Below are 57,671 nucleotides of genomic sequence, written 5' to 3'. Positions count from 1 at the left end.
TTTAAATAATAAGTAGTAGATTAATATTTGACTATGAAAATATTATATGTAATTATCATGATGTTGTTTCTTGGAATGATGTCATGTTCGGAAGATAACCTGAAAGGGTATTCCAGTAGTAACTATATACAATTTGATAAGTTGTCAAAAGATAGTACCGTTTTCTCGTTTGCTTATGATGAGACGCTGGAATCGGGAACGGTGGCTTTGAAATTAGTGATGATTTCGCCTCTGGTAGATCGAGACCGGAAGTATAACGTGAAGTTTTTACAGGATGAAAGTTCTGCCCAAGCCGGGGTGGATTTTGAGATGCCGGCGGAAGAACAGGTGATTGCGGCGAATGATTCGGTTGCTTATCTAAATGTTACTGTAACGAGAAACGAGGCTCTTAAAGGGAGTGTGCTAGCGGTTTTCGAGGTGCAGGGGTCAGATGATTTTATGCCGGGAATCGAGGCGAATCGGAAAGGGCGGATTTTTATTACGAATCAATTAACTCGTCCGGGGTGGTGGAATGATTGGCACGAGGCGAACGGGCTGGGTACTTATTCGGACTTGAAATATCAAACTTTTATCCGGGAAATCGGGGTGACGGATATGACGTTAGAGGCCGACGGGGGAGAGATGAATTACTCGACGATGCGGGCTTACGTGCTGCAATTCAAATATTGGTTGCAAGAACATCCAACTGAAGATGAGGATGGTAGTTTGATGAAAGTGGCAATGAGAGGTTAATATTTAAAGATGAAGTTATGAAGAGGTTATTTATATATATCATCACGGTAATGGCGTTGTTTGCTGCCGGATGTTATGAAGATAAAGGGAATTATGACTATGAGACCGTGCCGCAGGTTTCCGTGAGCGGTATAGAGAAAAGTTATGATTTTTACGTGGGGTCACAGGAAACGATTACCCCGACGGTGACCTGGACAAATGGTAAACCGGATAAGGTTTCTTATGCTTGGAGAATAAACAATAAGGTAGTTTGCGAGGAAGAAAGTCTGAATTTTGTTGTGGGAGACCTTCCCGTGAAAGCCGGATTATATGCCGAGTTTACGATTACGAATGAGGATTTAGGGGTAGAGTATATCAACCGTTTTAACGTGTCGGTTTATTCCACGTATTATTCCGGATGGATGCTCTTGGCAGATAAAGGTGATGTTTCCGAGTTGTCCTATGTCCGGGATGATGGGGGACTTTATACGGATATTTATAAAAGCGTGAACGGGACGGATTTGGCCGGGGGTGCTTGTGCTTTGATGGAACATTGGTTGCCTACATCAGAAGAGATCGGACAGATTTTCGTGGCTTGTCAGGACGGACCGGAATATTCCGTGGAATTGGATGGAAACACGTTTAGTAAAATGGTAGCCACGAAGGATGAGTTCGTGGGGGATGCACCCAAGGATTTCAAACCGATGAGAATGAATTGCGTGACGAATTATGATTATCTTATCAGTAATGGTAAATTGTATGTGCGTAATATTCAAGCATCATATGATGCTCTTTATCAAGATGGTCTGTTTCCCAATTTTCCTTATCCGGGCGATTATGAATTAACGAATCTGGGTATCCGGGGAAACCTACTTTTTAGTAATGATATTATCTGTTTTGATAAGAAAACTTCAAGCTATATGCTGGTGCGAACTGGAGAAATGAAAAGATTTGATTACACGAATGATTCGGAAAAGGCATTTATCCCTTACGATATGGGGAAAACGGTGCTGGATGGAGGACCGATCTCGACAGAAAACCCGACGGATGAGTTCCTGACCGTTCTGAAATCGAATTCGGAAAACAAGGCATATGTGCAGAAGTTCAGGTTCTCCGGATGGAATGCGAAGACGTATCGGTCGATTTCGGAGGTGGAATTTCCTGATCCTTCAATCATCAATGAGAATACGAAATTCGCTGTTTGCCAGAATCGTCCTTACGTGTATATCGCATCAGGTAATGTGCTGTATGTTTATAATCACAAGGATAATACGGTAAAGCCATTACGTTCTGATTTTGGACGGACGATTCGGGATATTGCTGTTTGTCCCACGAATTATGAACGTTTGGGTATTGCTTTGGAGAATGCGGATGACACATCGAAGAGTGACTTTATGGTACTGGATGTTTCGGTCGTTGGGGATGGAAAAACTCTGGAAGGAATGGAATTTATCGGAAAGTTCGGTCGTGTGGTGGATTTAATTTATAAGATAGGTAATCAGTGGGATACTTATTAATAAATCAGTATTCTCCCGCTTAGCGGGAGAATACTTTAATGTATAGGTGATGAAAGTATGTAAAAATGTATGGCTATGGGTTAGCCTGCTATGCCTGTTTTGTGCATGTAAAGAACGGGAGCATGATCGTTTCACGATTTCCGGGGAGATGAAGGGATTACCTAAAGGTGTCGTGAAGTTGTACACGAATCCGCCGGGAAATGTTTTATTGGATAGTTGCGAGGTTAAGGATGGAAAGTACTTTTTGGAAGGGAAGATCATGGAGCCTCAGGCCGGTCTATTGTTTTTTGACATGGAACCGCAATACCAGCGATTGGGGGCCTCGATGGTGGCTATATTTATAGAGCCGGAGGATATGAAGGTGTACAGCGAATTGGATGAGGTGAAGAAAACATTGAAGATTACTTCAGCCCCGATTAATGAAGATATTCACAGGTATAATGTTTATTTGAAGTCTTTACCGGAGAAACAATTGGTTGCAGAGTTTAATGGCAAAATCCAGATGGCTTTTGCCGAGGCTAGGATGGAAGAAGTACGGGAGATGAGTCGAAAGCGAGATTCGTTGCAAATGGTGATTATTGACCGGTTGTTTGCTTTTGAGCCGGGAGTTTCTAAAAGTCCGGCAGCAGCTTATTTGGTGGCTCAATTGTCCGCATCTCTGGATGTTGTGCAAAGAGAGAAGATCGTGGAAAAGTTTGACCCGAGTTTAACTGATTCTTATTATCTGAACGGAATGCGGGAAAGCGTGGAGCGGGAAACGGCTTTACAGCCGGGAAAAGCCTTTCCAGATTTTCAAGTGTTTGATAAAGATGGTAGGAAGTACACCTTGACTGATTTCCGGGGAAAATATTTATTTGTTGAATTTAGTGCATCCTGGTGTGGCTGGTGTAAAAAAGAGATTCCTTTTATTCGTAAAGCATATCACGCTTTAAAAGATAAAAATGTTGCTTTTGTAACGATGATGATGGATGATCGGAAAGAGGCTTGGTTACATGAGATCAAAGAGTATAATATCGAGTGGTATTGTTTGTCTGATCTGAAAGGGATGAAAAATAGTCCTTTGGCTAAGGCTTATAATTTGGGAGGAATTCCAGATTCTTTCGTGGTAGATCCGGAAGGGCGGATTGTGTGTCGGGACTTGAGGGGGGATGAGGTATTGGAGACATTATCTACATTGTGTAATTAATGGAATAAATCATGTATAAGATATTAATCGGTTTGTTTTTATCTGTATTGTGCTTGCAGGCAAAATGTCAGATACAGTTTGATGAGGGAAGTTTCACGGAGGTTCTGGTAAAAGCAAAACAGGAAAAAAGGATGGTGTTTATGGATTGCTACACGAGTTGGTGTGGTCCTTGTAAAATGATGGTGCAGAATGTTTTTAGCCGTGAAGACGTGGGACAATTTATGAATACACGTTTTGTGAATGTTAAATTGGATATGGAAAAAGGAGAGGGGCGGGAATTGGCTAAGAAGTATCAAGTGAAGGTTTACCCGACTTTTTTGATCTTGAATGAAGATGGAGAGGTGATTCATAAAATGGTGGGAGGAATGAAAGCAGAGGAATTTTTACAGCATGTGCAAAATGGTATTGGAGAACATTCTTTGTATTCTTATGAGAAGAGATATGCCGAAGGGGAGCGTGATCCGCAATTCGTGTATAGTTATATAGAGACTTTGGCTAGGGCTTTTATGAAGGAACGGATGGAAGAGGTGTTACACGAATATTGGGGAACATTGACGGATCAAGAGAAAAGTGGTAAAGAAAATTGGATGCTTGTGAAACGATTCGTGAAGAATCCGTTGTTACCAGAATACAAGTATCTTCTGGAGCATAAAAAGGATTTTGATGCAGCGGTTAGTAAAGATAGCGTGGATCGTAAAATATACGACGATTTGTTTCCGTTGATTGTGAATGATTGTAACGAAATTATTTTTCATGATAAAGTGAATGCACTTCAACTTTTAGATACATATAAAACGAGTGTTACTCAATCGGGAATTGCCGGACAGGATTATCTGTTGGATATTGTGAAGTTTACCAGAGCCTTTTTGTCCGGTGATTTGAAGAAAGCATTAAAAATGTATGATAGGAAGTTTTCCCGTTTGGATCATGATGCTCGTTTTGATGTAACCTTACAGTTGAATGGAATGTTGATTCGTAAGGGGGATGCAAAAATGTGTGAGCGAGGATTGAAATTGATTGAGAGAACAATGAAAGATTGCGGGTGGTCGGAGGATAATCCTTTGTTTGCAGCCGTGGTTTCCGGATTGAAAGATAAATTTAAAGATAATAAAGATGAATAGATTATTGATTTTGTTGACAGGATGTTTGTTCTGTTTTTCGTGCGCATCCAAAACGGATGGTTTTAAGGTAAAAATGCATTTGGAAAATGCTCCGGAGTGTGAGATTTTCGTGAGTGAAAGGATTCCGAATCCTACCCAGTGGTATATAGATACTTTGGAGTTGAAAAATGGCCAAGTGGTTTACACGGGTAAGGTGGATTATCCTCGTTTGGTTTCTTTCGTTGTTAAGAAGGGAGAAGATGATTTTGTGGGTTCTTTTAGTATATTTTTGGATAATAGTGAGGTTGAAGTTCAAGGGGATTTTAATAATTTGAAGAGTTTAACAATTACTGGGAGTAAAACACATGATGAATTTGTTGCCATAGAAAAGAACGGGCAAGAGTTTATGAAAGAGTATGGCAGAATCGGTTACGACCGGAGCAAGGCGTTTAAAGATAACCGGGTTTTATATGATTCTTTAGCAGAACCTTACAGGCAGGCTTATGATAAGGTGGTGGATTACATTCTGAATCTTCCGGGGTATGCTCATAGTGAGGTGGCTCCTTATTTTGTTTCGGAATATATTAGTGCTGATAATCTTCTCTTGATGGAAAAAGCGTTGAATGCTTTCGATGTTTCTCTAGTCGAGAACGCATATATCGCTAATTGCCGGGTAAAATTAGAAAAGGAAAAACGGGTACAACCGGGAGTGATGGCGTATGATTTCACGTTAAAGGATTTGGAGGGTAATACTTACAAATTGTCAGATTATAGGGGAAAATATGTATTGCTGGAGTTTAGTGCATCTTGGTGCGGATGGTGTAAATTGGAGATACCTTTCCTTGAAACAGTTTATAAGAATACGCAAGGTAAGAATTTTGTCATGTTTACGATTAATCTGGATGACGAGCGAGGGAAATGGGAGGAAGATGTAAAACATTATAATTTACCGTGGAAGGTTATTTCAGATTTGAAAGCATTTGAAAGTCCCGTGGCGAAGAGTTATAATGTGAGTGGTATTCCGATGATTTATCTGATCGATCCGGAGGGAAAAATAAAGGAGAAAGGATTACGTCGGGAAGAGATGATCGAATATATAAATGCTTTGTTTGAGTAATTTAATAACAGGGGGAAACGAGATTTGAAAGTTTTCCCCTATGTTATTTTAAGGGTGAAAGAGATGATATGGTTGTTTACATGATGATGTCGGATTTTGCAATGATTCAATTATCGTGTATTTGAAAATTTCGGAGAAATAGTTACTTTTGTAGCACTATGAGTGCTATTATTCAGACCAATAAAGACTTTGAAGTATTCTTTCGGGAGAATTTTCCATCCGTGTACGCTTTCATGAAACGCTACACGGGAGATGATGAATTAGCGGCAGATTTAGCACAAGAGACTTTTATCCGGGTTTATGAACGGCGGGATGAGATTGTTTCTGTTGATTACGGGAAAGCTTTTTTATACACGGTTGCACGTCATTTGTACTGGAATCATTGTAAGCATCAACGGGCGAAGGAAAATTATTTTGCGCAATTGGATGAGAGTAACGTGGACGATTACGATTTCTTGCAGGAGGTTACCCGGCAGGAGACCATGCGAATGTTATATGTTGCTATTGACCAGTTGCCACCACAGACTCGTAACGTGATCCTTTTGAATTTGGAAGGGAAAACGAACCCTGAGGTTGCGGAAGAATTAGGTATTTCCGTGAACACGGTGAAGTGTTTGAAAAAGTCGGCTTACGAGACATTAAGAGGGACCCTATCCAAAAATTACTTTGTGATTTTGATGTTCCTGTTAGGGGAGTAAATGTTAAATCTTTTCTTTTTTGAATTTTTTTCTAGTTTGACCTACCCACTTTTCATTTGAAGTAATCTCTATGATAAAATTACAAATGTAAAAGTATGGATTTACTAAAAAAACGTTTGGATATTGCCCGGCTTATTGCCGAAGAGTTGACCGGAACGATTGATGAAAAGGATCGGGTCGTGTTGGCCCGTTGGTTGGATGAGGACGAACGACACCGGGAGGAATATGCGGATATTTTAGAATCATTAAAGACTGGGAACGAGGCTTGGAAGGATCAGGAGCAGGGGAGGCAGTTAATGGAATCCCGATGGGGAGCGGTGAAATCTCACACGGTTCAGAAGACTGGCCGGTGGATTACGTGGAGTAAGTATGCGGCGGTTATCGTGTTATTCGTGAGCATTGGAATTTTTTGGCTTGTAAATGAAGAAAAGCAGGAGGTGGAGAATGGTACTGTTGCCCAAATTGAACATGGTAGCATGAAAGCGCAGCTTGTACTTGCTAATGGGAAAAAAGTGGATTTGAGGCCAGAAACAAGTTTGCAACTAGAAGAGGTGGGAGGTACTCGAATTTTGACATCGGATGATAGGGTAAAGTATTCGGGGAAAGATTCTTTAGCCGGACAATTGGCAGAAGTAAAATATAATACGTTGATCGTGCCGCGAGGAGGTGAATTTTCGTTGGAATTGGCAGATGGAACTCGGGTGTGGTTGAACGCGGAATCGAGGTTGCGTTATCCGGTAGCTTTCACGGGTAAGGAGAGAAAAGTTGAAATGGAGGGAGAGGTTTATTTTGAGGTGGCAAAGAATAAGGAAAAACCTTTTATTGTAACCGTGAATGGGGTTGATATTCGGGTCTTGGGAACAAGTTTTAATGTTTCGGCTTATCAAGAAGATGTGGTGACCACGTTGGTAGAAGGAAAGGTGCAGTTGAAAAAAGGTAATGAACAGGTTATTTTATCGCCTAACCAGCAGGCGATATGGTCTGATGACGAGTTTAGGGTGAAACAGGTAGATGCCCGTAATTATGTGTTATGGAAAGAGGGGATTTTTTATTTTGAAGATGTTGATTTGGAGACAATTCTGGATGATATGGCCCGTTGGTATAACGTGAATGTTTTTTATATGAACCCGGCGTTGAAAGAGATGAAATTCTCTGTCGAGATTAGACGTTATGGGGATATAAACGAGATTTTGAGACGAATAGGGCAAACTAAACGTGTAAAATTTGAAATAAAAGATAGAACTATAAACGTGTATGAATAAAAAAAAGACAGACAGCACCCCCATGCTATCTGTCTGAATACAACATTCAATATTTAATTCAATGTAAAACTCAAGAACAAAGTTATGAAAAAAAAATGTAACTCTGGTGGTCTTATGAAAATAAGGCTGCGAAAAACATTGTTGGTTATGAAATTTTTGTGCTTTTTTTTCTTGTTGTCTGTTTCGGTATCAGCAGCAAGTTATTCGCAGAATGCAAGATTTTCTCTGACGTTGGAAAATGTCGCATTAACAGATGTTTTTTCAACCATTCGGAAAAGTAGTGAATTCACGTTTATCTACAATATGGATGACGTGAGAAATATTCGGGTGAAGTCAATAAACGTGCATGAGGCTACAATAGAGGAAATTCTAAATGAAGTTCTTCGAAATACGGGGTTCGTGTATAAAATCGAGGATCATGTTGTTGTGATTCAACCTCAGGATACGAGAGAAGAAAAGAAGTCGGTTAGAATTAAGGGGTGGGTGCACGATAAGAGTAAGCAACCGCTTCCGGGAGTAACCGTGAGAATGGTCGGAATCAGTTTAGGAACGGCCACTAATACGCAAGGGTGGTTTGCAATCGATTTACCCGTGACGAAGGGGGAATTGGAGTTTTCTTTCGTGGGATATAAAAAACAAAAAATTGCTTTTACAGAAAAAACAGATACGTTGCGGATCGTGATGGAAGAGGATTTCCAACAGGTGGAAGAGGTGGTTGTGACAGGTATTTTCAACAAACCGAAAGAGAGTTTTACGGGGGCTGTCGTGGCGGTAACCAAAGATGATATTAAGGCAAATTATTCTCGTAATATTCTTCAGACATTAGCTAATATTGATCCAAGTTTGCGAATTGTACAGAATAATGCAATGGGATCGGACCCGAATACATTACCGGAGATTCGTTTGCGCGGTGTTTCTACGATGTTAACTGCCGAAGAGTTGAAGTCGCAAGAAAGTGGACGTCCGGATTATAATCGTCCTTTATTTATCATGGATGGTTTTGAAGTTGATTTGGAACGTGTCATGGATATGAATGAGAATGAAATTGAAAATATCACGATTTTAAAAGATGCTAGTGCAACTTCGATGTATGGATCTAGAGGAGCGAATGGAGTGATCGTGATTACAACGAATCGTTATACGGCTGGAAATTTGAGGATTATGTACCAGGGACGTTTAAATATTCAAATTCCATCTCTTGGTACTTATGATAATTTGATGTCAGCCTCTGAGAAATTTGAATTAGAGAAAGAGTATGGTCTTTGGGAGAGCGATCTATATAAAGAATTGTATGATGAAATAGAATCGAATATCGCTAATGGGGTGAATTATAATTGGCTAAAGGTTCCAACTCGTACAGGGATTGGTCAAAATCATATATTACAAATTAGTGGAGGACAGGAATCATGGAGTTATTCTTTGGATTTGAATTATCAATCGACTCGTGGAGCCATGAAAGATTCTGAGCGTAATAATTTCAATGGTACAATGAGTTTGGGATACCGTAAGGATAAATGGAATATTTGGCAATCCTTGTCGATAGGGGTGAATAGTAATCAAGATTCTCCTTATGGACAATTTTCGAATTACGTGAATATGAACCGTTACTGGAAACCATATGATGAAGATGGGAAACCTGTTGAATATTATTATCATCCTAATGGAGGATTTAATAATCCTGTTGATAATCCGTTATATGATAAGAGTGTTGGCGTTTGGGCAAAAACAAAATATTATAGCACTCGTAGTAATACTCGAGTAAAGTATAATTTTACAGAGAGATTTTACACGGAGGTATCTTTTGGTATCTCTCGGAAAGAAACGAAAGGAGATTCCTATTATCCGCCAAGTCACAAGAATTTTAATACCGAGACAGAATTAGAGCAAAAGGGTTCTTTTACGAGAGGAGAACGTGAAAATATCGAGTGGCAAGTTCGTGGTACATTGTATTATACAAACACGTTTAAAGATAAGCATATGTTCTCGACGGGATTGAGTACGGAATTATCGGAATCAACAGAAGATTCTGCTAATTGGACGGCCCGTGGTTTTATGGCAGATAATATTGATCATCCGGGAATGTCTTTGGCCTACCCCGAAAACGGTCATGTTTTTGGTGATAAGAGTGTGACTCGTCGTGCGAGTTTTTCCTATATCGCGAACTACTATTATGATCAACGTTATTTCGTGGATGGATCTATTACTTATAATGGGGCATCTTCTTTTGGTAAAAATAGTCGATTTTCTCCTTATTACTCTGTTGGTGGCGGTTGGTTGATGAATAATGAATCTTTCATTCAGAACAATCTTCCATTTATCAATGAATTGCGTTTACGTTATTCCTTAGGTGTCGTGGGAAATTCATCTTTAGCTCCTCAAGATTATATGGAGGTTTTTAATCGTAACTCGCAAGATCTTTATTTGGGAGGAATTTGTTGGACATTGAATGGTTTTGCTAATCCGAATCTAAAGCAACAAAACACAATACAGCATAATGTTGGCGTTGATTTAGGTTTATTTAATGATCGGATATCTATTCAATTTAACTACTATAATTTTTTGACAAATAACACATTAACGGATATGAATTTACCCATATCTCACGGGTTTAATGCCGTGCGGGGTAATATCGGGAAAATTCGGAATGAAGGATTTGAATGGTACTTAAATTTCGTTTTGTTGAATAATGAGGCACGAGGGATTAGATGGAATTTGAATGCTAACATTACTCGTCATAGAAATACAATCGTGAAACTTTCCGAGGGATTTAAAGAAGCAATAAAATATCAATTCAGGGCGATAGGCACGGCTATGGATGCGATTAAATATCAGGAAGGTAAATCTATGGATGCTCTTTATGGATTGCGTTCAGTAGGTATTGACCCGACTTCCGGACAACGTGTTTTTCTGAAGGCAGATGGAGTGACAACAACATTGGAACAAAATGCTGATGATTTGGTTTATTTGGGTGATAGCCAGCCGAAAGTGAATAGCACGTTTAATACTTCTTTTACATGGAAGGGGTTGAGTGTAATTGTCGGGTTTGGCGTGAAATGGGGAGGAAAGCAAATAAATTATACCGAATTGAATAAGGGTGAAAATGTTAATTTGTCTTTTAATCTTGATCGCCGGCTTTTGAAATACGGTTGGAGGCATATCGGGGATCAGGCTCGTTACAAAAATCAATGGGAAACGACTTCCCGTGATAAGGCGACAACGGTTTGTAGTGATTTTGTTCATAAGGATAATGTATTTAGTTGTAATAACGTGAATATTCATTACTCGTTCCCGAAGGAGTGGTTGAAGAAAGTAATTGGGTTGGAAAGTTTAGCCATTTCGGCTGATTTGTCAGATATTTTCTATTTTTCAACCATTGAAAGAGAAAGAGGAACATCTTATCCTTTTTCGATAAATCCTAATTTTTCCATTTCTTGTACATTCTAAGTTTTCATGTTATGAAGAAAAAAATATATGTATTAGGTTTAAGTGTGCTACTGGCATGTAGTGCTTGTGAAGATTGGCTGACGATTCAACCCGAGACGACGCTTGCGGCAGAAACATTGTTTAAAACAGACGTGGGGATAACACAAGGTTTAAATGGAGCTTATTATAAGGCAATGTCAATCTATGCCCCTTCCAGTTATTTAGGCGGAGCTTCGTTTGTTGAGTATATGGCAAATACTTATTATTGTGATCCGCTAATGAAAGGTGATGATTACTATTTTTCAATTCATACTTATGAACAATCGGATAGTCAAAATAATGTGAATGAATGGTGTTTTACCGGACTCTACAACGTAATCGCCAATTTGAATTCAATGCTTGGCGAGATGGCTAAAAATGTAGAGAAGTTGACTCCGAATACATACAAGATTTGTCGAGGGGAGGCATACGCTTTGCGAGCATGTTGTCATTTGGATGTATTACGGCTTTACGGGCCGGTTCCTTCTGCGGCAGAAGCATCAAAAACATACGTACCTTACGTGCGGGTGAATGATGTAGAGGACTACACGTACCATACGTTCGCTCAATTTATGGATTATGTTCAAGCGGATTTAGACAGTGCGGAGATGTTTTTGCGGACGGTTGAGCCCGTGTTGACGCAGACATTTGAAGCCACAAATTCGACATCGAATACGTGGCCCTATAGAAAAAGTCGTTGTAATTACTATGCCGTGTTGGCATTACAAGCCCGGGCAGCCTTGTGGAGAGGGGATAAAGAGAAAGCTTTGCGTTATGCGAAATTAGTGAAAGAAGCCAAAAATGAAGATGGAACCCCCAAAGTTCGTTTGACTACTCCCGATGATGATGTGAGTGATTATACGGTGACGGATAAAACGCATTATTCCGAACATCTTTTTGGCATAAAAAATGAGTCTTATAATATAAATTCAACTGGAAATTCTTTCTCTAATAAAGTATGTTATAATAAAGAGGATTTTATAATAAATTTATACGGTGAAGACTATAAAAACGATTTGCGGTATAAGAACTGGTGGAATATTGGTGGAAGGTGGGAATGGATTGGAGATGATCCTGTTTGGGTTACAGATGGGAAGTATTATATAACTAAATACAATGACTTTAAACCCAGTAATACATCTGCGCCGCATAATTTCCCGATTATTCGTTTGCCGGAAATGTATTTCATTATAATGGAATGTGGAACATTAACAGAGGCTAATGTCGCTTATGAAGAATATTGTAATGCCCGGGGGATTACTTATAAGCCATTAACTGAAAATGATCGTCAAGAACGAGTGATATTAGAAAGCATTCGGGAATATGTTGCCGAAGGACAAAATTTTTTCACGTACAAACGTAATAATGTGAAAAATATGTATGGGGCTATCACTACTAGCTCTGAGGATCAATATATCATGCCGTTGCCTGAGGCTGAATATACAGATGTTAAATAATAAAGTGTAAGAGTATGAAAAGAGTATTGTTAATTATATTATGTACTGTGGGATTATGGTGTGCTTGTACTGAAGAAAAGCCTGGTTTTTACAGGGGGGGAGGCGGTTTGTGTTTCTATCCATCAAGGACAAACGATTCTTATCCATATTTTGGAGATGGGATAGATGGTCGGGATTCAATGACAATCGTGTCTTCCACGAAGTTGAGAGATACACTTTATTTCAGGTTAATGGTTTATGGACAAAAAAGTACGAAGGATCGTTATTTTTCTTTGAAACAAAGTGTTCTTTCACATTTGGATAGCGTGAGTTACGTTAATGATTCCACGGCTGTTGCCGTGGAAGGTGTTAATTTTGTTTCTTTTGATGACCCTGAAATGCAAAAATATTATGTCATTCATCCGGATTCTTCCAACGTGTATGTACCGATTATAATGACGTATGATCCGAATACTGCGGGAGAAAGGCAAAATTTTTGCTTGTATTTTGAGATTGTTCCGAATGATGAAATTTCAGTTTTTGATCCTCGTTTTTATCGTGCAGAGTTAAGAATGAGACAGACGGAGAATTAAGGAGATATTATATAAACAGGGGGTGAATTATAATCCTCCCCCCTGTTTATATGATTTTTTTTAATTTCAATGATAATCATTTTTTATGAGATATAGGGGTATAATATCTTGTAATAAAATTGTTATAATATATTATTAATCTTTTGTACATGAAAAAAATACTATTGTTTGTTTTAAGTGTTTTGTTAATGACCTCTTTGTCTGCCCAAACAAAGTTTCTAGAACTGGCTTTTACGAAAGCCTTGGAACAGGCGAAGGGAGAAAATAAGATGGTATTTGTTGACTGTTATACTTCTTGGTGTGGACCATGTAAAATGATGTCAGAGAAGATATTGCCTTTGAAGGAAGTGGGTGATTATATGAATGAAAAATTTGTGAGTGTGAAGTATGACATGGAGGTTGGAGAGGGAAAAAATCTTGCAATGAAGTACCATGTAACTTCTTATCCGACATTTTTAGTGTTAGATGGAGATGGGAGATTATTACATCGGGTGATAGGCGGTACGGCAACAGGAGAAGAATTTATACAGAAATTAAAGAGTGGATTGGATGAAAATTCGATTACGAATTTGGAGGTTCGTTATCGGAATGGAGAACGAGGGGTTGAGTTTATGGTGAAATATGTACAGGCATTGAAAAGTTCTGGTAATTTGGAACAAGCGAAAGCGATGATGTTTGATTTGCTGACCTCTGTTGGGGATCGGGAACGATGTTCAGTTGAATGTTGGCCTATTTATGATGATCCTGAATTGTCTCCAGCCGGATCGGGGAATATGATGTATTTTTTACGATTTGCCAATTTATTTCGTCAGAAGGTGGGGCGTGAAATGGTGGATGCAAAAATAGCTTCTGTGTTTGAAAGTCAATTGGAAGATATTTTACGAAGACGAAATAAAAATGTGACATTAGCTGACGTGGAAGGGACAGAACAAATGTTAAAAGCATATGATTTACAAGGGCAAGATTACTTGTTTGATTATGTGGATTTGATTAAAGCTATGTTGACAGGGAATACGGAGTTAGCTTTGCCACTATGTAAGAAAATATTTTCTTCTATGAGTGATGAGAAATTGAGTTTCTTGTATTTCCAACCAATACTTGCATTACAGGGAAAATGGAATAAACAACAGAAAAAAGAGTTGACTGTTTTGACTAAAGAATTGGCAAGCAAAGCTAAAAGCGAGGTGTTAAGAAGTAGTTTGGAAAATTTTGAAAGTTCGATGATTCCGAAGTTATAATTGTATTTATAAAATAGATGATAGTGTATAATATGTAAATGAAGAAGAGATATGAAAAAGTTTGTATTGTTGTATGTTTGTATGTTTTTAATGATACCTGTATTTGCCCAAACGAATTTTCAAGATCTGAGTTTGGTAAAAGCCTTGGAGTTGGCAAAGAGTGAGAAAAAGCTAGTGTTTATTGATTGTTATACTTCATGGTGTGGTCCATGTAAGATTATGGCAAAAGAGGTTTTACCCCAAAAAGAAGTGGGTGATTTTTTGAACGAACGTTTCGTGTGTGTGAAATATGATATGGAAGAGGGGGAAGGACCGGAGATTGCGAAAAGGTATAAGGTGGATGCTTATCCCACTTTCTTGTTGTTGAACGCGGACGGGGATTTAATTAATCCGATCGTGGGAATGACTCCGGCGGGAGGAGAGTTTATTTATAAAGTGAAATTAGCTTTGGGAGAGATCTCCACGGTGAAAATGGATTCCTTGTATGCGGCCGGGAATCGAATGACTCGTTTTGTACTTTCTTATTTGAAGGCGTTGGAGGCGACGAAACAGTATGATAAGGCAAAAGTGGTTACAGCTAATTTGGTGAAAGAGTTGGGTGCTAGTCAGACAGCTTACGTAACATATTGGTTCCTTTACGAGAATCCGGAAATTTCCCCCGTGGGGTCCGAAAATATCAACTACCTGTTGAGTCATGTGGATGATTTCCGTAAAGGTGTGGGTGTGGAGCCCGTGAATGCAAAATTGGCTTCGATGTTTGAGACTCAATTGGAGGATATGATTCGAGGAAAGAATAAAACAACGGATATAGCGGACGTGGTGGTTGTCGAGAAGCATTTAAAAGCTTGCAATTTACCGGGTAAGGATTATCTGTATGATTACGTTGCCTTGTTGAAAGGAATGTTTTCGTATGATGCTGATGTAGCATTTGCCGCTTTTATGAAGATTTACCCCACGATGAAAGAGAAGAAATTGAATTATTTATATTTCCGTCCAATCACTTTCCTGAAAGGGAAATGGAATGACCAACAGAAAAAGGAGTTGATTGATTTATCCTTGAAGTTGTCTCCCAAAATGGAAAATATCGTGTTACAGAATGGACTGAAGTATTTTGCAGACGAGATTAAAAAGTTCTGATTTATTCATGTAGCTTGTGATGTTTATGAACTTGACAACAGGTTTATAAACATCACGGGTTCGTAAAATTGAAATCAATTATGAATAAGTTGTTCATTATATTTTTATTATGCTTGCCTTTATTTGGTTGGGCCGGGAAAGATGGGGATATAAAGGTCTTGAAAAAGGGAGACGCTTGCCCGAAATTTATCTTCAAGGATATGGACGGGAAAGAGGTGTCGTTGGAACAGTTCAAGGGAAAGTACGTGGTGATTGACGTGTGGGCTTCATGGTGTCAGCCGTGTAAACAAGAGTTCCCGAATTTGAAAAAGTTGGAAGAAAAATACAAGGATAAAAATGTTGTTTTCGTGAGCATTTCCAGTGATGCGCAGGAGAGACGTTGGCGTTTTGAACTTGGTTTTTTACATGAGAGGTTGGAATTACAATGGTGGATAGCGGGTGACAAGAATTTCATGCGTGCTTTTGAAGTTGCAGTTCTCCCGCGAATGATATTACTGGATAAGGAGGGACGAATTGCAGAATTAAAATTACCGAAACCTTCAGACCCGAAGTTTGAAAAGATCTTGAAAAAATTGAAATTATAGTAAGAGTTCACGAAATCTAATATTGAGAAAATATAAGTATGATTTTTAACTATATAAAATTAGTGACAATCGTTTGCTTGGTGGCGTGGGGATGTAAAACTGAACGGGAAGGGGAGGAGTTTACATTGACCGTGACAACGGAGACGAGACCACAAAATAAATTATTTGTTTTTTACAGAGGTGCGAATGATTCTATTCGGGTTGATTCAGTCGCTTATGAAAGAGGGCATTTCGTGTTGAAAGGGAATGTTCCTTATGCCCAACGAGCTTTGCTGGTACTAACAGCCGGAAACAGTGGTATCCCGCAGATGCACGGGGAAGGTGGAACTCCTGTGTTTTTAGAAAAAGGAAATATATCCCTGTCGGCCGAGAAGGATTTACATGGAACAAAAGTGGCAGGAACCCCGTCGAATAATGATTTACAGGAGCTTAATGATAGCGTTAAGTTTTTTGATGACTGGTTGGTGGGATACCGGGAGAGATTTACAAAAATTTATAGTAGCCGGGATAAGGAAGCCTTGAATGCGTTATTTAATGAATATCGCAAATGGGAGGCCAAGCGCTTGGAGGCGGAAAAGAGATATGTTGAGAATCATCCGGGATCGTTAGTTTCATTGGACTGGTTGATGAGACATTACAATGTGGTCCGGGAGAAAACGAAAATCCTTCCGATGTTTGACAAGTTGAGCGCAAAGGTGAAAACTTCCGTTCTGGGACAGAAGTACAAAAAATTATTGGATGAAACGGTAGCTGTGGAAATGGGAAAGTTAGCACCGGATTTTACGGCTAAAAATATAAACGGGAAAGAGGTTTCCTTGAGTTCTTTCCGGGGACAGTACGTGTTACTGGATTTTTGGGCATCGTGGTGCGCTCCTTGTCGTCAGGAGAACGTGAACGTGTTGAAAGTATATAACCGTTTTAAGGATAATGGGTTCACGGTTGTGGGGTATTCTTTGGATAGTTCCGAGAAAGCGTGGCTAAGAGCTGTGGAAAAGGATGGGATGCCTTGGGAGCAGTTGTCCGGACTGAACGGGGTGAAAGTAGATGCTTCGAAACTATATGGAGTAACAGCGATTCCGAGTAATTTTTTGCTTGATCCGGAGGGAAAAATTGTGGGAATGGATTTGAGAGGAGAAGAATTGGAGAAGGTATTAGAGCAGATATTCGGGAAATGAAAGTGAGATCAATAAGTTGTATAGAAATATGAAGATTATGAAGTATTGGTGTAAGTTCTTGTGCATTGGTTTATATTTGGTGGTATTCGCTTCCGTGATATGTCAGGCTCAGCGAAAGGAGAAAGAAGTCGTGTATCGGGATTATACACACATGGAGGCGGATTTGCTGGATTCATTAAAACAGGATGACGTGAAAATGTTGTTCAAGGGAGTGCAAGCGTTGCGGCAGCAGGCTCAGCAAGTGAAAGAGAATTCACCCGTCTGCTTGGAACCTCGCCCGGCAGAGAAGAAAAAACTGAGATCACAAGATATGATCGAGAAGAGGAGAGGAAGCGTGTTGACGGTCAATAAATATCATCGTGCGATGAGGCATCCGGAAGGGGTGAAGGGCTGGGCAACTGCCGTCGTGTTGTCGGAGGATGGGATTTGTGTCTCGAATTACCACGTGTTTTGGGAATTTTTGGACCCGACGGCCAAGTTAAATCCACAAGATAGTATCATGTTTGTTGCCACGGAAGAGGGACGGGTATACCCGATCACCGAGATATTGAGTTTTAACAAGTCGGCAGACATGAGTTTTTTCAAGATCGATACCCGGGGAGACGTGCTTACCCCGATGCCGTTGGGAAATGATCTTCCGGCGGGGACAAGTGTACATTTGTTAAGTCACCCAGAAGGTTACCCGTATGCCTACACGAACGGGGTGGTTATGCGGACAATTACTTCTGATGCCAAAGATCCTTTTGCCCGTCGGATGGAACTCACGGTTGATTACGCCAAGGGGTCAAGTGGCGGTCCGATTATGGATGATTGTGGAAACATGGTATCCATGGTTTCCAGTATTTGTACGATATTTTATTCCAATCAGCCGCCTTATAACCAGCAAATGAATGTAAAACTGACGATTCCCGTGAGTTCATTTCGTAGACTGATTCAGAATAAAGACAAGTAATGTTTGGAGAGATAGCATTAACATATTGCTTATGAAAAAAATAGTTTTACTTTTCGTAATTATTGCCGGGTTATACGCTTTTCAGAAAGATTCGGAACCAGAGAAAAAGATCGTGCGGAACTTTATGACCTTGGTTCGTGATCTCCCGCATGAAAAGATATATTTACACACGGACAAAAGTGCTTATACCGTGGGAGAAAATATCTGGTTCCGGGCATACGGGGTACATGCTTTGTTGAATGTACCCGGAATCCCGAGTAAGTTCATATACGTGGATCTGGTGGATAAACGAGATTCGTTGGTGAATAGAGTAAAACTAGTTATTCGTGATTCCTGTTTTTACGGGCAATTACCGTTATCGAAAAGCCTGCAACAAGGAGAATATTGTTTGCGGGCTTACACGTATAATATGCAAAATCAGGATAAAGATTGGGTATTTAGGAAAAAAATACGGGTGATTAACCCGATGGATTCGAGGGTTTGGACGGAGGTGTCCTATAAGAAAGAAAAAGGAAATTACTATGCTGTAGTCCGGTTCTTGGATGGAAATAAAAAACCTTTTGCACAGATGCCGGTTACTTATGTTTTGAATCCGAAAGGGTATAGATTTACCGAGACAAGAATCGGTACGGATCGTAACGGGGAAGTGAGGATTAAGGTGGACACGTCGGATCGGATACTACGTTTGGGATTCTATGAAGGGAAACCGTTTTCTTTTGAACGTTATATCCGGATACCGGATTTGCGAGAAGGATTTGACGTGCAATTTTTCCCGGAAGGAGGTTCCTTGCTGGTCGGTAACCGACAACAAGTAGCCTTCAAGGCAATTGGTACTGATGGCTACCCTGTGGATGTAGAGGGTGAGATATTTCAAGATTCAATACCCTTGTTTTCGATAAAATCGGAACATGACGGGATGGGGAGTTTTTGGTTACCGGTGAACAGGGGGGTGAAATTCCAAGCACGGGTAACGACTGCAGATGGTCGGGAAAAATGGTTCGACCTGCCGGAAAGTCGTGTTGACGGTTGGGGGATAGCCGTAAGCCAGCAAGGGGAGAACATAGAATATCTAGTAATGAAGGGGGAAGGAGCGGAAATAAAAAATGATCTGTATGTGCTGGTACATAGTTGTGGGATGGTTTTCGATTTCCGGCAAGTGACGGGGTCGGTAAAGGGGAAAGTGGATCAAAATCTGTTACCGGAGGGAATATCGCAGGTCGTGTTAATGGATAAGGAGGGGAATGTGTATAGTCAGCGTCAATTTTTTAAGAAAAAGAGGCGTTCAGGATTGATGATTTCATCGAACAAAAAACGTTACCGGGCCCGAGAGTTGGTTGAGTTGGAACTTGAGTTTGACAAGACTTTTGAGGGAGTTCCGGAGGGCAGTTTTTCTTTAACTGTGACTGATGATCAAAAAGTGAAACAAGATTCGTTAGAAGATAATATTTTATCTAATTTGCTTTTAACGTCTTATTTGAAAGGGTATATAAAAGATCCGGCTTATTATTTCAATGACACGGCGGCAATACTCGAACATCATTTAGATTTGGTTATGCAGACCCATGGTTGGACCCGTTTTGATCCGGGGAAAATAGCCCGAGGAGAGTTCCCGAAAGAAAAGTACGAGATCGAGGTCGGACAGGTCATCTCTGGGACAGTGAAGAATTTTTGGGGAAAGGATTCCAAGGGAGCGGGGATTACCTTGTTGTCAAATTATGGTGATTCTCGGTTGACAGAAACAGATGAACGGGGAAGATTTGTAATCGATGACCTCTTGTTTAAAGATAGCACGTTGTTTTTCGTGCAGGCTTTGAATGTTAAGGGACGACGGGGCGTGGAAGTCATGGTGGATCCGGAACGATTTCTAACATCGGAATATTTTTTGCCTAATGTTTTGAATGTAAAAGAAGAAGATGATAAATTCCTAGAGAAATTTTCACAGAATTACTATTACGAGAATGGTCAGAAGATATACGTGCTGGATGAGGTTAACGTGACTCGTCAAAAGGCCAATAAAAATAGTTCGTTTTATGATCATGTTGCCCGTTATCAAGTAGATTCTGCTCAATTGGCAGAATTGCCGGATGTGGACATTTTTCAGCTTGTTCAGTTACAATTTCCGGGTGTTACGATCGGTGCGGATTCATTAGGGAATCCTTGCCCTTTTTACAGGGGAAAGCAGATGTATATTCTAGTGAATGATTTCGAGGAGGATATTAATATTGTTCGCATGTTTCCTAAGCGAGAGTTACTGGGAATGGCTTTGCTGGAACCCATACACGGGAAAATGTTTTTTGGTGACAGGGGAAGAGATGGGGTATTGTTGATTACCCGAAATCCGAATTATATTCCTAAAAAGGAACAACGAGTTAATATTTTGCCGTTTAGGCTATTAGGTTATCAGATTCCGGAAGAGTTTTACGTGCCTCGCTATGATGTGGATTCGGTGCGTCGGGATAATCGTTATGATGAACGAACGACCATTTACTGGAATCCGGTAGTGAAATTGACAGGGAATAAAAAAGCGAAAATTTCTTTTTACACGGCAGATCTTTACGGGACTTATTCCGTGATACTGGAGGGGATTACCCGGGAAGGAATCGTGTGTCGGCAACGGGAAAAGCTGAAATTAGAGTAACTTTAACTTAAGAGGATGAATTTCCCCCGGATTCGAGAGGGGATAATGAAGGGTGATTAGGGGCCAGTCGTGTAAATTTTGTACTTTACCGGAGCAGGAATAGTTCCCATAATGGGAGGATAGGAGGGGTATTGGATTTGTATTGGGGATGTTGCCCGTCTTCTTCTCTTTTTATGCTTTCTTGTTGTTTTCTTCGATGTATTTTTCCAATATTATCGGGAAATTTTTATTCTATGTGGGAAAAACGAATAGATGTACAAAAAAAAATATATATTTGTCACGTATTATTGTAGGTATATCGAATGAAAGCTTTTGTGAAATATTGCGTGTTGCTTTTGGTGGCAGTAATCTATCTTGGACAAGGGATAGATTCTACTCGTTATTTAGCAAAGGCAACGGAGCAAGAGCGACTTATTTCACATGAGAAGGATGATTTTGAACGGTTAGCCATGCTGACCGCAATGAACGGAAATGCATTACCGGTCAACACGGTTCAGGATGTAACAAATGTGCAACCGACTTTTCGTTATTTGCAAAAAAATAATATTTCTGTTTATTTAGAAGAATATAAAAGGGTTTTTACTCCTTATTTTAGGTATATTGAAAACGATTATCTCGACTCTTTCGCGTTAAAGCAGGACGTTGGATACTATGTCTTTGCGTTGTGCGAAATCATTGTATGATTTTTGGTTTATTTGTAAAAACACTACTCGTTAATTATTAGCGGGTAGAGTTGTGTCTTGACTGAATTATATTCGGGAACAAGAACATACACATGAATATGTGGGAAAAATAAACTATTTAATTATACAAAAATTATAAAGTCATGAGTGATAGTAAATTTGAATATATCGATGACGTTCTCTTGAATGTAGATAAAGATAAAATAGAAAAAAAGAAAAAATCTCCCATAAAGCCTTTGGCATTGTTGATCTTGGGGGCAGCAATCCTTTGGTATGGTGCGAATTATATTAACACGGCTCAGAGTGATACGCTTTCTTCTGTTGTTATTATGATCGGTTTAGGTGTTGCAGCATGGGGAATCGTGGCATTTTTGGTAAAGAAAGAGCGTTACGTTTACAAACCAACGGGAAAGGTGTTGAAGAAACATAAAGTGTATGTGGCTGCAAATCAGTCCTCACGATTGTATGATATTTTGGAGCAAAATAGGTATGATGATTTACAATCATTGACCCGTTCCGGACAATCTAATTTAAGTTTGGAGGCTTATTGTAGTGAAGATGAACAATATGCTTTGTTACAAGTCATGGAATTCATTCCTTACAATGACGTGCCGATGACTCCTGTCAAAGTATGTGAGGGGACTCAGGCAAAACAAGTAGCTTATTTCTTAAAATAATACTCTGTACTATTAAGTATTCCAGAGTTTCCACGAATAATCGGCTTGCAGATGGAGCATCTGTAAGCCGTTTTTTATTCGTGCCCCTTGTTGTTCTCCACGGTGCATGAATTCGGTTATTTCCGGATTATAAATGAGGTCAAAAAGATAATGATTTGAGGAGAGAAGGTGATAAGGAATGTCCGGACAATCGGTTGCATGAGGCCACATCCCCACGGGAGTGGCGTTAATAATTAAAGGTGTGTTGGGTAGGTAACGGGCAACTTGGTCGTAGGAAATTTCAGAGGAAGAATGGGGGGTACGGCTAACCGTGAATACTTCTATTCCCAAAGAGACAAGTGCATTCCGGACGGCTTTGGACGCTCCGCCAGTGCCTAAAAGTAAAGCTTGTGTAGGTGGTGTCTGGATAAATTCTAATAAAGATTCTCTGAAACCTAAGATGTCAGTGTTGTATCCGGTTAGGATAGTACCGGAAATAGTGTGTTCTACTTTCACGGAATTAACGGCTCCGATTTTTCTAGCATCCTCGCTGATATAGTTTAAATAAGGAATGATCTTCTCCTTGTACGGAATCGTGACGGCAAATCCTTTTAGCGAGGGGGTTGTTTTAATGACTTGTAGTGTCTGTTCAATATTATCAGATTCGAAGTTCACAAATTCTGCGTCTATTTTTTCTGCCTTGAACTTCTCTGTAAAGTAAGTCTTTGAAAATGAATGTCCCAAAGGGAAACCGAGTAATCCGAAAAGTTGCATGGGAGTTTATACGTTTTATATGATTTAAAAAGTTCGAGAGGATACATAATTCCCTATGGAGTATTTCATCTACAGCTGTTTTTACGACAGATAAAGACACGGTCACTTTATGAACCTGACGAACTTTATAAACCTTATGAACTATTTTTTTAGTACTACGGCTAGTTTTTCAATGCTCCAGATGAGTAGAATACCAATGATACACATGAGGATCGCCTGCCATATTAAAGGATCGCTTCCGTTAACCTGCTCGAAGGTGTTAGGGAGAACGTTTTTCTCGACGTCAAAAGCAACTCCATTAACCAATTCAGTATCTATAATTTTCCATGGCCAGATTTTGTTGAGTGATCCGACCATGAATCCTGTTAATAGAGCTACTGTCATTCCATGATAGTTTTTCAATAACCAGGATAACAAGTGAGAGAAAGCGACTATACCAGCCACAGCTCCTACTAAAAAGGTAAGTAGAACGGGAATATTAAATTCGCTGACGGCGGTAATAATGTATTCGTATTTCCCTAAAAGTAACAGGATGAAGGCACCGGATATTCCCGGTAAGATCATGGCACAAATGGCGATAGCCCCGGAAAGGAGAATAAACCACCAGTCATCCGGAGTGCTGGTTGGGGAGAGAACCGTGATCGTGTATGCGATAATGGCACCAACGATTAACGAGGTGATGGTTAGTATATCCCATTTTTTTATTTCTCTTGACACCATGAGGGCAGAAATAATGATGAGACCAAAGAAAAAGGACCAAATGTATAACGGGTGGGTTTCTAGCAAGTATTTCATCAATTTTGCCAGTGAAAATATGGATATGGCAATACCTGCAACGACAGAAATTAAAAAGTTTCCGTTAATGTGTTTCCAAAACTCTTTTAACTGGAAGGTTCCCAGCAAACGTAATGCTTTCAGGTTTATAGACCGGATCGACTCGATCAACTCTTCATAGATACCCGTGATAAATGCGATAGTACCTCCTGAAACACCCGGAATCACGTCGGCGGCTCCCATGGCACATCCCCTAAGTACTAATAGTAAGTAGTTCTTTTTCTTCTCCATGAACAACGAATTAATTTTAGATTTTAAATTTTAAATTGGGGTATAATTCAACTAATTGATTTACGATTTATGAATCATCTGAAATCATAAATCGTAAATCTAAATTCATTTATTCTACTTTAAACACGTTACGGTGTTCAAAACGCAGCAAGTCAAAGACAGTTTTTACCGGGGTGAAGGTGGATAGCGGAACTTCCACGAATATCGTGTTCCAGTTGGCCATGGCACCGTTCCACAATCCGGGTAGTTCTTGAACTTTAATATCTTTCCCGGCTAGTGATTTGCTGGTGATGAATCCCTGTGTGTTATCGATGTATTTGGTTAAGTCATATTTCTTACCTTTATAGTTATAGGTACTACATACGATGTCCACGGGATTAAAGTGGGTTGATTGGGTGAATATTTTTTTCTGATTTCGATCTTTCAGGTTGACTTGAGCGCTCTCCACGATCATTAAACGTGTTGCATGTTCGTGGTCTTCAACCCAGAACGGTCCTCCACCCGGCTCTCCTTCATTTTTCACCATTCCGCATACACGCAATGGCCGATCGAGTAATTGTTTTAAATAAGCGACTCTTTCCTTACGGTCAGCATGAACTAATCCTTCTTTGGGTTTATAACCGAGGTGGTTGTAGATATATTGCTCGATTTCATTCAAATTTTCGTCTGTAATACTGTTCTTCTTGCTTAAGATTTTCATGTAATTGAAAATTTGGTTCTGTGTTTTTAACAAAACTCCGGCAAGGATTTTCTTGTATTTTACGGTGTCTGCCTTGCTACGATCGGGTGCCACGTTGTCAATGTTTTTGATGAAGATCAGGTCTTCTTTCAGGTCATTGAGGTTGTGAATCAATGCACCATGACCACCGGGGCGGAACACGATGTTTCCCTCGTTGTCTCTCACGAGATTACCTTCTGTGTCAAGACTCACAGTATCTGTTGCAGGCGATTGGACAGAATACGTGATGTCGTATTTCAAGTTGAATTCTTTCTGGTAATTTTTAAGAACAGATTTCAAGAGGGCCTTGAATTTGCCTATATGTTCTTCTGATACCGTGAAATGAATATGAGCTTCCTTACCGTCGTTGGCGTAGAGAGCCGCTTCAACCAAGTGTTCTTCAACAGCAGTGCGAATATGGTCCCTGTAAATATGGAAATCAATTAATCCCTTGGGTGTGGCATTGTAATTAAGCCCCTTGGGGGTAAGGATGTATTCTAGAATTTCAATGAGTTGATTCTTCCAGAGTAATTTGTCTAAATCAAGGCGATCTTTGTAAAGAGCCTCTTTTAGGTGTGGGTAGAATGGAAATTCTTTCAATTTCTCGAAGAACGAGAATATACTTCCGGGTTCCTTGTCCTGTCGGAATTTCAAATAGTCTTCATCGCTCCCCGTGTACGTGTTGAAAAACGTATTTAGCGTTTTGAACATGCGTGATGCGGAACCGGAGGCTGGAACCATTTTCACGATTTTCAACGAATTCATTCTTTCCTCAAAGATGCGGATGAATTCATCGGCTTGTTCGTCATTCAAACCGTAGATTCCGTTGTTTATTGTTGCCGCATCCTGAATCTGTACAAAATCAAACCCCTGCTTGAAATTTTCAAGCTGGTTTTCAATTTGCTCGGGTTTTATTCCCCTGCGTTTAAATTGTTTGAGATCACTTTTCGTGTACATAATTTCAGGTTTGTAAGTACGTAAATAGTTTTGCAAGTTACGAATTATTGTGCAGAAAGCAAAATTTGTCTTTTACATTGCAGGCTGCCGGGTGAGTCTCTGACTCTGAAGGTTATGGGTGTTTATCGTGAACTTGTAATTTGTTAGCTTGTTATTTATACGAGAAAGAAGACAATTAATTGTCTTCTTCTTCGTCATATAATTCTTCTTGATTCTCTAATTCGGTTTCGAAAAATTCTTCCGCTTCTTCCATGAGAGATTCAATATCGTCTGTGCAGAGAGGCTCTTCGTCAATCCAGTAAATTTTCTGGTTGCTGTAAAAGCCATCCATGTCACATTGAATAATACATTGAGGCTTTTCCGTGTGCACAACATATACTAGATCTGGTGCTTCCTGGGAATTGTCTGCAATAAGAAATTTTGGTAACATGATGTTCACTGTTTTTAAATTTACGTGGCAAATATAGAAATAATTGAAAACGGTGATATTGAAAATTGAAAATTATTTTAGGGGTGGAATTTACTGGGGAAAATAATGTATCTTTAGGGCGAGAAATGAAATAGATATGATCGCATCAAGTTTACTATCGAATGTTGTACCAGTATTGAAGAAAGATGATACTTGTGCCCAGGCATTGGGGTGGATGGACTTGTTTCGGGTGTCTCATTTGCCTGTCCTAGATGGGGAAACGTACGTGGGGTTGTTGTCTGATGAAATCATGTATGCCTACGGGAATATCCATGATTCGATCGGTAAGCTGGATATACCCCGGGAGATGACTTTTGTTTACGAGGATGTACATATGTATGATGTTATCGGGGTTGCTTCTTCTCGGCTTTTGTCGGTGGTACCGGTTTTGAACCGAAAAGAGGTATATCAGGGAGCTATTTTGTTAACAGATATCTTGCATAATATTGATAAACTTTTGTGTATAGACGATCCTGGCGGGATTATCGTGTTGGAGGTGAATAAAATTGATTATTCATTGGCCGAGGTTGCCCAGATCGTGGAATATAACGAGGCAAAGGTGTTGAGCTGCTATGTTACATGTATGCCGGATTCTAATAAAGTGGAGATTACTCTTAAAGTGAATGCGGTCCGGATAGAACCGATTCTGGATACTTTTATTCGTTATCGTTATGTGATCAAAAATACTTTTGTTTCCGGTGAAGAGATGAATGAAGAGATGAGAGATCGTTACGGGCAGTTATTGAAGTTTATGGAAATGTAGGGAGTTTTAAATTAATTGAATCTAAAATAAATAGATGTGTTCAAAAATAAGTAAAGTTGCGATTTACGGACGGGTGATTCATGAAGAGTTTTATCCTTATTTCAAACAAATGTTGCGTGATCTGAATGAGCGAGGGGTTTGTTTGACTTGTTATAGACCTTTTTATGATTTTTTGAAGGAAAAATGTGGCATTTCTAATGTTTTTCAAGCGTTTTATGAGGAGGATGTTGATCAGGATACGGATGTTTTGTTCAGTGTGGGTGGAGACGGGACATTTCTTGATTCCGCGATGCGAGTGAAAAATCATGGTGTTCCCGTGTTGGGCATTAATAGCGGGCGCTTGGGTTTTTTGGCTAATATAGCTCAAGAGGAGATTTCACAGGCTATTTATTGGTTGTGTGCCGGAAAGTTTGACGTGGAACAGCGTGCGTTGGTGAAATTCGAGATGAAAGATAATCCCTTTGCTGAATTTAATTATGCATTGAATGAGATAAGTGTATTGAAGACAGAACGTTCCTCTTTGTTGAAGGTTCATGCTTATATCGGGGAAGAATATCTCACCACATACTGGGCTGATGGTCTGATCGTGGCCACGCCTACCGGGTCTACTGCCTATTCGTTAAGTTGCGGGGGACCGATCGTGGCTTCTGGTTGCGATAACTTGATCATAACTCCGGTAAGCCCGCATAATTTGAATATGCGTCCCTTGATTTTGCCCGGTAATGTGCAAATCCGTTTAAAAGTGGAGAGTCGTTCAGGAGACTTCATGTTGAGTGCTGATTCTCGTATGCAAAGAATGTCGGATAATCATGAATTATTTATATCTTCGGGCGATTTTAAAATGAATGTTGTGAAAATGCCTGATCATAGTTATTACGATACGTTACGGAATAAATTGAATTGGGGCGAGGACAAGAGAAACAAGAAAGATAAAAGTTGAAACGATTTTAAATAATAGGGTTAATTTTATTGGAGAGTGAAAAGTAATTTTCAATTTTCAATTTTCAATTTTCAATTAATTATGGATAAAGAGAATATACCGGAACACGTGGCAATTATTATGGATGGAAACGGAAGGTGGGCCAAAAGTCACGGTTTGGAGAGATGGGAAGGTCATAAAAAAGGAGTAGATGCGGTAAGAACAGCAATGGAGGCTGCCGGGGAGATCGGGGTGAAGTATTTGACTTTATATGCTTTTTCGATAGAGAACTGGAATCGTCCGAAGAAAGAGATAGACGTGTTGATGGGGTTGATGGTGGACGCTATTTTGGCTGAAACTGATAATTTGATGAGAAAACAAGTCCGGGTGAAGGCTATCGGGAATTTGTCGGATTTGCCGGAAGAGGTATATAACAAGTTACAGGGATTAATAGCGAGAACGGCATCTAATACCGGGTTAACTCTGGTGTTGGCATTAAGTTATGGGGCAAGATGGGAGATTTTGACAGCGGCCAAGCGGATCGCTCAAGATGTGCGGGATGGCAAAATAGAAGATGTCGAGGCATTTACAGACGCAGATTTTTCCGCCTACCTGACGACGTCGGGAATCCCTGATCCCGATTTATTGATCCGAACAAGTGGTGAATGTAGGCTTAGTAATTTCCTTTTATGGCAATTAGCGTATACTGAACTATATTTTCTTGATAAATTTTGGCCCGATTTTGAAAAAGAAGACTTATATTTGGCCATTCGTAATTTTCAAAAAAGAGAAAGACGATTCGGGTTAACCGGAGAGCAACTAAAAAAGTGACTCAGATGACAGGAAAAATAACGCTTTTATTAATCTTTATACTGTGTGTTTACGGGGCAAAGGCCCAAGTCGCAGATACGACACAACAATATGATATTTTTTATTCTTCACCTAAAACGTATGAACTTGCTGGAGTGCGAGCTGTTGGGGGAGGGGAGAATTATGATGAGGACTATTTGGCACAGATGGCTGGATTGTCAATCGGAATGGCAGTACAGATTCCCGGAGAAACAATCACTCGTGCTATTAAGAGATTGTATGGGCATGGAATCTTTTCGGATGTATCGATTGCCATCGATAAGGTTGAAGGAGATAAAGTTTATTTGGCTTTATATATAAAGGAGCGTCATAAACTTTCCAAGATTAATTATGTCGGGCTGAAAAAAGCGGAGGAGAATAAAATCAAGGAAAAGATGAATTTGTTACCGGGAGCTCAAGTGACAGACTTGATGAAGTCAAATCTAAAGATGCAGATCGAGAAGTATCTGAAAGAAAAGGGATATTATAACACGAATATCAGGATTATTCAACGTGATGATCCGGACCATAGTAATTTCGTGATCTTGGATGCTATTGTGGAAAAACATAACAAGATCAAGATTGACGAGATTATCATTACCGGAAACAAGTTAATGAAAGATGGGCGTCTGAAAGGAGCCATGAAAAAGACAAAAGAGAAATCTCTTCGTAATTTCTTCAAGTCGGCTAATTATATAGAAAAAAATTACGATGAAGATAAATTCCTTCTTGTTGATAAGTATAACGAAAAAGGTTTCCGGGATGCTGTGATCCTTTCAGATAGCGTGGTACAGATTTCACCTAAGCGGGTAAAAATTTATATTGATGTACAAGAAGGAAATAAATACTATTTCAATAATATTACATGGGTGGGTAACACCATTTATGGTTCAGATGTTTTGAGTGATGTGTTGAATATCAAAAAAGGTGATGTTTATAATAGTAAATATCTTGAGGAACGAATGACATCTGATGATGATGCTGTTTCTAATCTATATCAGAATAATGGTTACCTGTTCTCCCGGTTGGTCCCGGTGGAGACTATATCCGGAGAAGACTCCATTAACTTGGAAGTCCGGGTGGTTGAAGGCCCTCAAGCGACGATTAACAAAGTAATTATCAAAGGAAATAATCGTACGCATGAGCATGTAATTCGTCGGGAGTTGTATGTTTACCCGGGTGAATTATTTAGTCGTGAGGATATTATACGAAGTGCCAGAGAGTTGGCGAATATGGGACATTTTGACCCGGAGCAGATTAAACCCGATTTGGCAAATGTGAATGCAGAGGCGGGAACGGCTGATGTCGTATTTGGTTTAGTTGAAAAAGCGAATGATAAAATAGAGCTTTCCGGAGGTTGGGGAGCCGGTATGATTATCGGTTCTGTGGGATTGACCTTCACGAACTTCTCTATTCGTAATATATTTAATTGGGATTCTTACCGCCCTCTGCCGCAGGGTGATGGTCAGACGTTTAGTTTGAAGGCTCAGACGAATGGTAAATATTATACTTCTTTCAGTTTGTCTTTCCGTGAACCTTGGTTAGGTGGAAGAAAGCCGAATTCATTGAGTGTATCATTGTATTTCTCTCGGCAAACGGGATATTCCAGTAGTTATCGGAACTCTTATTATATGAGTAATACTTCTCAGATGTACGACTCTCGTCAGTTAATGTTGACTTACGGTCTTAGCGTGGGCTTAGGACGACGAATTAACTGGCCGGATAACTGGTTTACGATGTATAATGAGATTTCATTCCAGCGTTATCAGTTGAAGAATTGGCCGTATTATATCTTCAGTGATGGTAACTCTAATAACTTGTCTATCGCAACGGTTATCAAGAGAAGTTCTATTGACAACCCTCTGTTTACAAGAATGGGTAGTGAATTTACATTCTCATTGACATTGACCCCGCCGTATTCCTTGTTCTCAAATCGTCATTTCGAGGCAGAGAAGGATCAAGTGAAGTATAGATGGATTGAGTATCACAAGTGGAAATTCAGTGGGAAGGTATTCATGCCGTTGACTCGTAGTGAGAAACGTCCGTTAGTGTTATATGCTTCGGCTCAGTACGGGTACTTGGGTTACTATGATAAGAACAAAAAATCTCCGTTCGAGGGATTCGAGATGGGGGGGGACGGAATGTCAGGATATAGCTTGTATGGTAGAGAGTACGTGGGATTGCGCGGTTATGAAAACGGATCATTGACTAATGCCGGTTCATCTTTTATTGCTCCGAAATCTTCAGATGCAAGCTTGTATTCCAAGTTCACGATGGAGTTGCGTTACCCGATTTCTTTGGCACAATCAGCAACGATTTATGCTTTAGGATTCTTGGAAGCAGGTAATTCTTGGTACGAGTTGAAAGATTTCGAACCCTTCAATTTGTACCGTTCTGCCGGTGTCGGTTTGCGTGTATTCCTCCCGATGTTTGGTTTGCTCGGTATTGACTGGGGATATGGATTTGACGATGTGCCGGGACGTAGTGGTGCTGGTGGTTCACAATTCCACTTTGTGTTAGGACAAGAATTTTAGAAATGGAGTGATTTCGTGATTGCAGGTTTCGTGATTTAATACAATCACATAATCGTAAATCACTGAATCTCTAAATAATTTTGAGCTTCTTTGCATACATTATGTATGTAGGCTAGGAAAAGGAATTTAATTTTATTACTTTTGTAGATCATTTTAAAGACAAACATTATGAAGAATACGTTGAAATTATTTGCTTTAGTAGCATTTATGTTTGCTGCTTTTGCTACTTCTGCTCAAACTGCAAAACCAATTAAGTTAGGTCATCTTGATGTTCAAAAGGTGATGACAAGTATGCCGGAATTTAAAAAAGCACAGGATGATTTAGCAGCTAAGGAGCAAGAGATTAGAAAAGAATTGACTGCAATGCATGAAAATTATCAGAAATTGATGCAAGAATATCAGGCCAATGCTAAAACACTAACTGAATTAAGCCGTACAGCTAAAGAACAAGAAATTCAAGGATTGGCAGAAAGAATTCAGAACTTCCAACAATTAGCTCAAGAACAAATGGCTAAAACACAGGAAGATTTGTTAGCTCCAATTATTACTAAAATTCAAAATGCAGTTCAAGCCGTAGGTAAAGAAGGTGGTTTCACTTATATTTTTGCTGCAACTCCTAATTTTGGTCAAGGTGCATTATTGTATATGGCTGATAATAGCGAGGATGTGTTACCGCTGGTAAAGAAAAAATTAGGTATTCAATAATTTATATATATAATGAAATAAAGTCGCCCTTTGGGCGGCTTTTTTTTTGCATTCTTTGGGAATAAAAGGTATATTAGCAGCTATAAATTTAATATAATAGACATATGTCTTGTCCGATTGGGGTGTTTGATTCCGGATATGGGGGATTGACGATATTGAAAGATATTGTAAAAGAGATGCCTGAGTATGATTATATTTACTTGGGAGATAATGCTCGTACACCTTATGGAACTCGTTCTTTTGATGTTGTTTACAAGTATACGCGAGAGGCCGTTTTAAAGTTGTTCGGGATGGGGTGTAAGCTAGTTATTTTGGCATGTAACACGGCCTCGGCGAAAGCATTACGAACGATACAGCAAGTCGATTTGCCCCGGATAGATCCTCAACGGAGAGTGTTAGGGGTTATTCGTCCCAGTGTAGAGGCTGTGGCGGATTTTACCGGGAATGGGCATATCGGTATCTTGGCAACTTCGGGAACCGTGGCGTCGGAGTCATATTTGTTGGAGATTGCCAAAATTCATTCGGAGAAGGGATTTCTGGTCACGCAGCAGGCTTGTCCCATGTGGGTTCCGATCGTGGAGAATAACGAGATGAATTCTCCGGGGGCGGCTTTCTTTGTACAGAAGTATATAGATACAATTTTGCAAGCTGATCCGCAGATTGACACTCTCGTGTTGGCTTGTACGCATTATCCGTTGTTGAGAAGTGTTATTGACCGCTTTATTCCGGAAGGGATAACCGTCATCCAGCAGGGTGAAATTGTTGCACGAAGTTTGAAAGACTATTTGTGTCGGCATCCGGAGATGGAGCGGGAACTTTCCCGGAGGGGGCAGATTGAATTCTTGACCACGGAGAAAGGTGGAATGTTTGATAAGATGGCAGCACTATTTATGCAGGCGGAAGTGACTTCCCGGCATGTAGAACTGTAAAAATAGAGATTCAATAATTTAGAATTTAAAGTTTAGAATTTAGAATGAATGGAATCGCTGTCTTCTTCTATCTAAAATTTGAAATCTAAAATTTAAAATTGTTTTAGGTTATGGACGAGCAGGAAATGATTGAAACGGCTTTCGATGATTTGATAAAATCTTTGCGAAAGGGGACGACTGAGGAGAGCGTGAAAATGATTCGCAGGGCATTTGAATTTGCCCGGGAAGCTCATCAGGGAGTTAGACGTAAATCGGGGGAACCTTATATATTGCATCCTTTGGCTGTGGCGAAGATTGCGGTAAAGGAGATCGGATTGGGTACAAAATCGGCTGTAGCCGCACTCCTGCATGATGTGGTGGAAGATACCGATTACACGGTGGAGGATATTGCCAATCTTTTTGGTCCTAAAATAGCTTCCCTCGTTGACGGGTTGACGAAAATTAGCGAGGTTATGGGGTCTAACACGACCAAGCAGGCCGAGAGTTTTCGTAAGATGATTCTGACGCTGGCAGATGATGTACGGGTAATTTTGATCAAGATTGCTGACCGTTTGCATAATATGCGCACGCTTGATTCCATGCCGGAGCATAAGCAAGTGAAGATAGCGAGTGAAACACTATATATATATGCCCCCTTGGCACATCGTATGGGATTACATGCGATCAAGACGGAGTTAGAGGATTTGAGTCTGAAGTACGAGAATCCGGTTGAATACCAGGAACTGGAGAAACGAATTCATGATTACCGGGATGAACATACCGGTTTGTATCAGCAATTTATTGCTCCGATTCGGGAGCGTTTAACTGAGAGTGGGTACCATTATGATATAACAGCACGAACGAAGAGTGTCTATTCTGTGTGGTCCAAGATGCAGCGTAGGCACATTTCTTTTGAAGAGATATATGATTTGCTTGCCGTGAGGATCGTGTTCGATCCAAAGGATAATCAGCCGGAAAAATGGCAATGCTGGAATATTTACTCTTTAATTACCGATATGTATAGCCCGAAGCCGGAGAGAATCCGGGATTGGGTAAGTGTTCCGAAGGCTAATGGTTACGAGGCGTTACATCTTACCGTCATGGGGCCCGGGGGAAAGTGGATAGAGGTACAGATTCGTTCGCGTCGAATGGATGAGATTGCCGAGAAGGGTTTGGCTGCACACTGGAAATACAAGGGGGATAATGCCGAAGCGAGTAATGAGGTGGACAAATGGTTGGCGGGTATCAAGGAGATGTTGGAGCAACCGGGAACTGATGCGTTGGAATTTCTAGACGAATTTAAACTTAATCTTTTTGCCAAGGAGATCCGGGTGTTTACCCCGAAAGGGGAGATGAGAACACTTCCGAAAGGAGCTTCCGTTTTGGACTTTGCTTATGATATTCACACAGAGATTGGGAATTCATGTATTGGTGGGAAGGTGAATCACAAACTGGTTCCGATGAGCCATCGGTTACAGAGTGGCGACCAAGTTGAGGTGCTGACCAGCGATAAACAGAAACCACAGAGTGATTGGCTTGATTTTATCGTTACTGCTAAGGCTCGGAATAATATACTTATGGTTTTCCGGAGAGAGAAAAAAGAGCAAATCCGTATCGGAACTACCATGTTTGAAAAATTGCTGGAAGATATGAAATTGCCTTTCGGGGCGGAAAATCTGAATAAGGCTTTATTACATTTGAAGTTGCAGCATAAAGATGATCTATACGTGAGTCTTGCTAAAGGACATTTGGACATAGAGGAGGTGCGTAAAGCCTTAAAGAAGAAGTCAGAAAATAAATTTGTCAAGTATTGGAAACTCCAGTTCTTCAAGAGCGACAAGGATAAGCCCGTGCCGGATAAAGAGAAAGAAGAAGAAAAGGGGAAAGTAATTAATGATATTACCGATGATGCTTCTGATTTTATCATTGCTCCGTGCTGTAACCCTATCCCGGGTGACGATGTTGTTGGCATGAAGATTGATGGGGATAAAATTACTGTGCATAAACGGAAATGCCCGGAGGCAATCCGATTGATGTCCAGTTATGGGGACAAAATTGTTCCCGTGAAATGGGTCAGTCACAAGATCATGTCTTTCCTTGCTGTGATCAAATTAAACGGTATTGATAGCATCGGAATCGTGAGTGATATTACGATGATTATATCAAAAGAGAGTAACGTGAACATGAGAACGGTGCATTTTGAAACCAAGGATGGGATTTTCGAGGGAATGATCCATCTGTACGTGCATAACACGGCAGACTTGAATAATTTAATGATGAAGATCGCATCTTTGAAGGGAGTGGAGAACGTTTCCCGGGTAGAGAATTTAGATGTCTAAATTAAATTTTGTCTAAATAAAGATAGAACTTCGGATAATTATTGTAACTTAGCGATGTTGTAAATAGAATTAGCTTTGGACTCAATGGAAAAAATAAAGGAGACGGTAAAAGAGATTTTTACCACTTACCTGCAGCAGAAAGGGCATCGCAAGACGCCAGAGAGATACGCTATTTTAGATGAGATTTATTCTCATTCCGGACACTTTGATATAGAATCCCTGTACGTGTTTATGAAGAATAAAAATTACAGGGTTAGTCGTGCAACATTGTACAATACGATTGATTTGTTGTTGGAATGTAAGTTGGTGATCAAACATCAGTTCGGGAATAATATTGCTCAATTCGAACGAGCATACAATAACCGGAAACACGAACATATTGTATGTAAGGTGTGCGGGAAAGTGGAGGAATTCGCTGATTCACGATTGGAGGAAATCGTCGAACACGTGGAAGAAAAGTATGATTTTACCGTTCATCATCATATGCTTTATATTTATGGTATTTGCAGCGATTGTAAGTTGGCAGGTAAGAAATAAATATTAATTTTGCACGTTTGTTTCATAAAAATATAGTATCAGATGAAAGTAGATGTATTGTTGGGATTACAGTGGGGAGATGAAGGTAAGGGAAAAGTAGTTGACGTGTTAACCCCGAACTATGATGTCGTGGCTCGTTTTCAAGGAGGGCCTAATGCAGGGCACACGCTTGAATTCGAAGGTCAGAAATATGTACTTCGTTCCATTCCATCCGGAATTTTTCAAGGAGATAAAGTCAATATCATCGGTAATGGTGTCGTGATCGATCCTGCTTTGTTTAAAGCGGAAGCAGAAGCATTGGCGGCGTCTGGTCATGATTTGAAAAAAAGACTTCATATATCCAAAAAGGCACATCTGATTCTGCCGACCCATCGATTTCTTGATGCTGCTTACGAGGCTGCCAAGGGGGATGCTAAAGTGGGGACTACCGGAAAAGGGATCGGACCGACATACACGGATAAAATTAGTAGAAACGGTGTTCGTGTAGGTGATATTCTACATGATTTCGATATAAAATATGAGAAGGCGAAGGCTCGTCACGAACAGATATTGAAAAGTTTAAACTTTGCTTACGATTTAACGGTAGCGGAGAAAGAGTGGTTGGAAGGAATCGAATATCTGAAACAATTCGAGTTGGTGGATAGTGAACATGAGATTAACCGATTGCTGGATGATGAAAAATCCATTTTGGCCGAAGGGGCTCAGGGTACCATGCTGGATATAGATTTTGGTTCTTATCCTTTCGTAACTTCTTCCAACACGGTTTGTGCGGGGGCTTGTACGGGATTGGGTGTTGCTCCTCATCGTATCGGGGAGGTTTATGGCATCTTTAAAGCATATTGTACCCGCGTAGGTAGCGGACCATTCCCAACGGAACTGGAAAACGAAACGGGTGAAAAACTTTGTGAGTTGGGCCATGAGTTTGGAGCTGTAACTGGTCGTAAACGTCGTTGTGGATGGGTAGATTTGGTGGCGTTGAAATATGCTATCATGATTAATGGGGTAACCCAGTTGATCATGATGAAGAGTGACGTGCTGGATACTTTTGACACGATTTCAGCTTGTGTTGCTTACGAGGTGAATGGAGAAGAGGTAGATTATTTCCCGTATGACATTACGGAAGGGGTAAAACCGATCTATACCGAGTTACCGGGTTGGAAATGTGATATGACAAAAATGACTTCAGAAGATGAATTTCCGGAAGAGTTCAATAATTATTTGGCTTTCTTGGAAGAGGAGACCGGGGTACCGATCAAGATTGTATCTGTGGGACCGGATCGAGAACAAACGATTATTCGTTATATGGAGTAAAGAATATCTCGATAAAATAGAAAGACCGTATTGCTGTTTGGGCAGGACGGTCTTTTTTCTTTATACAAGAGATTGTAGGTAATATACACCGATTCCGGCCAGATAACCGAGGATTGCAATCCAGGTGATGTGTTTCATGTACCACATGAAATTGATGCGTTCCATGCCCATAACGACGACTCCGGCTGCAGAACCAATGATTAGGATGCTGCCACCGATTCCCGAACAATATGCAAGGAGTTCCCAGAATGTTCCATCCGTCGTGAAATTCATGAGGTATGGTGATAAGGTACCGCTTGTGTGAGTCAAGGGGTACATCCCCATGGCGGCAGCGACAAGTGGAACATTATCGATCACGGAGGAAAGAAAACCTATGATCATGTTTATTAGGTAAACGTTGTGAATTTTGTCATTTAAGAACGTGGACATTTGGTCAAGTATGCCTGCTATTTGTAAGGCAGCGACAGCCATAAGGATTCCCAAGAAGAATAGGAGGGTGCTGTAATCAACTTTTGTAAGTATGGATGGAATCCGGTGTATCTTTTCCGGAGAAAGGTTCCTTTTTCGATTATAGAGAATTTCCGTGTATGTCCACACGGCTCCTAAGGCTAGCATGATCCCCATGAATGGGGGGAGATTCGTGAATTCTTTAAAAACAGGAACGAATAGGAGGCTGGCAATACCGATGCTTAGGATTGTCATTTGTTCTCCACGACTGATGGCTAAGGTTGTGTTCGTGTTTGTTGCTTGTTGAGGCTGTGTTTCTCCTTGTAACCGGAAAGTCATGATGACCAATGGAACAATTAATGAAATCAGGCTTGGAAGGAACAGGTGGCGGATAACATTCAGAGAGGTTATGTTGTCATTAATCCAAAGCATAATCGTGGTAACGTCTCCTATTGGGGTCCATGCTCCACCTGCGTTTGCGGCAATAATAACGATACTTCCGAATATCCATCGTTCTTGTTGCTCGTTAACTAGGCGGCGAAGTAACATGATCATGACAATGGCTGTGGTTAAGTTGTCGAGTACAGAAGACATGATAAAAGTAATCAAGGCAATGATCCACAATAATTTTCGTTTATTGCGTGTGGTGATATGGTTCGTGATCAAGGTGAATCCGTTATGGGTGTCAATCCATTCCACGATTGTCATGGCCCCGAGCAGGTAGAATAAAATTTCGGCGGTATCTCCAAGGTGGTTAATAATTTCATTGTCAGTATGTGGGATGAAAGTCCATAATAGTATTCCTAGAAGGAGTGCTATGGCACTTTTACTGATTCCGGTCTGATGTTCGAGGGCGATCAGAATGTAGCCGCTAATGAATAGGATTACGAGTAACAATGTCATGTCTTGTTGTTGGGTTAATGAAGTTTTTCAATCGTATTGTATCTTTCATACGCAATTTTGCGTAGATTGGTTTATCTTTGTGTGAAGATAAGAATAGAGTAAAATAGATACGGATATGATGACATGGGATTTTTTCTTTAGGTTATTAGTGGCCGGAGTTTTAGGGGCCATCATAGGTTTGGATCGTGAATACCGGGCGAAGGAGGCGGGATTTAGGACTCATTTTCTGGTGGCCTTAGGTAGTGCGCTTTTTATGATCGTGTCAAAATATGGGTTTTGGGATATTCTTGGGGATACGGGGATCGGTCTTGACCCGAGTCGTATTGCGGCTCAAGTGGTGAGTGGTATCGGTTTTTTGGGAGCGGGGACTATTATTATCCAGAAGTTATTTGTGAGAGGATTGACCACGGCTGCCGGGATATGGGCTACTTCTGCCATTGGACTTGCAGTTGGAGCCGGACAATATTGGCTGGGAATCAGTGCGATGTTGTTGACTTTGTTGGGGTTGGAAGGTTTAGGATATATTTTCCAAAAGATTAGCCAGAGAAATGTATTGTTAATATTTACGACAACAAGTCAAGAGGTAATCAAGGAGGTTACCGATGAGATAAAGCGTAAAAAGCATACGATCAGTTCTTATTCTACCGAGTCGTCCAAGTTGGGAGATATGACTACTTACCGGGTGACGATGGTTATTCGAACCCATAAGACTGGAGATGAAACTTTGCTATTCCAGTTTATACAGCATTTGCCGGATGTGATGATTGATCGGATGGAATAAAAAAAGCGACCTTAAGTCGCTTTTTATTTAATTTCCATGTTTGGAGTGTAGTTTCAGTCGCATCAGACGAAGATCTTCTTCAGAGTAGTCGCCTTCGAATTCATCATAGGCATCTCCAATATTGTCGCTCTTGGCTTCCATGAAGTAGTCCATGATCTCTTGTTGTTGTTCTTCATCCAGAATTTGGTTGATGTAGTAATCAATGTTAAGTTTGGTTCCGGAGAAAACGATGGCTTCCATTTCTTTGATCAGTTCTTCGAAGGTAAGGCCTTCTGCAGAGGCGATGTCTTCCAAATCAATTTGGCGGTCAATATTTTGAATGATATATACTTTGAATTTCGATTTGTTGGCAACGGTTTTAACCACCAAGTCTTGCGCTCTTTCGATCTCGTTGTCTTCAACGTATTGTTTGATTACCTCTACGAATTCCTGTCCGTATTTTTGAGCTTTCCCTGTGCCTACACCTTGAATGTTGGCCAGTTCTTCCAACGTGATCGGGTAATTGGTACACATATCCTCTAGGGACGGATCTTGGAAAATCACGTACGGTGGCAGATTGTTCTTCTTGGCAATCTTTTTCCGTAAATCTTTCAGGATCGCAAATAAGGTGTTGTCGAGTGCTGATACTCCCCCTTTTTCCTGAAGTTTCTCTTCTGATTCTTCAAAATTATGATCTTCCATCAGCATAAAGTCTTTAGGTTCTTTTAAAAATTCGTGGCCCTTTTCAGTTAATTTTATGACCCCGTATTGTTCAATATCTTTTTCTATATAATTAGCAATTAAAGCGCGTCTGAATACCATATTCCAGAACTGTGCGTTCTTTTCAGAACCGACACCAAAAGATTCCAGTTCATCATGATGATACGATTTTATCATGGAATCGGTTTCCCCGAGAAGAATATTTACCATATGGTCCACCTTGAATTTCTCTTTTACTTCAAGGATGGCATTTAAGGCATCGATCAAGTATTCTTTTCCTTCGAATTCTTTCTTCGGGAACAGGCAGTTGTCACAGGCCCCGCAATTTTCTTCATCATAGTTTTCACCGAAGTAGTGTAACAGTACTTTTCTGCGGCAAAGGGAAGTTTCCGCGTAGGAAACGGTTTCCATGAGAAGTTGTTTCCCAATTTCCTGTTCGGCAATCGGTTTACCCTGCATGAACTTTTCCAGTTTTTGGATGTCTTTGTAGCTGTAAAATGTCAAGCAATATCCTTCACCTCCGTCCCGTCCGGCTCTTCCGGTCTCCTGGTAATATCCCTCAAGACTTTTCGGAATATCATAATGGATGACGAATCGTACGTCCGGTTTGTCAATACCCATACCAAAAGCGATTGTTGCCACGATGACATTGACTTCTTCCATTAGGAATTTGTCTTGATTGGCACTACGGGCCGAGGCATCCATCCCGGCGTGGTAGGAGGCAGCTTTGATTCCGTTCACGCAAAGGACTTCCGTGAGTTCTTCCACTTTTTTACGGCTCAGACAGTAGATAATACCTGATTTGCCTTCATTGTTTTTAATGAATTTGATAATATCTTTTGTCGGGTCTACCTTCGGACGAACCTCGTAATAGAGGTTGGAACGGTTAAAGGAAGACTTGAACACTTGGGCATCCAGCATATCCAGGTTTTTCTGAATATCGTGTTGGACTTTCGGGGTAGCGGTTGCCGTCAAAGCGATAATCGGTGCTTTCCCGATTTGCTCCACGATTGGTCTGATCTTGCGATATTCGGTACGGAAATCGTGTCCCCATTCTGAAATACAGTGTGCTTCGTCCACCGCGAAGAAGGAGATGCGTACTTTTCGTAAGAATTCAATATTACTTTCTTTGGTCAGTGACTCTGGGGCTACATATAATAGTTTTGTTTTACCACTCAACACGTCTTCTTTCACTTTTAGAATATCACTTTTGCTAAGAGACGAATTCATGAAGTGGGCAACTCCCTCCGATGCGCTGAACGAGCGCATTGCATCAACCTGGTTTTTCATTAAAGCAATTAGCGGTGATATCACTATTGCTGTTCCGTCAAGTATTAAGGCTGGTAACTGATAACATAAAGATTTCCCTCCCCCCGTTGGCATCAACACGAATGTGTTGTTTCCGGCGAGGACGTTCTTTATAATTTGCTCCTGGTTCCCTTTGAAGTTATCAAAGCCGAAATACTCTTTTAATTTAGCATGTAAATCTATTTGCAATCCCATTGTTTTTTTAATTTTCACACACCCCATTTTTGCACGGGTGCGCAAATTTATAACTTAATTTGTTTCTACAAACAAAATCTTCTATAATAAATCTATCATCACTCGTTTTTGAGCTATCATAAAAAATGATACTTTTGTCCCTAGTAAAGTTATAGCAAAAAATGATAAGTGCAATAGTTTTTTTCTTTTTTTGCTTTAAGGATGACTTTTGAATGAATATTTATAATTAGATAGTCATGGTAGATATAAAATCGGTTGCGCGCAAAGTGATTCAAGATGAGACAGTAGCTATTCAAAATTTGATAAACTACATAGATGATGATTTTGAGGCGGTCGTTAGATTAATTTATGAAAATAAGGGGCGGGTGATTATCACTGGTATTGGAAAAAGTGCAATTATCGCGACAAAAATCGTGGCAACGATGAATTCCACCGGAACTCCGGCTGTGTTCATGCACGCCGCGGATGCTATTCATGGTGATTTGGGAATGATTCGGGAAGAGGATGTGGTAATTTGTGTTTCTAAGAGTGGGAACACTCCGGAAATAAAAGTTTTGATCCCGTTGATACGGAATAACGGAAATAATAATATCGTGGCAATGGTGTCAAATACGGACTCTTTTCTGGCTAAGAACTCGCTTTATGTGCTGAAAGCGAAAGTGGAAAAAGAGGCTTGTCCTTTAAATTTAGCCCCGACAAATTCAACTACGGCACAGTTAGTGCTGGGAGATGCATTAGCAATGTGTTTGGTAGAGTGTCGCAGTTTCTCAAGTAGGGATTTTGCGAGATTCCATCCGGGCGGAAGTTTAGGAAAGCGTTTGTACACGCGAGTGTCGGATGTTTATGATGGAACGAATCGGCCTTGTATTACGAGAGAAGCGGGAATCCGCCCCGTGATCTTGGCCATGTCGAAAGGACGTTTGGGAGCGGTGGCTATTGTGGATGGGGAGGAACGTTTGGAAGGAATTATTACGGATGGTGACTTGCGGCGGATGATGGAAAAATATGATGATGTGGACGGGTTGACGGCAAAGGATGTCATGTCAAAATCTCCCAAGACAATATCGGAGGACGAACTGGCGTATAATGCCTACCGGATGATGGAACAGAATAGTATCACTCAACTGGTTGTTGTTGATAAAGATCGTCATTACAAAGGAATGGTACACATACACGACATATTGCGTGAAGGAGTGGTTTAATGTATGATTTGTGATTGATGATTTATGATGGGGTATTATCTTCATCTTGAGTGGTTGTTCCTGATCTGAAATCGTGAATCTGAAATCGTAAATTTTTTTGTAATGAAATATTTGAAGTTGTGTTTTGTCTTGTTGTTATTGGCGTGGGTGTCTGTTGCAGAGGCGCAGACAACGAAGGTTAGAGGGAAAGTAGTGGATGCAGAAACGGGGGAACCGATGCCATTGGTGAGTATCGTGTTTGTGGGTACCACGATTGGGGTCACGACTGATTTCGATGGGAATTATGATATTGAGACACGGGAGGAGGTCAGCGAAATTATGGCATCTTTTGTCTCTTATGAACGCCAGACCGTAGCTGTCAAGAAAGGAGCTTTCAACACGATTGATTTTAAACTGGTACCGATCGTGACTCATTTGGACGAGGTGAAGGTAAAACCCGGAGAGAATCCGGCTCATGCGATCTTGCGGAATATTTCAAAGAATAAGAAAAAAAATAACCCGGCCGAGAAGGAATCGTACAGTTATACCACTTATACGAAGATGGAACTGGATATTGCGAACATGAAACCGGAGTTTAAAAATAAGAAGTTACAGAAAAATTTCGGATTTATTTTCCAGTACATGGACACTTCGGCCATCACGGGAAAGGCCTATTTACCCGTGATGATTTCCGAGGCTTCAGCGGATTATTACTATCGTCGTTCTCCTAAATTGTCAAGAGAGATCGTGAAAGCGAGCCGGATTTCGGGTATCGAGGAGGATTACAGTCTGGCCCAGTTCACTGGGCATCTGCATGTGAATGTCAACTTGTATGATAATTACATTAATATATTCGAGGTGAATTTCGCCAGCCCGTTGAGTGAACACGGGTTGATGTATTACAAGTATTTTCTGGTGGATAGTGTTCAGAAGGAGGGGCGAAAGATATACAAGATCCGTTTTCACCCTAAAGGAAAGTCAACCCCGGTATTTGACGGGGAGGTAAATATTGACTCGACGACATGGGCGTTGGAATCTGCCCGGTTGAGAATGGCGAAAGGGTTGAACGTGAACTGGATCCGGGATTTGGCTATCGAGAACACGAACGAGTTGATAAACGATACCACTTGGTTTTTAAAACAGGACAAGATATTAGCAGATTTTACCGTGCAGATGAAGGATTCGTCCAAGTTAATCTCGTTTATGGGACATCGCCAGATTGACTACTCTAACGTGCGGGTAAACGAGGATATTCCTACCGAAATACAGAAGTTGGATAATGACGTGATCATTAATAAGGATGTACTCCAAAATGATGAAAATTACTGGCAGTCGGTACGTCCTTACGAGTTAAGTGAAAAAGAGCAGAATATATATAATATGGTGGACTCGATTAAGAATGTTCCACTATATAAAAATATATATGATATTATCCGAACAGCCCTGCTGGGATATTATAACACGAAATACATCGGTTTCGGACCTTATTATAAATTGATGAGCTTTAATAAGCTGGAGGGATGTCGTTTCCAGTTGGGAGTCAAAACTACGAGTGATTTTAGCAAGCATGTACGGCTTACCGGATACGGGGCGTATAGCACGAAAGATGGTGAATTTAAAGGAGGCGGAACTGTTGAATATATCTTTAATAATCAACCGACATCGAAGTTTACGATTAGTGGTCGGCATGATGTGTTCCAGCTGGGAGCCAGTGAGAATGCTTTTACCACGGGTAATATATTGAGTTCTATATTTTCTAGAGGGAACAATGATAAGCTGACGTTGATTAATTCATTTGATGTACGTTACGAAAAGGAGTGGTGGCAGGGATTTTCGAATTCTTTTGCTTTGGAATACCGCCAGATGTTCCCCACTAAATACGTTGATTTTGTCCGTCCAAACGGGGAGGTCGTGGATCAGATTCATACCACCCAGTTCCGTTTGGGAACACGTTTGTCTAGGAACGAGATTGTCGTGCGGCAGACCTTTGATAAAGTTTCCATGGGGTCGGATTTCCCGATCGTGGGAATTGACGTGGTTGCTGGGTTGAAGGATATATTGAACGGGGATTACGAGTATTACCGTCTGGAATTGTCCGTGAAACATGATTTTAATATAGCCCCGTTAGGGTACAGTGATATTATGTTATCCGGGGGAAAGATATTTAACAAGGTTCCTTATCCGTTGTTGAAGTTACACGAGGGGAATGCCACCTATTTTTATGATCCTTACGCTTTCTCTTGTATGAATTTCTACGAGTTCGCATCCGATCTATGGGGGGCTGTGTTCTGGGAACATCATTTTAAAGGATTTTTCCTGAGCAAGATTCCGTTGATGAAACGGCTGAAATGGCGAGAGGTGGCAACCGTGAAGGCTTTGTGGGGTACGTTGTCGGATAAGAATAACGGTAGTCTGCCCAACACGGATGCTATTTTCCGATTCCCGGAAGGGATGTCTTCCGTGTCAAAGCCTTATATAGAAGCCGGAGTCGGTATTGAGAATATTTTCCGTTTTATTCGGGTAGATGCCATCTGGCGGTTAACGCATCGCGGGGACCGTTCGGGGCAGGATGTGGATAATTTCGCTATCAATTTCTCGTTACATCTAAATTTCTGATATTTTTCAATTTTCAATTTTCAATTTTCAATTGTAAAAGACTATCTTAGCGCGGTAAAATAGTAAGATATGAAATTAAGAGCTGAGGACTTAGTAAAAAAATACAAGAGCCGTACGGTGGTAAAAGGAGTTTCCGTGAACGTGGAACAAGGGGAGATCGTCGGGTTATTGGGACCGAATGGGGCAGGAAAGACCACGTCATTTTATATGATAGTGGGATTGATTAAACCGAACGGGGGACGTATTTTCTTGGATGACACGGAGATCACGACAGAACCCGTGTATCGTCGTGCCCAGCTTGGAGTGGGGTATCTTGCCCAGGAAGCTTCCGTGTTCCGGCAGTTGAGCGTGGAGGATAATATTAAGGCCGTTTTGGAGATGAGTAATTTACCGAAGGATTACCAGCGTCACCGCTTGGAGGAGATGTTGGATGAGTTCGGTTTACAGCATATTCGCAAGAGCAAGGGAATTCAATTATCGGGAGGTGAGCGTCGGCGTACGGAGATAGCGCGGGCTTTGTCGATTGCCCCGAAATTTATCCTGTTGGACGAACCTTTTGCCGGTGTGGACCCGATTGCCGTGGAGGATATCCAGAGTATCGTGATCAAGTTGAAAGAGAAAAATATCGGGATTCTGATCACGGATCACAACGTGCAGGAGACATTATGTATCACCGACCGGGCTTATTTGTTGTATGACGGACGGATTTTACAATCCGGCTCTGCGGAGGATTTGGCTAATGATCCGGAAGTTAGAAGGGTTTATCTGGGAAAAAACTTTGAATTACGCAGGAAAAAATAAAAAAACGGTCAAATCGTTTTGCTTTTCACGAAAAAGCAATATATTTGCACCGTCAAAATAGCAAGCGGGCGTGGCGAAACTGGTAGACGCACTAGACTTAGGATCTAGTGCCGCAAGGCGTGGGGGTTCGAGTCCCTTCGCCCGCACTTGAAGAGATGGCCGCCTTACAATGAGGTGGCCTTTTTGTTTGTTTTATCAATTATTGTATTATCATAGAGAAGTATGAATGTAACAAAGAACCAAATCGACGATCTTAATGCAACCATTAAGATTCAATTGGATAAGGATGATTACGCAACTCGCGTGAGCGACGCGTTGAAAGATTACCAGAAGAGAGCGGTGATTGATGGTTTCCGGAAAGGAAAGACCCCTTTCGGGATTATCAAGAAAATGTACGGTAAAGCCGTTTTGATTGAGGAGATCAACAAGTTGATCGGAGAGAGTTTGTCTAATTATATCCAAGAGAACGATTTGAATATCTTGGGTGAACCACTTCCGAGTGAGACGGAACAGAAAGAGTTGAATCTGGACGAGGAAAGTTTCGAGTTCGTTTATGATATTGCTTTGTCTCCTGCGATGAACGTGAAGTTAAGCAAAAGAGAGAAAGTTCCTTATTACATCATCAAGGTGGATGATGAAATGATAGACAAACAGATTGAAAGCATCTGCAAGAGTAATGGCGAATTGACTCCGGTTGACACGATTGAGGGATCAGAGTACGTGAAGGGGGAGTTGATCGAGTTGGGAGAAGATGGAAAACCAAAAGAAGGCGGAATTCATGTTGAGGATGCCTCTTTATCTGTTGAACACATGAAGGATGAAGAGCAGGTGAAAATTTTTACCGGTAAGCAGGCTGGAAACGAGGTGATTTTCAATCCGTCAAAAGCTTATCCGAATAAAACGGATTATGCCGCTTTGTTACAAGTAAGCAAGGAAGAAGCCGAGCATATTACTTCTGATTTCTGTTTTATCATCAGCGAGATCAAACGTTACGTTGAGGCAGAAGTAAATCAGGCTTTATTTGATAAAGTTTACGGGGAAGGTAATGTGAAGAGCGTTGAGGAGTTCCGTGCCCGCGTGAAAGACGACTTGGCTAAACAGTTCAAAGCTCATAGCGAGTACCGTTTGACGGTAGACGCTCGTGACAAGATGTTGAAGAAAAACGAGGATGTGGTTCTTCCGGAGACATTCTTGAAACGCTGGATGTTGGCTACCAATAAAGAATTGACCCAAGAGGCTGTCGATAAAGATTTCGATTCTTACCGGGATGAATTCAAATGGCAATTGATCAAGGGGGATATGATCAAGGAAAATAGCATAAAAGTTGAAGACGAAGATATGAAGGCTGTTGGGCGTGAAGTTGCCGCCGCTCAATTACAACAATACGGATTGTACGGTTTATCTGACGAGCAATTGGATGGTTTTGCCGTTCGTTTGCTTGAGAATGAGAAACAACGTGCCAGTCTTTACGACCGTGCATTGGAAAATAAGATTTTCAGTGTTATTAAGGAGGGCGTGAAACTGGAAGAACAAGAAATATCCATGGACGATTTCGGCAAATTGTTCGAAAAGTAATTAAGACCATATAATGGTGACCCCGTCTCGTTGAGGCGGGGTTATTTTTTAACCTGAAAGTTTGTCGGAAATGTTCCTGTGATGCTCCGTACTTTCGCTATAGTCTCACTATAGTTTCGGTAAGAGGTTAACGATAGGTCAACGAAAGGTTAACGAAAGGTTATCGATGTTTACAGTTGATTCTTTGTCGTGTTTTTACTGATGTTTGATTGATATATTAACGAGACACCGGTGCAACTTACCAGTAATATATATGCGAGTTACTTGAAATATGGGAAAGCGGAAAATCGGTTGGGAAATAAGAAATGGACATAAAAAAAGCTATCCTTCATAGGATAGCTTTATATCAGTAATTCAGAATTCTTATTTCATGTTCAATTTGGCACGAGTGATGTACTTTTCGATGTCACGGGCTTCGTATGAAGCGGGGAATTCTTTTTCCAATCTTTCGTACATGTTCAACGCACTTTTGTAGTCGTTTGCTTTTTCGAAAGCAAGTCCGGCTTTCATCATGATCACCGGGGTTGTAGCCATATTGGTCGTTCCGGTAGTTGCTTTTTGATAATAGCTGGAAGCTTTTTTGAAATCGCCTAACTGCATATAAGCGTCACCCAAATTTGCCGTTACCATACTGGAGAAAATTACATCATCAGAAGAAAATTTTTCCAAGTGTTTGATGGCATTTTGGTTGTCTCCCAAGTGTAAATAGCAGATTCCCGCGTAATAGTTAGCTAAGTTTCCGCTGGGAGTAGAGCTGTATTTGTCAATGATCTCCAAGAAACCGGGGGCGTTTCCATCACCGTTAAGAGCCATATTGAAGGAATCTTTTTCAAAAAGGTTCTCGGCAACAAACATTTGTTTCAGCGCTTCTTGTTCCATCGGGGCCTTGTAGAATCTGTAATATCCCAAGATTGCACCTACCACGATGATAATAACGAGTACACCTCTTACCAATAATTTTTGATTTTTCTCGATAAATTGTTCGGTCGAAATCGTGGCTTCTTCAATTTGTTCAAAGCCATCCGCACGTTTCTGTTTCTCTTTTGACATGTTTATATGTTTTTTGTTATTTACTTTTCTTATTCCTAGACGTATCGCTTGTCAACGTGCAAAATTAATTTTTTTTTTGATACCAAAAGGGGCTCCACGAAATTTTATGCAAAAAATTATCTGTCTGGCGGATTATATCCTTCTTTTCCTTACTTTTGGTCATCTGTTTCACGTCTGCGTTGGAACTTGTTGCTTGTAACCACTAACAGTTGAAGTGAATGATTTTAAAGAACTTGAATATTGTCAACTATAAGAATATCGCCGAGGCGAGTGTCACGTGTAGTCCCCGGTTTAATTGTTTTATCGGGAATAACGGTGTGGGGAAGACCAATATTCTGGATGCCGTGTACCAGTTGTCGATGTGTAAAAGCTATTTCAACTTGCCCGATGCGCAGAATATACGTCACGGGGAGACTTTTTTCGTGATTGAAGGGCAATATGATTACGGGGAGGAGGAGATTGACGTGTACTGCGGGGTGAAGCGGGGACAGAAGAAGATTTTTAAAAAGAATAAAAAGGCTTATACCCGGCTTTCTGATCATATCGGGTTGTTACCGTTAGTTATTATTTCACCTGCGGACGTGGTGTTGATTGATGGTGCCAGTGAGGAGAGAAGGCGTTTTATTGACGGGGTGATCAGCCAGTGTGATAAGGAGTACCTGCAATTGTTGATCCGCTATAACCGGGTGTTGATGCAACGAAACAGTTTTTTGAAGGAATACGCAGGTCGATCCATTGATGCGGATATGTTGTCCGTGTGGGACGAACAACTTGCGGACAGCGGGCGTGTCATTCTTGAACGGCGTAGGGCTTTTGTGTCCGAGTTGGAGGGGATGTTTCAGGTGTATTACGACCGGGTTTCGTTGGGAAGGGAAAAGGTTATGTTGGAATATTCGACGACTATAAAGAATGATGATTTCCCGACTTCATTGCGTGGTAGTTTCGAGCGGGACCGGATATTGACTTATACGACAGTGGGTGTGCATCGGGATGATTTAAACTTGAGCCTAGAAGGGTATCCCGTGAAAAAGTTGGGTTCCCAAGGGCAGAAGAAGAGTTTCCTGACAGCGTTGAAGTTGGCACAGTTTGCTTACTTGGTGAAACAGAAGGGGGTGAAGCCATTGTTACTGTTGGATGATATTTTTGATAAGCTGGATGCTGACCGGGTAAGCCAAATCATTCAAATTGTTTCAAGCACGGACTTTGGTCAGGTTTTTGTTACAGATACCAATCGTGAACATATTGACGAAATTTTGCAACAACATGTCATGGAATACAAGATATTTCATGTCGAAGGAGGAGAAGTGATGAATTTGTAATTTATTATGATTCCATGATTAAAGCGTGCTAGTAGGTGAGAAAGAATCACTTAATCGTAAATCATAAATCACTAAATTTAGTGGGATCTAAAATTTAAAATCTAAAATAGTTGGGGTTGTTCAGAAAATCGTATTTTTGTAGAACGAATTTAATTGTAAAATCATAATAAATAGGAATATTTTGAAGCAGGGTAAGACATTGACAATGGATGAACTGGTAAATCTTTACTTGGAGCAGATGGGGTTATCCCGTCAGTTCAAAGAGAGGGAGGTGTGTCAGGTTTGGCCGGATGTCGTGGGGGGAATGATTGCTTCCCGGACGAAAAGTTTACGGATTTCAGAGGGGAAAGTGTTCGTGAGTTTCACTTCTTCTGTGGTAAAGAACGAGATTCTGATGGTGAAAGAGGGACTAATAAAAGCCTTGAATGACCGGGTCGGGGATCATGTTGTGAAAGATATTGTGGTGTTCTAGGGATGGAACATTTAATAAGGATATAGATGAAATTAATTGATACGAATGATTTTTTGCTTGGCTCTCATGGGTTGAACCGGTTTCGGGAAAGTCTGGTATCCAAGTTGGTGATGTATATTTTGCGGTTGCATAAACTGGATAAGTTGAACGTGAAGGTGAATGATGACGATCCGGAAGTTCTTTTGGATAGTTTGATCGAGGCTCTGGGGGTGACGATCGACGTGAGCAAGGAAGATTTGGAGAAGATTCCCAAAGAGGGTACTTTTATCACGGTTTCCAATCACCCGTTCGGGGGATTGGATGGTATCGTGCTGGTGCGTTTGCTGTGCAAGTTGCGTCCGGATTACAAGATCATGTCTAATTTCCTTTTGAAGAAAATAGTTCCGTTACAGGATTATATCTTGGGGTTGGACCCGGAGGAGAGCAAGAAGGATTCGAATATGCGAGTGATTAAAGAGGCAATACGTCATGTCATTGACGGAAAACCTTTGGGGATATTCCCTGCCGGGGAGGTTTCTTCTTATCAGGCTGATTCGAATCACGTGGAAGATAAGGAGTGGGATTCTTCGGTGTTGAAGCTGGTGAAGATGGCGAAAGTGCCGGTCATCCCGATTTATTTTAAAGGGTCTAACAGTTTGTTGTTTTATTTGCTGGGAATGATTCACCCGGTATTGAAAACGATTAAATTGCCTTCCGAGTTATTGAATAAGAAAAACCGGGTGGTGAAGTTAAGAATTGGGAATCCGATCAGCGTGGAAACTCAGAATACTTTCCACGATATAGCCCAGTATGGCAAATTTTTGCGGGCGAAAACCTATTTGTTGGGATCTGCGTTAGAAGTAAAGAAGTTTTTTATTAAATCACAAAAAGCAATGCCTAAAGCAGAACCGGTTGCAGCAGAGACAGAGAGTGCGGTATTGAAGAAAGAAATCGAGGGTATCGCTGAAGATTACTTGTTGTTTAACATGAAAAATTACGATATATATTGTTCTCCTTCCGTGAAGATTCCGAACGTGTTGAACGAGATCGGGCGTTTGCGGGAAGTTACTTTCCGTGCGGTGGGTGAAGGTACGAATCGTAGTATTGACCTGGATGAATATGATCTTTATTACTATCACCTGTTTATTTGGGACCGGGAAGAGGAAAAAATTGTCGGGGCTTATCGCGTGGGGAAAGGAAAGGAGATTATTGACCGTTACGGGATGAAGGGATTTTATATCAATTCGTTGTTTAAGATGCGGAAAGAGATGTTACCCGTGTTGTACGAGTCGATCGAGCTGGGACGTTCTTTTATTACGGAGGAGTACCAGCGTAAACCGCTTCCCTTGTTCATGTTGTGGAAAGGTATTCTTTATTTCTTATTGAAGAATCCGGAGTATCGTTATCTGATCGGCCCGGTGACCATCAGCGGAAAGTATACGGAAGTATCGAAAGAGCTGATTATGCGTTTTATTCAGGAAAATCATTATAGTCATGAACTGGCGAAATACGTGATCCCTCGTTCCAAGTATCAAGTGCATTCGGAAGAACCCGGGGTACAGGTAATGTTGGATGCTGCCCAAAAGGATATATCCGTGCTGGACAAGATGATCGGGGATATCGAGCCATCGAGCGATAAGTTACCGGTCTTACTGAAGAAATATATTTCGTTGAATGCCAAGATTATCGGTTTTAATATCGATCCTAAGTTTAATATGTGCTTGGATGGTTTACTTATTTTAGATATTTTTGACGTGCCGATGAAGACGATCGAGTCGTTGTCAAAAGAGATAAATGATGACACGATATTGAGTCGATTTTCCTCGGATAGTGTGGAACTGTAAATTTCCGATAGAATAGCATGTACGATATTTTGTATCTTTTCAAGGGAATGTTGGTTGGTTTAATGGTGTCAATACCATTAGGTCCGATGGGTGTATTAATTATCCAGAAAACCTTGCATAAGGGTGCGCTATCAGGTTTTATTGCCGGAATGGGAGCTGCCTCTGCGGATTTTTTTTACGCTTCGGTGGCGGCATTCGGGTTGGGGTACGTGATAAATACCGTGCAGACTCATGAGCTATTATTACAAATTATCGGTGGGATTTTTCTTCTGTGTATAGGGTTAAAAATCTATTTTGATAACCCGATTCGCCAGATCCGTCAACGACGTCAAGGCCGGGTGAGTAAGACCGGGTTGTTGGGAGATTATCTTTCATTGTTTTTCTTGACAGTTTCCAATCCGATCACGGTGGTCGTTTTTATGGCTGTTTTTGCCGGAATGTCCGTTTTCGGGGAATCTTCTTCTATGCTGGGTGAGTTGTTGGTGGTGATCGGGGTGTTGTTAGGCGGTGGCGTGTGGTGGTACACGCTCTCGACTTTGGTAAATATCTTTCGTAAGAAGTTCCGGTTACGCGTGTTAATCACGATTAACCGGGTTTCCGGGTTAGTCATCACGATTTTGGGGGCGCTGGTTATTTTAGCCGCTTTCGCTCCTTTTAAAAATCTGGTGATTCATTGATTACCCGGTTCGGATTTTTGATTTTAATTTTCCGTTCTTGATTGGAAATGCCGGGAGTCCCCCCAGACCCCGTAGGCTACTTTACAGCCGCTTTTCAGGATACTTTCTTCCAGTTTGCGCATGGATTCTGCGGCACCCTCGTGGGTCCCCGGTTTATTCTCGTAAAGTTTATAAAGGGTGCGGTTCGTTGTGGGAGTGATGTTTGGCATCACCACGTTTGCCCCGATTTCCAGTGCTTTTTCTCTCCCGGCAGGTTCAATGGCCTGGAGGGCCGTGGTGGCAGCGATGTTAATGTCCGGCATGAGAATCCGGAGGGCGGCGACCATGTGAATGGACAGACGCAGTCTTTCTTGAAGGGAAAGGAGTAGGTGACGGTACTCGTACAAGGGGGTGGCATGGTGTTCTAGGTAAGGCCCCATACCTACCATGTCGATGTCCATGGATTGTAGGAACAGTAAGTCATTTGCTAGGTCGGTGATTGTTTGAAAGGGCAACCCGATCATCACGCCGGTTCCTGTCTGATACCCGCAGCGTTGCAGGCTTTCCAAGCACCTCAACCGGGTAGCGTGAGAATGGAGCGGGTTGTTCGGGTGAATCTTGGCGTATAATTCGGGATTGGATGTTTCGATGCGCAACAAATAACGATGTGCTCCGGCATCTTTCCAGCGCTTGTAAGAGTCTTCCGTTTGTTCTCCCAGCGAAAGGGTGACGCCTAGCTCGTTGTTACTGTTCTTTTTGATTTCTTGCAATAAACGGGTAATTCGATCTACAAATGCTTTATCGGAACGTTCGCCACCCTGTAATACGATGGAGCCGAAATGATGCGTGTAGGCGAAGTCGGCGGCATCAAGAATCTCCTTGTCCGAAAGTGCATATCGGGCTGTTTCCGTGTTGGATTTCCGGATGCCGCAATAAAAACAATCTTTGGTACAGATATTGGAGATTTCAATTAATCCCCGGAGGTAGACGTTGTTACCGATGGTTTCGTTCTTTATTCTTTTCGATTCCGAGTAAAGCCGGTTTTCTTCTTCTCCCTGACAAGTCAGCATGTTTTCCAATTCCGGCAGCGTATATATTTTTTTCATGCGATTTTCCTTTTTACAAAAGTAGGAAAAAGGCTCGATTTTACTAAATTTGTTCCAATGAAAAAAAGCTTATCAATTTTAGAATTGATGATTCTAGATTTTAGATTCCAGCCGCACGAGGCGAGCGTTTCTTTTAATCGAATGATCTCTAATCTTCAATCTAAAATTTAAAATCTAAAATTAGAACGTGGTGAAGAAAATTGCATTAATCGTTTTTGGAGTTGTCCTTCTCGGAGGAATAGGATTTGCGCTATGGTGGGTGAACGAGCGGGAACGGGAGGTTGATGTTCCGAAGGAATCGTTTATTCCCTATAATTCAGCTGTTGTGGTTAATGTGAATGCGAACGCAAATTTGTCATCGAAAATTACTATTGCTTTTGACCGGGAGATCAAGACGTTCCGGGAAAGTATGTTGTGTCGGGTGGTGGATACGTTGAAACAGGCGTCTCAGGTAGATACTTCTTCCTACGTGATGGCGATTCGGGTGGAGGGAAAACAATCGATTCGGTTTTTGTACGTGTTAAACCGGAGTGGTTTGTTTTCCAGAGGGGATGTACATGCTTTTTTGCAGAAAATGTTTGCCGGGGTGCAGGTGAAAGAGCGAAAATATAATAACCAGAAGATATACTTGGCAAGTCGGGGAAAGGATGAGGTGTGTTACGCTGTTGTCGGTGGTATGGTGCTGGTTTCTAATTCCGAGCTATACGTGGAGGATGCCGTGAACCAGTTGAGTAATCCCGGTGAAGATGAGAAAGACGGGGCGCCCCGTTTTAAAAACGTGAATCGTTATTTCTCCGCGGGAGCCGGTCTGAACGTGTTCTTGAACACGACTTGTTTTTCCGATCTACTTCCTTTGTTATTGCAGAAGGATTTTATTGCTAAACAGACGAATATTGCCAAGTGGTTCAAGTGGGGAGCGTTAGATGGTGAAATAAAACCGAGTGGCATCAGTTTTAACGGTTTTGTGCATTATGACGGGTTGAAAGCCGCTTTCCCCGTTGCGTTTAAGGGACAACTTCCTCAGGATTCCAAACTGGATGCCGTTATGCCTGCCGACGTGAAAAGTGTTAGCATTCTGGCTTTGAATGACGTGAAGAATTATCTGGCATCTCTTGAGACTTATCGTTATGGGGCGGGACAGATCGAGAATGTTCGGAAAAGAAAACAGGAGTTTGCCCGTCTTTTCGGGGATAAATTGGATGAAGAGTGGCAGGCTTTGTTGAAAGGTGAATGGGGAAAAGGGACGCTTTCTTATGATGCGAGCCGGAAACAGGAGGAAGGGATCGTGGTGGTTCACGTGAAAGCCGGGAGTCTAGCTAGAGGATTACTGGAAAAGATGTTGAAAACGTATGCCTCGAAGTCCGGGACTTCTGAAATTTCGTTATATCGTTCATTTGCCTTGGATAAAGATAAAAAAGTGAGTTACTTCAAGATGCCTGTTCCCGATTTTGCCGGAGTGATGTGGGGATACGTATTGGGAGGAATAGCAACGAATTATGTGTTGGTGGAGGATAATTACGTGGTGTTTGCTTCTTCTGAAAAAGGTCTTCAAGCGTTTGCGAGTGATTACATGCGTCGTTTGAGCGTGAGAGATCAAGAATGGTACCAGAAGTTGAGAACGAAATTGTCCTCGAAGTTTAACTGGATGTATTTGTCCGAGATGGTTTCGATGTTACCTTATTACGAACAGGTGACTAAAGGGACTTTGCGTGAGTTGTTAGAGCGAAATAAAGAGGGAATGGAGGTATTTTCTTCTCTCGGGTTACAATGGGTGTGTGAGGGTGATATGCTGTATCACACGTTGTTTTTAAGTACAGAAGAGGTGGAGCAGAAACAGGCTCAGATCATGTGGCAGACACGATTGGATGCCAGAATGAGTATGAAACCGGCAATCGTGGTGAATCATAACACGGGAGAACGTGAACTTTTCGTGCAGGACGAGGGAAACACGATTTACTTGATTAATGACGTGGGACGTATCTTGTGGAAATTGCCGATCGAGGGGAGGATCAATAGTGAGGTTTATCAAGTAGATATGTTTAAAAACGGGAAGTTACAATATTTATTTTCTACACCAAGCCATCTTTATTTGATTGACCGGAATGGTAATTATTTACCTCGATTCCCACTGGCGTTCAAGTCTCCTTGCAAACAGGGTATCTCGGTGGCTGATTACGAGAATAACAAGAATTATCGGGTGTTTGCTCCCGGGGTGGATCATCACGTGTATTTGTACGAGTTGTCGGGTAATTTCGTGAAAGGTTGGGATGTGCCAAAGAGTGACAATGATATTGTATCTAAAATCTATCATTTCCGGGTGGATGGAAAGGATTATCTCGTGTATGCAGACCAGTATCGATTGTATATTTTGGATCGTAAGGGAAAAGAACGGGTGAAGGTGTCTACCCTGTTGAATTTATCCGGTAATACGCCTTTGTACCTGACGAGGCAGAACGGTCAGATGAAGATCGCTTTCTCGGATGTTAACGGGGAGATCGTATTGGTTGATTTCCGGGGCCGTGTCGAGCGAGTCAAGGGAGAGAAAATGGTCGGTGGTGGAATACTCAACGTGGAAGATATTAATGGTGACGGGCAGGATGAGTTTGTTTATTCCCGGAAAGATATGCTTTGCGTGTATGATGTTCAAGGTAAATTGCTGTTGGAGAAATGCTGGGAAAATGCCGAGCTGAGTTTCCCGTATGTTTATCGTTTCTCGGCTCGGGATTCGAGAATTGGAGTTATGGATGGTAAAGGGGAACGTCTTTTCTTGTTGGATATGAAAGATGTTTCCAAAGGTTTTCCTATACGTGGAAATTCCCCGTTTTCGATCACTTTCGGGGATAAGGGAAATGCAGGATTTTATTTGTTCGCCGGGAGTGACGGGACGCATTTGTTGAAATACCGGGTTTTGCGATAGTCGTGTTTGTTCTTAGCTAGCATGGTGTTACATGGATGTTGCTGTTTTTTGTTTTTTTTGAAATTAATGGTAAACTTGCAATAGAAAAAATGTATATAAGCGTTATTGTATGAAAATGATAAAATTCGGTTTGGCTTTATTTTTAGTGACATTAATTGCTGGTAGAGCCTTTGCTCAAAACGTGGGAAAGTTGAAAAACTATTTGGAAAAGAATAAGTTGGAAAGTGTGGCGGGACAGGGGTTTGCTGAGAAAAAATTGACTGCAACAGGGGCCCGTGATGCCGGGATTGTACTGGTTGAGGCATGGGAAAAAGAGATTAAAGAGAAATATCATCGTTCTTGGGGATTGAAAACTTTTAACCGGGAGGGGTTACAGATGAAGTTTGATTACCGGGTATTTGGTGAAAAACCGGCGGATGGGCGTAGCCTGTACATATCCATGCATGGAGGGGGTAATGCTCCGGAGGCATTAAACACCCAGCAATGGCAGAATCAGATTCGTTTGTACGAGCCGGCGGAAGGAGTTTATGTAGCCCCGAGGGCGCCTTGGGATGATTGGAACATGTGGTTTAAACCGGGATTGGACGAGTTCTTCGAGGCGTTGATTCAAACGGCTATCGTGGAGATGGGTGTGAATCCGGATAAGGTATATCTGTTAGGGTATTCTGCCGGTGGAGATGGTGTGTGGAGAATGGCCCCCCGTATGGCCGATCGCTGGGCGGCAGCCTCGATGATGGCCGGGCATCCGGGAGAAGCTTCGCAGGTGAATTTGCGTCACGTTCCTTTTATGATCTGGATGGGAGAAAATGACGGGGCATACGACCGGAAT

The 57,671-nt window shown here is 41.1% G+C and carries 47 protein-coding genes and 1 tRNA gene (2 of these 48 running past the window's edge); 40 read left to right on the top strand and 8 right to left on the bottom strand.

The annotated features are described in order from the left end of the window. The 19 genes from QVC79_RS12385 to QVC79_RS12295 all read left to right on the top strand — a co-directional run. Window positions 1-16, top strand: the end of a protein-coding gene (locus tag QVC79_RS12385; RefSeq protein WP_270595092.1) for a RagB/SusD family nutrient uptake outer membrane protein. It extends 1,445 nt beyond the left edge of the window; 16 of the gene's 1,461 nt are visible here — the last part of the coding sequence; its start codon lies off the left edge, out of view; it ends in the stop codon at window positions 14-16. A gap of 17 nt (window positions 17-33) precedes the next feature. After that, window positions 34-732 (top strand): DUF4843 domain-containing protein, encoded by a 699-nt coding sequence (locus tag QVC79_RS12380; protein WP_270595090.1) that lies wholly within the window; start codon window positions 34-36, stop codon window positions 730-732. 17 nt (window positions 733-749) lie between these two features. Beyond that, window positions 750-2,228 carry a PKD-like family lipoprotein gene (locus tag QVC79_RS12375; protein WP_270595087.1) on the top strand — a complete coding sequence of 493 codons (1,479 nt, stop codon included), beginning with the start codon at window positions 750-752 and terminating at the stop codon, window positions 2,226-2,228. A 49-nt stretch (window positions 2,229-2,277) separates the two neighbouring features. Then, window positions 2,278-3,414, top strand: coding sequence for a TlpA disulfide reductase family protein (locus tag QVC79_RS12370; RefSeq protein ID WP_270595085.1), 1,137 nt, complete (start codon window positions 2,278-2,280; stop codon window positions 3,412-3,414). An 11-nt stretch (window positions 3,415-3,425) separates the two neighbouring features. Beyond that, complete coding sequence (locus QVC79_RS12365) at window positions 3,426-4,535, top strand: thioredoxin family protein (RefSeq protein ID WP_270595084.1); 1,110 nt, start codon at window positions 3,426-3,428, stop codon at window positions 4,533-4,535. Beyond that, window positions 4,528-5,631, top strand: a complete 1,104-nt coding sequence (locus tag QVC79_RS12360) for a TlpA disulfide reductase family protein (protein ID WP_270595082.1) — start codon at window positions 4,528-4,530, stop codon at window positions 5,629-5,631. Before QVC79_RS12365 ends, QVC79_RS12360 begins: the two co-directional genes overlap by 8 nt. 158 nt (window positions 5,632-5,789) lie before the next feature. Then, window positions 5,790-6,329: an RNA polymerase sigma factor gene (locus tag QVC79_RS12355; protein ID WP_270595080.1), complete on the top strand. Its 540-nt coding sequence runs from the start codon at window positions 5,790-5,792 to the stop codon at window positions 6,327-6,329. A gap of 95 nt (window positions 6,330-6,424) precedes the next feature. Then, window positions 6,425-7,591: a FecR family protein gene (locus tag QVC79_RS12350; protein ID WP_270595078.1), complete on the top strand. Its 1,167-nt coding sequence runs from the start codon at window positions 6,425-6,427 to the stop codon at window positions 7,589-7,591. Window positions 7,592-7,738: 147 nt separating this feature from the next. Further along, window positions 7,739-11,035 carry a SusC/RagA family TonB-linked outer membrane protein gene (locus QVC79_RS12345; protein WP_270595077.1) on the top strand — a complete coding sequence of 1,099 codons (3,297 nt, stop codon included), beginning with the start codon at window positions 7,739-7,741 and terminating at the stop codon, window positions 11,033-11,035. A gap of 11 nt (window positions 11,036-11,046) precedes the next feature. Further along, window positions 11,047-12,510: a RagB/SusD family nutrient uptake outer membrane protein gene (locus QVC79_RS12340; RefSeq protein ID WP_270595076.1), complete on the top strand. Its 1,464-nt coding sequence runs from the start codon at window positions 11,047-11,049 to the stop codon at window positions 12,508-12,510. A gap of 14 nt (window positions 12,511-12,524) precedes the next feature. Further along, on the top strand, window positions 12,525-13,082 hold the full coding sequence (locus tag QVC79_RS12335) for a DUF4843 domain-containing protein (RefSeq protein ID WP_270595074.1): 558 nt from the start codon (window positions 12,525-12,527) through the stop codon (window positions 13,080-13,082). Window positions 13,083-13,231: 149 nt separating this feature from the next. Next, entirely contained in the window at window positions 13,232-14,320 is a 1,089-nt protein-coding gene (locus QVC79_RS12330; RefSeq protein WP_270595073.1) for a thioredoxin family protein, read from the top strand. 51 nt (window positions 14,321-14,371) lie between these two features. After that, window positions 14,372-15,457 carry a thioredoxin family protein gene (locus tag QVC79_RS12325; protein ID WP_270595071.1) on the top strand — a complete coding sequence of 362 codons (1,086 nt, stop codon included), beginning with the start codon at window positions 14,372-14,374 and terminating at the stop codon, window positions 15,455-15,457. Window positions 15,458-15,537: 80 nt separating this feature from the next. Continuing rightward, on the top strand, window positions 15,538-16,041 hold the full coding sequence (locus QVC79_RS12320) for a TlpA family protein disulfide reductase (RefSeq protein ID WP_270595069.1): 504 nt from the start codon (window positions 15,538-15,540) through the stop codon (window positions 16,039-16,041). Window positions 16,042-16,079: 38 nt separating this feature from the next. Beyond that, on the top strand, window positions 16,080-17,216 hold the full coding sequence (locus QVC79_RS12315; RefSeq protein WP_270595067.1) for a TlpA disulfide reductase family protein: 1,137 nt from the start codon (window positions 16,080-16,082) through the stop codon (window positions 17,214-17,216). Window positions 17,217-17,244: 28 nt separating this feature from the next. Beyond that, on the top strand, window positions 17,245-18,168 hold the full coding sequence (locus QVC79_RS12310) for a S1 family peptidase (RefSeq protein ID WP_270595066.1): 924 nt from the start codon (window positions 17,245-17,247) through the stop codon (window positions 18,166-18,168). Window positions 18,169-18,199: 31 nt separating this feature from the next. After that, window positions 18,200-20,806 (top strand): hypothetical protein, encoded by a 2,607-nt coding sequence (locus QVC79_RS12305; RefSeq protein ID WP_270595065.1) that lies wholly within the window; start codon window positions 18,200-18,202, stop codon window positions 20,804-20,806. A 302-nt stretch (window positions 20,807-21,108) separates the two neighbouring features. After that, on the top strand, window positions 21,109-21,489 hold the full coding sequence (locus QVC79_RS12300) for a hypothetical protein (RefSeq protein ID WP_270595063.1): 381 nt from the start codon (window positions 21,109-21,111) through the stop codon (window positions 21,487-21,489). A 143-nt stretch (window positions 21,490-21,632) separates the two neighbouring features. Further along, entirely contained in the window at window positions 21,633-22,166 is a 534-nt protein-coding gene (locus QVC79_RS12295; protein WP_270429526.1) for a hypothetical protein, read from the top strand. Window positions 22,167-22,178: 12 nt separating this feature from the next. Here the strand turns inward: QVC79_RS12295 and QVC79_RS12290 are convergent, their stop codons facing one another. The 4 genes from QVC79_RS12290 to QVC79_RS12275 all read right to left on the bottom strand — a co-directional run bounded on the left by QVC79_RS12290 (window position 22,179) and on the right by QVC79_RS12275 (window position 26,089). Further along, window positions 22,179-22,919, bottom strand: a complete 741-nt coding sequence (locus tag QVC79_RS12290) for a shikimate dehydrogenase family protein (RefSeq protein WP_270595061.1) — start codon at window positions 22,917-22,919, stop codon at window positions 22,179-22,181. Between the two features lie 141 nt (window positions 22,920-23,060). Beyond that, complete coding sequence (locus QVC79_RS12285) at window positions 23,061-23,984, bottom strand: DUF368 domain-containing protein (protein ID WP_270595059.1); 924 nt, start codon at window positions 23,982-23,984, stop codon at window positions 23,061-23,063. A gap of 109 nt (window positions 23,985-24,093) precedes the next feature. Continuing rightward, the gene (locus tag QVC79_RS12280; RefSeq protein ID WP_270595056.1) at window positions 24,094-25,659 is read right to left on the bottom strand and encodes a DUF4301 family protein; all 1,566 of its coding nucleotides are present in this window, start codon (window positions 25,657-25,659) and stop codon (window positions 24,094-24,096) included. Window positions 25,660-25,834: 175 nt separating this feature from the next. Beyond that, window positions 25,835-26,089, bottom strand: coding sequence for a DUF8828 family protein (locus QVC79_RS12275; RefSeq protein WP_087421709.1), 255 nt, complete (start codon window positions 26,087-26,089; stop codon window positions 25,835-25,837). A 136-nt stretch (window positions 26,090-26,225) separates the two neighbouring features. Here QVC79_RS12275 and QVC79_RS12270 point away from each other — a divergent pair, with 136 nt between their 5' ends. The 9 genes from QVC79_RS12270 to QVC79_RS12230 all read left to right on the top strand — a co-directional run bounded on the left by QVC79_RS12270 (window position 26,226) and on the right by QVC79_RS12230 (window position 36,993). Continuing rightward, window positions 26,226-26,891 carry a CBS domain-containing protein gene (locus QVC79_RS12270; RefSeq protein ID WP_270595054.1) on the top strand — a complete coding sequence of 222 codons (666 nt, stop codon included), beginning with the start codon at window positions 26,226-26,228 and terminating at the stop codon, window positions 26,889-26,891. 34 nt (window positions 26,892-26,925) lie between these two features. Continuing rightward, the gene (locus QVC79_RS12265) at window positions 26,926-27,831 is read left to right on the top strand and encodes an NAD kinase (RefSeq protein ID WP_270595051.1); all 906 of its coding nucleotides are present in this window, start codon (window positions 26,926-26,928) and stop codon (window positions 27,829-27,831) included. Between the two features lie 81 nt (window positions 27,832-27,912). Next, window positions 27,913-28,641, top strand: a complete 729-nt coding sequence (gene uppS / locus QVC79_RS12260) for an undecaprenyl pyrophosphate synthase (protein ID WP_270595050.1) — start codon at window positions 27,913-27,915, stop codon at window positions 28,639-28,641. Between the two features lie 5 nt (window positions 28,642-28,646). Further along, window positions 28,647-31,193, top strand: coding sequence for a BamA/OMP85 family outer membrane protein (locus tag QVC79_RS12255; RefSeq protein ID WP_270595048.1), 2,547 nt, complete (start codon window positions 28,647-28,649; stop codon window positions 31,191-31,193). A 168-nt stretch (window positions 31,194-31,361) separates the two neighbouring features. After that, a complete protein-coding gene (locus QVC79_RS12250; protein ID WP_087421714.1) occupies window positions 31,362-31,898 on the top strand; it encodes an OmpH/Skp family outer membrane protein in 537 nt (178 codons plus the stop codon). A 104-nt stretch (window positions 31,899-32,002) separates the two neighbouring features. Then, on the top strand, window positions 32,003-32,827 hold the full coding sequence (gene murI / locus QVC79_RS12245; protein WP_270595046.1) for a glutamate racemase: 825 nt from the start codon (window positions 32,003-32,005) through the stop codon (window positions 32,825-32,827). A gap of 110 nt (window positions 32,828-32,937) precedes the next feature. Beyond that, window positions 32,938-35,145 (top strand): RelA/SpoT family protein, encoded by a 2,208-nt coding sequence (locus QVC79_RS12240; protein ID WP_270595045.1) that lies wholly within the window; start codon window positions 32,938-32,940, stop codon window positions 35,143-35,145. An 84-nt stretch (window positions 35,146-35,229) separates the two neighbouring features. Then, window positions 35,230-35,682 carry a Fur family transcriptional regulator gene (locus tag QVC79_RS12235; protein ID WP_270595043.1) on the top strand — a complete coding sequence of 151 codons (453 nt, stop codon included), beginning with the start codon at window positions 35,230-35,232 and terminating at the stop codon, window positions 35,680-35,682. A 42-nt stretch (window positions 35,683-35,724) separates the two neighbouring features. Continuing rightward, complete coding sequence (locus QVC79_RS12230; RefSeq protein ID WP_270595041.1) at window positions 35,725-36,993, top strand: adenylosuccinate synthase; 1,269 nt, start codon at window positions 35,725-35,727, stop codon at window positions 36,991-36,993. 60 nt (window positions 36,994-37,053) lie between these two features. Here the strand turns inward: QVC79_RS12230 and nhaD are convergent, their stop codons facing one another. After that, on the bottom strand, window positions 37,054-38,343 hold the full coding sequence (gene nhaD, locus QVC79_RS12225; RefSeq protein ID WP_270595039.1) for a sodium:proton antiporter NhaD: 1,290 nt from the start codon (window positions 38,341-38,343) through the stop codon (window positions 37,054-37,056). A 118-nt stretch (window positions 38,344-38,461) separates the two neighbouring features. Here nhaD and QVC79_RS12220 point away from each other — a divergent pair, with 118 nt between their 5' ends. Then, window positions 38,462-39,124, top strand: coding sequence for an MgtC/SapB family protein (locus QVC79_RS12220; RefSeq protein WP_270595144.1), 663 nt, complete (start codon window positions 38,462-38,464; stop codon window positions 39,122-39,124). A 27-nt stretch (window positions 39,125-39,151) separates the two neighbouring features. Here QVC79_RS12220 and recQ read toward each other — a convergent pair whose 3' ends face one another. After that, entirely contained in the window at window positions 39,152-41,326 is a 2,175-nt protein-coding gene (recQ, locus tag QVC79_RS12215; protein WP_087421904.1) for a DNA helicase RecQ, read from the bottom strand. A gap of 236 nt (window positions 41,327-41,562) precedes the next feature. Here recQ and QVC79_RS12210 point away from each other — a divergent pair, with 236 nt between their 5' ends. The 5 genes from QVC79_RS12210 (at window position 41,563) to tig (ending at window position 47,499) form a co-directional block, all read left to right on the top strand. Then, entirely contained in the window at window positions 41,563-42,528 is a 966-nt protein-coding gene (locus QVC79_RS12210; protein WP_087421721.1) for a KpsF/GutQ family sugar-phosphate isomerase, read from the top strand. A gap of 102 nt (window positions 42,529-42,630) precedes the next feature. After that, window positions 42,631-45,123: a DUF5686 and carboxypeptidase-like regulatory domain-containing protein gene (locus QVC79_RS12205; protein WP_270595037.1), complete on the top strand. Its 2,493-nt coding sequence runs from the start codon at window positions 42,631-42,633 to the stop codon at window positions 45,121-45,123. A 69-nt stretch (window positions 45,124-45,192) separates the two neighbouring features. Beyond that, complete coding sequence (gene lptB, locus QVC79_RS12200; protein ID WP_087421723.1) at window positions 45,193-45,924, top strand: LPS export ABC transporter ATP-binding protein; 732 nt, start codon at window positions 45,193-45,195, stop codon at window positions 45,922-45,924. 64 nt (window positions 45,925-45,988) lie between these two features. Next, window positions 45,989-46,070, top strand: a tRNA-Leu gene (locus QVC79_RS12195). Window positions 46,071-46,146: 76 nt separating this feature from the next. Further along, entirely contained in the window at window positions 46,147-47,499 is a 1,353-nt protein-coding gene (tig, locus tag QVC79_RS12190; protein ID WP_270595036.1) for a trigger factor, read from the top strand. Between the two features lie 363 nt (window positions 47,500-47,862). Here the strand turns inward: tig and QVC79_RS12185 are convergent, their stop codons facing one another. Next, window positions 47,863-48,549 carry a tetratricopeptide repeat protein gene (locus tag QVC79_RS12185; protein WP_087421725.1) on the bottom strand — a complete coding sequence of 229 codons (687 nt, stop codon included), beginning with the start codon at window positions 48,547-48,549 and terminating at the stop codon, window positions 47,863-47,865. Between the two features lie 218 nt (window positions 48,550-48,767). Here QVC79_RS12185 and recF point away from each other — a divergent pair, with 218 nt between their 5' ends. The 4 genes from recF to QVC79_RS12165 all read left to right on the top strand — a co-directional run bounded on the left by recF (window position 48,768) and on the right by QVC79_RS12165 (window position 52,840). Continuing rightward, the gene (gene recF / locus QVC79_RS12180) at window positions 48,768-49,868 is read left to right on the top strand and encodes a DNA replication/repair protein RecF (protein WP_270595035.1); all 1,101 of its coding nucleotides are present in this window, start codon (window positions 48,768-48,770) and stop codon (window positions 49,866-49,868) included. A gap of 181 nt (window positions 49,869-50,049) precedes the next feature. Further along, window positions 50,050-50,340 carry a DciA family protein gene (locus QVC79_RS12175; RefSeq protein ID WP_229128248.1) on the top strand — a complete coding sequence of 97 codons (291 nt, stop codon included), beginning with the start codon at window positions 50,050-50,052 and terminating at the stop codon, window positions 50,338-50,340. Window positions 50,341-50,366: 26 nt separating this feature from the next. Continuing rightward, complete coding sequence (locus tag QVC79_RS12170; RefSeq protein ID WP_124316813.1) at window positions 50,367-52,163, top strand: bifunctional lysophospholipid acyltransferase family protein/GNAT family N-acetyltransferase; 1,797 nt, start codon at window positions 50,367-50,369, stop codon at window positions 52,161-52,163. A 17-nt stretch (window positions 52,164-52,180) separates the two neighbouring features. Then, complete coding sequence (locus QVC79_RS12165; RefSeq protein WP_087421729.1) at window positions 52,181-52,840, top strand: LysE family translocator; 660 nt, start codon at window positions 52,181-52,183, stop codon at window positions 52,838-52,840. A gap of 23 nt (window positions 52,841-52,863) precedes the next feature. Here QVC79_RS12165 and hydE read toward each other — a convergent pair whose 3' ends face one another. Next, window positions 52,864-53,925 carry a [FeFe] hydrogenase H-cluster radical SAM maturase HydE gene (gene hydE / locus QVC79_RS12160; protein ID WP_124316814.1) on the bottom strand — a complete coding sequence of 354 codons (1,062 nt, stop codon included), beginning with the start codon at window positions 53,923-53,925 and terminating at the stop codon, window positions 52,864-52,866. A gap of 190 nt (window positions 53,926-54,115) precedes the next feature. Here hydE and QVC79_RS12155 point away from each other — a divergent pair, with 190 nt between their 5' ends. Together QVC79_RS12155 and QVC79_RS12150 are read left to right on the top strand one after the other, a co-directional pair. After that, window positions 54,116-56,842, top strand: a complete 2,727-nt coding sequence (locus tag QVC79_RS12155; protein ID WP_270595034.1) for a WD40 repeat domain-containing protein — start codon at window positions 54,116-54,118, stop codon at window positions 56,840-56,842. A 109-nt stretch (window positions 56,843-56,951) separates the two neighbouring features. Beyond that, window positions 56,952-57,671, top strand: partial view of an alpha/beta hydrolase family protein gene (locus QVC79_RS12150; protein WP_270595033.1) — the 5' portion only. It continues 492 nt past the right edge of the window; 720 of the gene's 1,212 nt are visible here — the first part of the coding sequence; it begins with the start codon at window positions 56,952-56,954; the stop codon falls past the right edge of the window.

This window comes from Butyricimonas sp., from assembly GCF_019423355.1.
GTDB lineage: Bacteria > Bacteroidota > Bacteroidia > Bacteroidales > Marinifilaceae > Butyricimonas > Butyricimonas faecihominis.
Note: the sequence above shows the minus strand (reverse complement) of the source record. Positions and strands in the feature narration are given on the sequence as shown.

What these genes read in the sequence shown, in the direction of transcription:
- QVC79_RS12270 (WP_270595054.1), top strand. Translation starts at nt 26,226, where the DNA reads ATGATCGCATCAAGTTTACTATCGAATGTTGTACCAGTATTGAAGAAA.
- QVC79_RS12380 (WP_270595090.1), top strand. Translation starts at nt 34, where the DNA reads ATGAAAATATTATATGTAATTATCATGATGTTGTTTCTTGGAATGATG.
- QVC79_RS12360 (WP_270595082.1), top strand. Translation starts at nt 4,528, where the DNA reads ATGAATAGATTATTGATTTTGTTGACAGGATGTTTGTTCTGTTTTTCG.
- QVC79_RS12340 (WP_270595076.1), top strand. Translation starts at nt 11,047, where the DNA reads ATGAAGAAAAAAATATATGTATTAGGTTTAAGTGTGCTACTGGCATGT.
- QVC79_RS12210 (WP_087421721.1), top strand. Translation starts at nt 41,563, where the DNA reads ATGGTAGATATAAAATCGGTTGCGCGCAAAGTGATTCAAGATGAGACA.
- QVC79_RS12300 (WP_270595063.1), top strand. Translation starts at nt 21,109, where the DNA reads ATGAAAGCTTTTGTGAAATATTGCGTGTTGCTTTTGGTGGCAGTAATC.
- QVC79_RS12355 (WP_270595080.1), top strand. Translation starts at nt 5,790, where the DNA reads ATGAGTGCTATTATTCAGACCAATAAAGACTTTGAAGTATTCTTTCGG.
- QVC79_RS12220 (WP_270595144.1), top strand. Translation starts at nt 38,462, where the DNA reads ATGACATGGGATTTTTTCTTTAGGTTATTAGTGGCCGGAGTTTTAGGG.
- QVC79_RS12295 (WP_270429526.1), top strand. Translation starts at nt 21,633, where the DNA reads ATGAGTGATAGTAAATTTGAATATATCGATGACGTTCTCTTGAATGTA.
- QVC79_RS12170 (WP_124316813.1), top strand. Translation starts at nt 50,367, where the DNA reads ATGAAATTAATTGATACGAATGATTTTTTGCTTGGCTCTCATGGGTTG.
- QVC79_RS12185 (WP_087421725.1), bottom strand. Translation starts at nt 48,549, where the DNA reads ATGTCAAAAGAGAAACAGAAACGTGCGGATGGCTTTGAACAAATTGAA.
- QVC79_RS12250 (WP_087421714.1), top strand. Translation starts at nt 31,362, where the DNA reads ATGAAGAATACGTTGAAATTATTTGCTTTAGTAGCATTTATGTTTGCT.
- recF (WP_270595035.1), top strand. Translation starts at nt 48,768, where the DNA reads ATGATTTTAAAGAACTTGAATATTGTCAACTATAAGAATATCGCCGAG.
- QVC79_RS12240 (WP_270595045.1), top strand. Translation starts at nt 32,938, where the DNA reads ATGGACGAGCAGGAAATGATTGAAACGGCTTTCGATGATTTGATAAAA.
- murI (WP_270595046.1), top strand. Translation starts at nt 32,003, where the DNA reads ATGTCTTGTCCGATTGGGGTGTTTGATTCCGGATATGGGGGATTGACG.
- QVC79_RS12255 (WP_270595048.1), top strand. Translation starts at nt 28,647, where the DNA reads ATGACAGGAAAAATAACGCTTTTATTAATCTTTATACTGTGTGTTTAC.
- QVC79_RS12235 (WP_270595043.1), top strand. Translation starts at nt 35,230, where the DNA reads ATGGAAAAAATAAAGGAGACGGTAAAAGAGATTTTTACCACTTACCTG.
- QVC79_RS12345 (WP_270595077.1), top strand. Translation starts at nt 7,739, where the DNA reads ATGAAATTTTTGTGCTTTTTTTTCTTGTTGTCTGTTTCGGTATCAGCA.
- QVC79_RS12370 (WP_270595085.1), top strand. Translation starts at nt 2,278, where the DNA reads ATGAAAGTATGTAAAAATGTATGGCTATGGGTTAGCCTGCTATGCCTG.
- QVC79_RS12330 (WP_270595073.1), top strand. Translation starts at nt 13,232, where the DNA reads ATGAAAAAAATACTATTGTTTGTTTTAAGTGTTTTGTTAATGACCTCT.
- tig (WP_270595036.1), top strand. Translation starts at nt 46,147, where the DNA reads ATGAATGTAACAAAGAACCAAATCGACGATCTTAATGCAACCATTAAG.
- QVC79_RS12325 (WP_270595071.1), top strand. Translation starts at nt 14,372, where the DNA reads ATGAAAAAGTTTGTATTGTTGTATGTTTGTATGTTTTTAATGATACCT.
- QVC79_RS12365 (WP_270595084.1), top strand. Translation starts at nt 3,426, where the DNA reads ATGTATAAGATATTAATCGGTTTGTTTTTATCTGTATTGTGCTTGCAG.
- lptB (WP_087421723.1), top strand. Translation starts at nt 45,193, where the DNA reads ATGAAATTAAGAGCTGAGGACTTAGTAAAAAAATACAAGAGCCGTACG.
- hydE (WP_124316814.1), bottom strand. Translation starts at nt 53,925, where the DNA reads ATGAAAAAAATATATACGCTGCCGGAATTGGAAAACATGCTGACTTGT.
- recQ (WP_087421904.1), bottom strand. Translation starts at nt 41,326, where the DNA reads ATGGGATTGCAAATAGATTTACATGCTAAATTAAAAGAGTATTTCGGC.
- QVC79_RS12310 (WP_270595066.1), top strand. Translation starts at nt 17,245, where the DNA reads ATGAAGATTATGAAGTATTGGTGTAAGTTCTTGTGCATTGGTTTATAT.
- QVC79_RS12350 (WP_270595078.1), top strand. Translation starts at nt 6,425, where the DNA reads ATGGATTTACTAAAAAAACGTTTGGATATTGCCCGGCTTATTGCCGAA.
- QVC79_RS12290 (WP_270595061.1), bottom strand. Translation starts at nt 22,919, where the DNA reads ATGCAACTTTTCGGATTACTCGGTTTCCCTTTGGGACATTCATTTTCA.
- QVC79_RS12315 (WP_270595067.1), top strand. Translation starts at nt 16,080, where the DNA reads ATGATTTTTAACTATATAAAATTAGTGACAATCGTTTGCTTGGTGGCG.
- QVC79_RS12320 (WP_270595069.1), top strand. Translation starts at nt 15,538, where the DNA reads ATGAATAAGTTGTTCATTATATTTTTATTATGCTTGCCTTTATTTGGT.
- QVC79_RS12375 (WP_270595087.1), top strand. Translation starts at nt 750, where the DNA reads ATGAAGAGGTTATTTATATATATCATCACGGTAATGGCGTTGTTTGCT.
- QVC79_RS12205 (WP_270595037.1), top strand. Translation starts at nt 42,631, where the DNA reads ATGAAATATTTGAAGTTGTGTTTTGTCTTGTTGTTATTGGCGTGGGTG.
- nhaD (WP_270595039.1), bottom strand. Translation starts at nt 38,343, where the DNA reads ATGACATTGTTACTCGTAATCCTATTCATTAGCGGCTACATTCTGATC.
- QVC79_RS12265 (WP_270595051.1), top strand. Translation starts at nt 26,926, where the DNA reads ATGTGTTCAAAAATAAGTAAAGTTGCGATTTACGGACGGGTGATTCAT.
- QVC79_RS12280 (WP_270595056.1), bottom strand. Translation starts at nt 25,659, where the DNA reads ATGTACACGAAAAGTGATCTCAAACAATTTAAACGCAGGGGAATAAAA.
- QVC79_RS12285 (WP_270595059.1), bottom strand. Translation starts at nt 23,984, where the DNA reads ATGGAGAAGAAAAAGAACTACTTACTATTAGTACTTAGGGGATGTGCC.
- QVC79_RS12165 (WP_087421729.1), top strand. Translation starts at nt 52,181, where the DNA reads ATGTACGATATTTTGTATCTTTTCAAGGGAATGTTGGTTGGTTTAATG.
- QVC79_RS12230 (WP_270595041.1), top strand. Translation starts at nt 35,725, where the DNA reads ATGAAAGTAGATGTATTGTTGGGATTACAGTGGGGAGATGAAGGTAAG.
- QVC79_RS12305 (WP_270595065.1), top strand. Translation starts at nt 18,200, where the DNA reads ATGAAAAAAATAGTTTTACTTTTCGTAATTATTGCCGGGTTATACGCT.
- QVC79_RS12275 (WP_087421709.1), bottom strand. Translation starts at nt 26,089, where the DNA reads ATGTTACCAAAATTTCTTATTGCAGACAATTCCCAGGAAGCACCAGAT.
- uppS (WP_270595050.1), top strand. Translation starts at nt 27,913, where the DNA reads ATGGATAAAGAGAATATACCGGAACACGTGGCAATTATTATGGATGGA.
- QVC79_RS12335 (WP_270595074.1), top strand. Translation starts at nt 12,525, where the DNA reads ATGAAAAGAGTATTGTTAATTATATTATGTACTGTGGGATTATGGTGT.